Origin of the sequence: Aeromonas schubertii (assembly GCF_000820105.1) — a bacterium.
In the GTDB taxonomy this organism is placed as follows: Bacteria; Pseudomonadota; Gammaproteobacteria; order Enterobacterales; family Aeromonadaceae; genus Aeromonas; species Aeromonas schubertii.
Window position 1 is genome coordinate 1 of record NZ_CDDB01000025.1, and the last position, 47,735, is coordinate 47,735.

54 protein-coding genes and 1 riboswitch are annotated in these 47,735 nt (G+C 64.6%); of the genes, 47 read left to right on the forward strand and 7 right to left on the reverse strand.

The window, feature by feature from the left end; all coding sequences use genetic code 11:
• Both BN1133_RS04800 and BN1133_RS04805 read right to left on the reverse strand, forming a co-directional pair.
• Positions 1-870 (reverse strand): NAD(P)H-dependent flavin oxidoreductase (locus tag BN1133_RS04800; protein WP_050665415.1); only part of this gene is annotated, 870 nt, incomplete at its 3' end.
• Between the two features lie 64 nt (positions 871-934).
• Positions 935-1,561, reverse strand: coding sequence for a ribonuclease T2 family protein (locus tag BN1133_RS04805; protein WP_050665416.1), 627 nt, complete (start codon positions 1,559-1,561; stop codon positions 935-937).
• A gap of 204 nt (positions 1,562-1,765) precedes the next feature.
• Between BN1133_RS04805 and BN1133_RS04810 the strand changes: the two genes are divergently transcribed.
• The 14 genes from BN1133_RS04810 (at position 1,766) to BN1133_RS04875 (ending at position 15,304) form a co-directional block, all read left to right on the forward strand.
• Positions 1,766-2,620 (forward strand): FliM/FliN family flagellar motor switch protein, encoded by an 855-nt coding sequence (locus BN1133_RS04810; RefSeq protein ID WP_050665417.1) that lies wholly within the window; start codon positions 1,766-1,768, stop codon positions 2,618-2,620.
• 4 nt (positions 2,621-2,624) lie between these two features.
• The gene (lfiN, locus tag BN1133_RS04815; RefSeq protein WP_050665418.1) at positions 2,625-3,002 is read left to right on the forward strand and encodes a lateral flagellar motor switch protein LfiN; all 378 of its coding nucleotides are present in this window, start codon (positions 2,625-2,627) and stop codon (positions 3,000-3,002) included.
• On the forward strand, positions 3,002-3,733 hold the full coding sequence (gene fliP, locus BN1133_RS04820) for a flagellar type III secretion system pore protein FliP (protein WP_050665419.1): 732 nt from the start codon (positions 3,002-3,004) through the stop codon (positions 3,731-3,733). Before lfiN ends, fliP begins: the two co-directional genes overlap by 1 nt.
• Position 3,734: 1 nt before the next feature.
• Positions 3,735-4,004: a lateral flagellar biosynthetic protein LfiQ gene (lfiQ, locus tag BN1133_RS04825; RefSeq protein WP_050665420.1), complete on the forward strand. Its 270-nt coding sequence runs from the start codon at positions 3,735-3,737 to the stop codon at positions 4,002-4,004.
• Positions 4,001-4,783 carry a lateral flagellar biosynthetic protein LfiR gene (lfiR, locus tag BN1133_RS04830; RefSeq protein WP_050665421.1) on the forward strand — a complete coding sequence of 261 codons (783 nt, stop codon included), beginning with the start codon at positions 4,001-4,003 and terminating at the stop codon, positions 4,781-4,783. The genes lfiQ and lfiR overlap by 4 nt, the downstream gene beginning before the upstream one ends.
• Positions 4,780-5,913 (forward strand): flagellar biosynthesis protein FlhB, encoded by a 1,134-nt coding sequence (flhB, locus tag BN1133_RS04835; protein ID WP_050665422.1) that lies wholly within the window; start codon positions 4,780-4,782, stop codon positions 5,911-5,913. Before lfiR ends, flhB begins: the two co-directional genes overlap by 4 nt.
• Positions 5,914-5,916: 3 nt before the next feature.
• Positions 5,917-7,992, forward strand: a complete 2,076-nt coding sequence (gene lfhA, locus BN1133_RS04840) for a lateral flagellar biosynthesis protein LfhA (protein ID WP_050665423.1) — start codon at positions 5,917-5,919, stop codon at positions 7,990-7,992.
• A 200-nt stretch (positions 7,993-8,192) separates the two neighbouring features.
• Positions 8,193-8,282, forward strand: a riboswitch (cyclic di-GMP riboswitch).
• Between the two features lie 110 nt (positions 8,283-8,392).
• Positions 8,393-9,769, forward strand: a complete 1,377-nt coding sequence (locus tag BN1133_RS04845) for a sigma-54 dependent transcriptional regulator (protein WP_082177901.1) — start codon at positions 8,393-8,395, stop codon at positions 9,767-9,769.
• Between the two features lie 10 nt (positions 9,770-9,779).
• Positions 9,780-10,106, forward strand: coding sequence for a flagellar hook-basal body complex protein FliE (locus tag BN1133_RS04850; protein WP_082177902.1), 327 nt, complete (start codon positions 9,780-9,782; stop codon positions 10,104-10,106).
• 81 nt (positions 10,107-10,187) lie between these two features.
• Entirely contained in the window at positions 10,188-11,855 is a 1,668-nt protein-coding gene (fliF, locus tag BN1133_RS04855; RefSeq protein WP_050665466.1) for a flagellar basal-body MS-ring/collar protein FliF, read from the forward strand.
• Entirely contained in the window at positions 11,848-12,876 is a 1,029-nt protein-coding gene (gene fliGL / locus BN1133_RS04860; protein ID WP_050665424.1) for a lateral flagellar motor switch protein FliGL, read from the forward strand. The genes fliF and fliGL overlap by 8 nt, the downstream gene beginning before the upstream one ends.
• A 10-nt stretch (positions 12,877-12,886) precedes the next feature.
• Positions 12,887-13,573, forward strand: coding sequence for a FliH/SctL family protein (locus BN1133_RS04865; protein ID WP_050665425.1), 687 nt, complete (start codon positions 12,887-12,889; stop codon positions 13,571-13,573).
• Positions 13,566-14,894, forward strand: coding sequence for a lateral flagellar FliI-like assembly ATPase LfiI (gene lfiI, locus BN1133_RS04870; protein WP_050665426.1), 1,329 nt, complete (start codon positions 13,566-13,568; stop codon positions 14,892-14,894). Before BN1133_RS04865 ends, lfiI begins: the two co-directional genes overlap by 8 nt.
• On the forward strand, positions 14,894-15,304 hold the full coding sequence (locus tag BN1133_RS04875; protein ID WP_050665427.1) for a flagellar protein: 411 nt from the start codon (positions 14,894-14,896) through the stop codon (positions 15,302-15,304). The genes lfiI and BN1133_RS04875 overlap by 1 nt, the downstream gene beginning before the upstream one ends.
• Position 15,305: 1 nt before the next feature.
• Here BN1133_RS04875 and flgN read toward each other — a convergent pair whose 3' ends face one another.
• From flgN to flgA, 3 genes are all read right to left on the reverse strand, one after another.
• Entirely contained in the window at positions 15,306-15,731 is a 426-nt protein-coding gene (gene flgN, locus BN1133_RS04880; RefSeq protein WP_050665428.1) for a flagellar protein FlgN, read from the reverse strand.
• On the reverse strand, positions 15,728-16,006 hold the full coding sequence (gene flgM / locus BN1133_RS04885) for a flagellar biosynthesis anti-sigma factor FlgM (RefSeq protein WP_050665429.1): 279 nt from the start codon (positions 16,004-16,006) through the stop codon (positions 15,728-15,730). Before flgM ends, flgN begins: the two co-directional genes overlap by 4 nt.
• A gap of 82 nt (positions 16,007-16,088) precedes the next feature.
• A complete protein-coding gene (gene flgA / locus BN1133_RS04890) occupies positions 16,089-16,778 on the reverse strand; it encodes a flagellar basal body P-ring formation chaperone FlgA (RefSeq protein WP_082177903.1) in 690 nt (229 codons plus the stop codon).
• A 135-nt stretch (positions 16,779-16,913) separates the two neighbouring features.
• On the opposite strand from flgA, the gene flgB reads away from it, so the two are divergent.
• The 22 genes from flgB to BN1133_RS05000 all read left to right on the forward strand — a co-directional run bounded on the left by flgB (position 16,914) and on the right by BN1133_RS05000 (position 34,382).
• Complete coding sequence (gene flgB, locus BN1133_RS04895) at positions 16,914-17,288, forward strand: flagellar basal body rod protein FlgB (protein WP_050665431.1); 375 nt, start codon at positions 16,914-16,916, stop codon at positions 17,286-17,288.
• Between the two features lie 2 nt (positions 17,289-17,290).
• A complete protein-coding gene (gene flgCL, locus BN1133_RS04900) occupies positions 17,291-17,713 on the forward strand; it encodes a lateral flagellar basal body rod protein FlgCL (protein ID WP_050665432.1) in 423 nt (140 codons plus the stop codon).
• A gap of 3 nt (positions 17,714-17,716) precedes the next feature.
• Positions 17,717-18,436: a flagellar hook capping FlgD N-terminal domain-containing protein gene (locus BN1133_RS04905; RefSeq protein WP_050665433.1), complete on the forward strand. Its 720-nt coding sequence runs from the start codon at positions 17,717-17,719 to the stop codon at positions 18,434-18,436.
• 15 nt (positions 18,437-18,451) lie between these two features.
• Positions 18,452-19,645 carry a lateral flagellar hook protein FlgEL gene (gene flgEL, locus BN1133_RS04910; RefSeq protein ID WP_050665434.1) on the forward strand — a complete coding sequence of 398 codons (1,194 nt, stop codon included), beginning with the start codon at positions 18,452-18,454 and terminating at the stop codon, positions 19,643-19,645.
• 10 nt (positions 19,646-19,655) lie between these two features.
• Positions 19,656-20,390, forward strand: coding sequence for a lateral flagellar basal-body rod protein LfgF (gene lfgF / locus BN1133_RS04915; protein ID WP_050665435.1), 735 nt, complete (start codon positions 19,656-19,658; stop codon positions 20,388-20,390).
• Positions 20,391-20,417: 27 nt separating this feature from the next.
• Positions 20,418-21,203, forward strand: a complete 786-nt coding sequence (lfgG, locus tag BN1133_RS04920; RefSeq protein ID WP_050665436.1) for a lateral flagellar basal-body rod protein LfgG — start codon at positions 20,418-20,420, stop codon at positions 21,201-21,203.
• On the forward strand, positions 21,203-21,880 hold the full coding sequence (gene flgH / locus BN1133_RS04925; protein WP_136614259.1) for a flagellar basal body L-ring protein FlgH: 678 nt from the start codon (positions 21,203-21,205) through the stop codon (positions 21,878-21,880). Before lfgG ends, flgH begins: the two co-directional genes overlap by 1 nt.
• An 8-nt stretch (positions 21,881-21,888) precedes the next feature.
• Positions 21,889-22,989: a lateral flagellar basal body P-ring FlgIL gene (gene fgIL / locus BN1133_RS04930; RefSeq protein WP_050665438.1), complete on the forward strand. Its 1,101-nt coding sequence runs from the start codon at positions 21,889-21,891 to the stop codon at positions 22,987-22,989.
• Entirely contained in the window at positions 22,989-23,390 is a 402-nt protein-coding gene (locus BN1133_RS04935) for a rod-binding protein (RefSeq protein WP_050665439.1), read from the forward strand. Before fgIL ends, BN1133_RS04935 begins: the two co-directional genes overlap by 1 nt.
• Positions 23,390-24,709 (forward strand): flagellar hook-associated protein FlgK, encoded by a 1,320-nt coding sequence (gene flgK, locus BN1133_RS04940; protein WP_050665440.1) that lies wholly within the window; start codon positions 23,390-23,392, stop codon positions 24,707-24,709. The genes BN1133_RS04935 and flgK overlap by 1 nt, the downstream gene beginning before the upstream one ends.
• Positions 24,710-24,718: 9 nt before the next feature.
• Positions 24,719-25,621: a flagellar hook-associated protein FlgL gene (gene flgL / locus BN1133_RS04945; protein ID WP_050665441.1), complete on the forward strand. Its 903-nt coding sequence runs from the start codon at positions 24,719-24,721 to the stop codon at positions 25,619-25,621.
• Positions 25,622-25,632: 11 nt separating this feature from the next.
• Positions 25,633-26,625, forward strand: a complete 993-nt coding sequence (locus BN1133_RS04950) for a hypothetical protein (protein ID WP_050665442.1) — start codon at positions 25,633-25,635, stop codon at positions 26,623-26,625.
• 192 nt (positions 26,626-26,817) lie between these two features.
• Positions 26,818-27,672 (forward strand): lateral flagellin LafA, encoded by an 855-nt coding sequence (gene lafA, locus BN1133_RS04955; RefSeq protein ID WP_050665443.1) that lies wholly within the window; start codon positions 26,818-26,820, stop codon positions 27,670-27,672.
• Between the two features lie 99 nt (positions 27,673-27,771).
• Positions 27,772-29,058: a lateral flagellar capping protein LafB gene (gene lafB / locus BN1133_RS04960; protein ID WP_050665444.1), complete on the forward strand. Its 1,287-nt coding sequence runs from the start codon at positions 27,772-27,774 to the stop codon at positions 29,056-29,058.
• A 7-nt stretch (positions 29,059-29,065) separates the two neighbouring features.
• Positions 29,066-29,458 carry a lateral flagellar export chaperone LafC gene (lafC, locus tag BN1133_RS04965; protein WP_050665445.1) on the forward strand — a complete coding sequence of 131 codons (393 nt, stop codon included), beginning with the start codon at positions 29,066-29,068 and terminating at the stop codon, positions 29,456-29,458.
• Between the two features lie 58 nt (positions 29,459-29,516).
• Complete coding sequence (locus tag BN1133_RS04970; RefSeq protein ID WP_050665446.1) at positions 29,517-29,828, forward strand: hypothetical protein; 312 nt, start codon at positions 29,517-29,519, stop codon at positions 29,826-29,828.
• Positions 29,825-30,907: a flagellar hook-length control protein FliK gene (locus BN1133_RS20520; protein ID WP_269429885.1), complete on the forward strand. Its 1,083-nt coding sequence runs from the start codon at positions 29,825-29,827 to the stop codon at positions 30,905-30,907. The genes BN1133_RS04970 and BN1133_RS20520 overlap by 4 nt, the downstream gene beginning before the upstream one ends.
• A 43-nt stretch (positions 30,908-30,950) precedes the next feature.
• The gene (locus BN1133_RS04980) at positions 30,951-31,409 is read left to right on the forward strand and encodes a flagellar basal body-associated FliL family protein (protein WP_050665447.1); all 459 of its coding nucleotides are present in this window, start codon (positions 30,951-30,953) and stop codon (positions 31,407-31,409) included.
• 9 nt (positions 31,410-31,418) lie between these two features.
• Positions 31,419-32,123: a lateral flagellar system RNA polymerase sigma factor LafS gene (lafS, locus tag BN1133_RS04985; RefSeq protein ID WP_050665448.1), complete on the forward strand. Its 705-nt coding sequence runs from the start codon at positions 31,419-31,421 to the stop codon at positions 32,121-32,123.
• 35 nt (positions 32,124-32,158) lie between these two features.
• On the forward strand, positions 32,159-33,016 hold the full coding sequence (gene lafT / locus BN1133_RS04990) for a lateral flagellar motor stator protein LafT (protein WP_050665449.1): 858 nt from the start codon (positions 32,159-32,161) through the stop codon (positions 33,014-33,016).
• Positions 33,016-33,951: a lateral flagellar motor protein LafU gene (gene lafU / locus BN1133_RS04995; RefSeq protein ID WP_050665450.1), complete on the forward strand. Its 936-nt coding sequence runs from the start codon at positions 33,016-33,018 to the stop codon at positions 33,949-33,951. The genes lafT and lafU overlap by 1 nt, the downstream gene beginning before the upstream one ends.
• A gap of 5 nt (positions 33,952-33,956) precedes the next feature.
• On the forward strand, positions 33,957-34,382 hold the full coding sequence (locus BN1133_RS05000; RefSeq protein ID WP_050665451.1) for a hypothetical protein: 426 nt from the start codon (positions 33,957-33,959) through the stop codon (positions 34,380-34,382).
• Here the strand turns inward: BN1133_RS05000 and BN1133_RS05005 are convergent.
• Entirely contained in the window at positions 34,333-35,283 is a 951-nt protein-coding gene (locus BN1133_RS05005; RefSeq protein ID WP_050665452.1) for a lytic transglycosylase domain-containing protein, read from the reverse strand. The genes BN1133_RS05000 and BN1133_RS05005 overlap by 50 nt on opposite strands.
• Before the next feature lie 137 nt (positions 35,284-35,420).
• On the opposite strand from BN1133_RS05005, the gene BN1133_RS05010 reads away from it, so the two are divergent.
• Both BN1133_RS05010 and BN1133_RS05015 read left to right on the forward strand, forming a co-directional pair.
• Positions 35,421-35,714, forward strand: a complete 294-nt coding sequence (locus BN1133_RS05010) for a hypothetical protein (protein WP_050665453.1) — start codon at positions 35,421-35,423, stop codon at positions 35,712-35,714.
• 255 nt (positions 35,715-35,969) lie between these two features.
• Positions 35,970-37,892: an EAL domain-containing protein gene (locus BN1133_RS05015; protein WP_050665454.1), complete on the forward strand. Its 1,923-nt coding sequence runs from the start codon at positions 35,970-35,972 to the stop codon at positions 37,890-37,892.
• Here the strand turns inward: BN1133_RS05015 and BN1133_RS05020 are convergent.
• Positions 37,861-38,823: a 1-aminocyclopropane-1-carboxylate deaminase/D-cysteine desulfhydrase gene (locus BN1133_RS05020; protein WP_082177904.1), complete on the reverse strand. Its 963-nt coding sequence runs from the start codon at positions 38,821-38,823 to the stop codon at positions 37,861-37,863. The genes BN1133_RS05015 and BN1133_RS05020 overlap by 32 nt on opposite strands.
• Positions 38,824-38,903: 80 nt before the next feature.
• Between BN1133_RS05020 and BN1133_RS05025 the strand changes: the two genes are divergently transcribed.
• From BN1133_RS05025 to BN1133_RS05065, 9 genes are all read left to right on the forward strand, one after another.
• Positions 38,904-39,764, forward strand: coding sequence for a type IV pilus biogenesis protein PilM (locus BN1133_RS05025; protein WP_050665455.1), 861 nt, complete (start codon positions 38,904-38,906; stop codon positions 39,762-39,764).
• Positions 39,761-40,354, forward strand: coding sequence for a hypothetical protein (locus BN1133_RS05030; protein WP_050665456.1), 594 nt, complete (start codon positions 39,761-39,763; stop codon positions 40,352-40,354). The genes BN1133_RS05025 and BN1133_RS05030 overlap by 4 nt, the downstream gene beginning before the upstream one ends.
• Complete coding sequence (locus BN1133_RS05035) at positions 40,351-41,007, forward strand: hypothetical protein (RefSeq protein ID WP_050665457.1); 657 nt, start codon at positions 40,351-40,353, stop codon at positions 41,005-41,007. Before BN1133_RS05030 ends, BN1133_RS05035 begins: the two co-directional genes overlap by 4 nt.
• Positions 41,000-41,305, forward strand: a complete 306-nt coding sequence (locus tag BN1133_RS05040; RefSeq protein ID WP_082177905.1) for a SctD/MshK family protein — start codon at positions 41,000-41,002, stop codon at positions 41,303-41,305. The genes BN1133_RS05035 and BN1133_RS05040 overlap by 8 nt, the downstream gene beginning before the upstream one ends.
• A gap of 34 nt (positions 41,306-41,339) precedes the next feature.
• Entirely contained in the window at positions 41,340-42,992 is a 1,653-nt protein-coding gene (gene mshL / locus BN1133_RS05045; protein WP_050665459.1) for a pilus (MSHA type) biogenesis protein MshL, read from the forward strand.
• Between the two features lie 3 nt (positions 42,993-42,995).
• The gene (locus BN1133_RS05050) at positions 42,996-43,886 is read left to right on the forward strand and encodes an ExeA family protein (protein ID WP_050665460.1); all 891 of its coding nucleotides are present in this window, start codon (positions 42,996-42,998) and stop codon (positions 43,884-43,886) included.
• Positions 43,883-45,022, forward strand: coding sequence for a tetratricopeptide repeat protein (locus BN1133_RS05055; protein WP_050665461.1), 1,140 nt, complete (start codon positions 43,883-43,885; stop codon positions 45,020-45,022). Before BN1133_RS05050 ends, BN1133_RS05055 begins: the two co-directional genes overlap by 4 nt.
• A gap of 13 nt (positions 45,023-45,035) precedes the next feature.
• Complete coding sequence (gene mshE / locus BN1133_RS05060) at positions 45,036-46,745, forward strand: MSHA fimbrial ATPase MshE (RefSeq protein ID WP_050665462.1); 1,710 nt, start codon at positions 45,036-45,038, stop codon at positions 46,743-46,745.
• 3 nt (positions 46,746-46,748) lie between these two features.
• Positions 46,749-47,735 (forward strand): type II secretion system F family protein (locus BN1133_RS05065; protein ID WP_050665463.1); only part of this gene is annotated, 987 nt, incomplete at its 3' end.

Genomic DNA, 47,735 nt, shown 5'->3' on the forward strand with positions numbered 1-47,735 from the left:
GGCCAGTGGCGAGAGGGGATCGAGATGGCGCATCAGGCCATTGACCAAGCCTCTGGCCGGTCGACCGGTGAAGAGGGTGGTGAGGGCGGTGTGGCGCGCCCGATCGCCGAGGGCGGCCCGATGGAGCGGGGAGGTGGTCGCCTCGTCGCAGAGCAGAAACGCCGTCCCGGCCTGGACACCGCTCGCCCCCAGGGTCAGTGCGGCCCGCACCCCCCGGGCATCCATGATGCCACCGGCGGCGATGACGGGGATACGCACGGCATCGACCATGGCCGGCAGCAGGGTGAAGAGGCCGTCATGGAGGGTGAGATCCTCCGACAGGAAGTGGCCCCTGTGCCCCCCCGCCTCCAGTCCCTGGGCGATGATGATGTCTGCGCCGTGCGCCTCCAGCCAGCGCGCCTCGGCCACCGTGGTCGCCGAGGAGAGCACCTTGCCTCCCCATCGTTTGATCCTCTCTATCTGCTCGGCAGAGGGGAGCCCGAAGTGAAAGCTCACCAGCGCAGGACGGTAATCCGCCAGGATGGCGGCCTGCTGCTCGGTGAAGGGGTGGCGTCCACTCGAGGGGATGGCGCACTCCTGGGGGAGCCCCAGTTGCTGGTAGGCCGGGGCCAGGGCGTGGCGCCAGCGGGCCAGGCGGCTTGCCTCGGGGGGGCCCTGGCGGTGGCAGAAGAAGTTGACGTTGAAGGGCCGTTCGGTGTGCGTCTTCATCCATTCCAGCTGCTGACGCAGCTGATCCGGGGTAAGCATGGCCGCCGGCAGGGAGCCGATGGCGCCGGCCTCGCAGACGGCCAGGGCCAGGCGATGATCCTGCACGCCGGCCATGGGGGCCTGAATGAGGGGCAGGGGGCCTGGTAGTGTGTTTAGCGTCATCTTGCCTCCGTGTATCGATCCATCAATCACCCTGCAGGCAGGCTATCTCATCCGGCAGGCCCTGTCAGCGCACGCTGCGCATCAGAAAACTGCCCTGGGCACAGAGCCGCTGCTCCCGCTGACGCATCTCGATGGAGCAGGCTCTGGGCTGTTTGCCATCCGGCGCGAGGCAGAGGTAGAGCTCCTTGAGAAAACGTCCGCCCACGCTGCAGCTGAGCGTGATGCTCTCGGGGGGCAACCAGGGATTGGCGGCGACCAGGTCTGCACGCAGCTGGTCCGGACTGCGGCGCAGGGGCTGGGCCATAGCCCGGTAGGGGTCGGGTATGACGACCTTCTGCCGCAGGGTATCGGCCAGACGATGGTACTCCTGCTGGCTCAGGCCCGAGCAGGTACCGTGTTTGCGCCACTCGTGGCGATAGAGGTGCGAACTGGGGTAGAGATCGGGGAACTGGCGCGCCATGGCCGGATCCCAACGCTCATTGCCACAGTCGGCGGGGTAGCCCCGCTCGAACTGGGGCCAGAGCCCGTGTACGACAAAGCCATAGTCGCGTCCGCACTGGGGCGTATCCGGCCGGCTGGCACAGTGCTCCGGCGACCAGGAGAGCGCCAGGGCATAGAAGTCGAAGGGGACCTCGGCGGCGCGGGTACCCAGGGGAAGAAGCAGGGCGAGGACCAGCAGCAGGGGGGGCATGGAAAACTCCTGAACGGTGGAGAGAACATGTTATCCGTTTGGGGCAGGGGCACAAAGGGATGAGTAGGGATATCGCGCTTTTTATGTGCTGACATGGTGGCGCTGTGGAATTTGTAATAAAGTTGCGCCCCACATCTGGTCGCTCTCCATCCAAGCGTCTCTTTTCGGATGCGTATCCCTTCAACCCGGATCAAGGTCGTCTTCATGCCATCCACATTCACCCGCTCAGCCCTCATTCCGGCCGACCTGGGCGCCACCCTGCCTCGCTACGATCTGTTCGGGCGAGAGCGGGCCGAACAGGCCAGGCTCAACGGTTTCAACAGCATGCTCAGCCAGGTCGCCGCGCCGCTATCGGCCTGCCTGAGCCAGTTGTTCAACAATGCCGACTGCGAGTTGCGGCTCTCTCCCTTCGTCGCCGCGGCTCAACCCGACGGGGAGGAGCCGCGGGTCTGGCTGCAGGCCCGTGCGGCCGGAGCCTCTGTGCCCCTGGCCTGGTTTGCCATCACGCCGGCGACCCTCTATCGCCTGGCGATCCTCTTCTTCGGGGGCAGTCTCCAGCCCGGCTCTCAGGTGGCGGTGCAGAAGAATCCGAGCGACTCTGAGCTGCGCCTCTATCAGCGCCTCTGCCGCTATCAGATGGAAAACCTCTCCAGCGCCCTGGGGTGGGGTGAACTGGGATGGGAGCTGACGCCGGCCACGCCCCCCGAGGGACCCCTCTGGTCCAGCGAAGGGGTGCTTCAGCTCGGCGAGCATCGCCAGAGCTGGCAGGTGTGGTGGCGCCCGCCGGTCGATGAAGAGAAAGAGAGTACCCAGACGAGCGATCTGGCTGACAAATTGCATGAGGCGCTGCCCCATACCCCGGTGCGGCTCAGGGTGGTCATGGCCCAGATGCAGATGACCCTGGCCGAACTGGAGGATCTCAAGGTGGGCGAGGTGCTGGCCCTCGACATGTTCGAGTCGATGCCCGCGCTCGTCGGCCATCGTCCCTGCCTGCGGGGGCGGGTGGCCGAGCAGGGGGGTAGCCTGGTGTATCAAGTGAATGCGGTGGCAGAGGAGTAAAGCGATGAGTGAGGAACAGAACCACGATTTCCTGGAGTTTGACGGCCTGGATCAACTCTTTGATGACGAGTTGGGGCTGCCGGATGCCCGCCAGGAGAGCGTGGCACAAGCCGCCACCCCGCCTCGGGACCTCTCCTTCTTCCGTCATATCCCGGTCAAGGTCACTCTGGAGGTTGCCAGTGCCGAGGTGTCGCTTGGCGAGCTGATGCAGGTGGTGCCGGGGGCCGTGATCGAGCTCGACAAGATGGCCGGCGAGGCACTGGATGTGAGGGTCAACGGCCGCTTGCTGGCCCGTGGCGAAGTGGTGGTGGTCAACGGCAAGTATGGCCTGCGGCTGGTCGAGGTCCTCGATACCGCCATGCTGGGTGGCGCAAACGACTGATGCGTATCTGGTGCTTGCTCCTGCTGGTGCTGGGGATGCCGGCCTGGGGGACGGATCTGACCCTCTTCTCGGTCACGCCGGGGGCGGCAGGGGGCGAGGAGTACAACATCAAGCTGCAGATCCTGCTCTTGATGACCCTGCTTGGTCTGCTGCCCACCCTGCTGCTGATGATGACCAGCTTCACCCGCATCATCATAGTGCTGGCGATCCTGCGCCAGGCACTCGGTCTGCAGCAGAGCCCGCCCAACCGGGTCTTGATCGGCATCAGCCTGATCCTGACCCTGGTGATCATGCGTCCGGTCTGGACCGACATTCACCAGCATGCCTTCCTCCCCTTCGATCGGGAGGAAATCACGCTTCCGCAGGCACTGGAGAGGGCGGAACAACCCCTGCGTACCTTCATGCTGGCACAGACCCGGGAGGCCGATCTCGAGCAGATGCTGCGCATCGCCGGTGAGGCGACCCGGATGGAGAAGAAAGATGTGCCCTTCGGCATCCTGGTGCCTGCCTATGTGTTGAGCGAGCTCAACACGGCGTTTCAGATTGGTTTCATGCTCTTCATCCCCTTCCTGGTGATCGATCTGGTGGTGGCCAGCGTGTTGATGGCGATGGGGATGATGATGCTCTCCCCCCTCATCATCTCCCTGCCCTTCAAGTTGATGGTCTTCGTGCTGGTGGATGGCTGGGCCATGACGGTGGGCACCCTGGCTGCCAGTTTCAGCGGAGGTTGAGATGTCACCCGAGCAGAGCGTGTCCCTCATCGGCGGGGCGGTCAATCTGGTGGTGATCATGGTCTGCGTGCTGGTGGTGCCGGGCCTGCTGGTGGGCCTGGTGGTGAGCGTCTTTCAGGCTGCGACCCAGATCCAGGAGCAGACCTTGAGCTTCCTGCCCCGCTTCGTGGTGACCCTGCTCACCCTGGTGTTCACCGGTAACTGGCTGGTGGCCAAGCTGGTGGCCCTGTTCCACGACATCTTCCAGAATGTGCCGGGCCTGATTGGATGAGTTCCCTCGTCAGTGTCAGCGCCGCCGACCTGACCGCCTGGCTGGGCCAGTGGTGGTGGCCCTTCGTTCGCCTTGGCTCCGCCTTCTGGGTGATGCCGGTCTATGGCGATGGCCGTATCACCCCCCGGGTGCGCCTCTTTCTCGCCTTCGCCATCAGCCTGGCTCTGGCTCCCATGATGAAGGCGATGCCCGCCTTTGACCCCTTCTCGCTCTCGGCTCTGATCCTCTCCATCGAGCAGGTGATCTTCGGCCTGCTGTTTGGCCTCTGTGTGCAACTGCTCTTCATGGTGATGACCCTGGCGGGCCAGATCATGTCGATGCAGATGGGGTTGGCCATGGCGGTGATGAATGACCCCTCCCACGGCGACTCGGCCCCCATCATCAGCCAACTGATGCTCATCTTCTGTACCCTGCTCTTCCTCGGCCTGAACGGGCATCTGGCGGTGCTCGACATCCTGGTGCAGAGCCTCTATCGCTGGCCGCCGGGCACCTCCCTCTATCGCCTCGATCTGGGGATGGTGGTGGGGTTGCTCGGCTGGAGTATCGGTGCCGCCCTGATCCTGACGTTGCCCGCCGTGGTGGCCATGTTGATGGTCAACCTCTCGTTCGGGGTGATGAACCGCTCGGCCCCCTCCCTCAACATCTTCTCTCTGGGCTTTCCCATGACCCTGTTGCTCGGGCTGCTGACCATGGCCATCTCCATCAGCGGGGTGCCGGATCGCTATCTGGACCTGGTGACCCATGTGCTTGACGTGCTGCGGGGGCTGACCCCCTCATGAGTCAGGCCAGCGCCCAGGACAAGACTGAACAGGCCTCCCCCCAGAAGCTGCGCAAGGCCCGGGAAGAGGGGCAGATCGCCCGCTCCAAGGAGTTGGGCTCGGCGGGGCTCTTGCTGCTCGGTGGCATGGTGATGCAGTGGATGGTGCCGAGTTTCGGTCTCTTCTTCGGCGAGCTGATGCGCCAGCCCCTGCGCTTTGACTGGCACCAGAACGATCCTTCCATGATGCTGCGCGCCTTCGGTGAGGCCCTGCTCGGCATGACGGGTGTCCTGCTACCCCTCTTTGCCGTGTTGGGGCTGCTGATGATAGGGCTGGGTTCGGTACCCGGCGGCATGGTGCTGGTGTGGAAGAACGTCATGCCCAAGGGGGAGAAGCTCAACCCCTTGAGCGGTCTCAAGCGGATGTGCTCCACCCACAGCCTGATGGAGCTGGTGAAATCCATTCTCAAGATCACCCTGATAGGCGGGGTGTTGGCCCTGCTGTTGCAGCACTACTGGCCAACCCTGCTGATGATGAATCGCATGCCCCCGCGGGCGGCCATGGAGCTCTCCCTGCGCCTGCTCTCCCAGGCCTTCATCATATTGGGTGGTGTGCAGATGCTGATCGCCGTGCTCGATGTTCCCTATCAGCGCTGGTCTCTCAACAAGCAGTTGAAGATGACCAAGCAGGAGGTGAAGGATGAGCGCAAGAACAGTGAAGGGAGTCCGGAGATCAAGGGCAAGATCCGCCAGGTGCAGATGATGATGGCGCGGGCCCGTATCGAGCAGCGGGTGCCCACCGCCGATGTGATCATCACCAACCCGACCCACTACGCCGTGGCGATCCGTTACGATCCGGCCAAGGCCAATGCTCCCTATGTGGTCGCCAAGGGGATCGACTCCATGGCGGCGCGGATCCGCCAGGTCGGGGAGCAGCACGGCAAGACCATCATGGCCCTGCCCGAGCTGACCCGGGCCATCTATCACTCCACCCGTATCGATCAGGAGGTGCCGGCCGGGCTCTACACCGCCGTCGCCTATGTACTGAACCATGTCCTGCAACTGCAGGCTTACCGGACCGGGCGTGGCAAGAAACCCGCCGCCCTGGCTCCGCTCTATGTTCCTCCCGAGCTGCGTCAACCAGAGAGGTAAGCCGTGAACTGGCGTGTTCTGACCCACTCCTATACAGGTATCCCACTCATGCTGCTGGCGGTGCTGGCCATGATGATCCTGCCCCTGCCGGGCTGGCTGCTGGATGCCCTGTTTACCTTCAACATCGTCCTGGCCGTGCTGGTGCTGCTGGTCTCGGTCTCGACGCGGCGCCCCCTCGACTTCTCGGTCTTCCCCACCGTCTTGCTGGTGGCGACCCTGATGCGGCTCTCCCTCAACGTGGCCTCGACCCGGGTGGTACTGCTCAACGGCCACGAGGGCAATGACGCCGCCGGTAAGGTGATCCAGGCCTTCGGTGAGGTGGTCATCGGCGGCAACTATGTGGTGGGCCTGGTGGTCTTCATCATCCTGATGATCATCAACTTCGTGGTCATCACCAAGGGGGGAGAGCGGATCTCCGAGGTATCGGCCCGCTTCACCCTGGATGCCCTGCCCGGCAAGCAGATGGCCATCGATGCGGATCTCAACGCCGGCATCATGGATCAGCATCAGGCGCGGGCCAGACGCCAGGAGATCGCCCGCGAGGCGGACTTCTACGGGGCGATGGACGGCGCCTCCAAGTTTGTGCGCGGGGACGCCATCGCCGGTCTCCTGGTGCTCATCATCAACCTGATCGGTGGTCTTTCCATCGGTATCTTCCAGCACGCCCTGCCGGTGGCGGAAGCCTTCCAGCGCTATGCCCTGCTCACCATAGGTGACGGCCTGGTGGCCCAGATCCCCTCCCTGCTGATGTCCACCGCGGCGGCCATCATAGTGACCCGGGTCAATGACGAGGGGGAGATGACCGATCAGGTGGGCCAGCAGCTGCTCGCCTCACCCCGGGTCATCTATACCGGCGCGGCAGTGATGACCATACTCGGCCTGGTGCCCGGCATGCCGACCCTGGCCTTCCTGAGCTTCGCCGCCGTGCTGGCCTGGAGTGGCTGGCGGGTGAGCCGGCGTCAACCCGCCGCCCCCGAGCTGGAGGCGGCCGAGGAGATCGCCCGGCAGATGGATCTGCGCGAACCCCAGGGGCTGGAGTGGCAGGATCTGCCGGCCCTCGACAGTGTGGTGATCGAGCTGGGTTATCGTCTGGTCTCCCTGGCCGAGCAGGAGAAGGGGGCCGAGCTGCTCTCCCGGGTACGCGGCATTCGCAAGACCCTCTCCGAGCAATATGGCTTCCTGTTACCGGAGATCCGGGTGCGTGACAATCTGCAGCTACAGCCGGAGCAGTACAGCATCAAGCTGGCCGGCGTGGCCCTGGCCGGCGGCAGTGTGGATTGTCAGCGGCTGATGGCCATCGGTAGCAGTCAGACCTATGGAGCCCTGGACGGGGAGCTGACCCAGGATCCCGCCTTCGGCATGGAGGCGGTCTGGATCCTGCCCGATATCAAGGCCAAGGCCCTCAATCTGGGCTACTCGGTGGTCGACTCGGCCACCGTCATCGCCACCCACCTGAGCAAGTTGCTGCGGGAGCATCTGGACGAGCTGTTTGGTCACGACGAGGTGGGCAAGTTGGGGCAGCATCTGGCCACCCAGTCGCCGCGTCTCAATGAGGAGCTCAACCTGGCCCTGACCCAGATGCAGCAGCTGCGGGTCTATCGCCAGTTGCTGCGCGAGCAGGTGAGCCTGGTGGACATTCGCACCATAGCAACGACCCTGCTCGATTCGAGCGAGATCACCAAGGACCCGGTCCTGCTCGCCTCGGATGTGCGCTGTGCCCTCAAGCGCCAGCTGGTGCGCCAGGCCATCGGCCAACGGGACGTGCTGGCGACCTTCACCCTGGATGATCGCCTCGAGCAGACCCTGCTGGCCGCGCTCAGCCAGTCCCAGCAGCAGGGCAAGGTCTCCCTCGACAGCTTCCCCATCGATCCCCAACTGCTGGCCCAGCTGCAGCAGAACATGCCGCTGGTCAAGACCCAGCTGCAGCAGTTGGGGCATCCTCCCGTGCTGGTGGTGATGCCCCAGCTGCGTCCCTTGCTCTCCCGCTATGCCCGCTCCTTCTGCCGTGGGCTCAAGGTGCTCTCCTACAATGAAATCCCCGAAGAGTTGCGGGTTGATGTGGTGGGAACCCTGGGGTAAGGGTTGGGGAAAAGGGCTTCCTCACGGGGAAGCCCCAATTCCTGAACTGGACCTTGCACTCTCCTCAAAAGCCGATATCATCTGCGTCAAACGGCGACGCATAAGCCGTTAAAGACAAAATAATCAAAAGCTTAACAACTAATCGGTAGCTCTGTTAACACGCCGGTGTGCTATGCAGCACCTGCCGCAGAATGCTTGGTTGTTTGAAAAGGCAAACTGAACTGAAAGGTCAGGACGCAAAGCCTCCGGTCTAATAACGCGACAGCGTTGACGATAGCGGGGTTGCCAAGGATCAAGGACGGGTCGCCCTGTGGTGACATCGGGGCTGCATGAATACCGCCTCTCTCCTCTCTTTCGCGTGCTTCCTTTCGGTTCCCAACCTGTTGGGGTTTCCATTTTTATGCACGGTTACACGCATCATGGCGCACTCTTGCACAGTGAGCCCACTATCGCCGCTCACTCGTCCCTGCTCTGGATTGGCAGCGAGGAGGAGACCACCTTCACCGCTCCCGAGGTCACCAGGTTAGCCCGGGTCGGCTTTACCCATCTTCCCGATATCGACCAGGCGCTTGGCTGGTTATCTGCCCATTCCTGCGATCTCATCGTGCTCGATCTCACCTGCCAACCCGAGGTGTGTTGCCGGGAGATGAAGGCGCTGGTCGCCGCGCTCCCCAGCGGACGCCTCATGGTCGCCGCCAACGAGCGCCAGGGGGCTCTGGTGGCCGAGGCGATGCGCTGCGGCGCCGCCGATTACGTCATCAAGCCCTTCAGCGCACGCCAACTGGCCGATGCCATTCAGGGCGCCCTCCTGATCGATCAGGGGGAGCCCAACCTCATCGCCGTCTCCCGCATCAGCCAGCAGCTGCTGCAACTTGCCCGCCGCGCCGCCAAGACCTCCGCCTCGGTGCTCATCGGGGGGGAGTCGGGGACCGGCAAGGAGTGTCTGGCCCGCTACATTCACGAGATGTCGGATCGTGCCGACAAGCCGTTTGTCGCCATCAACTGCGCCGCTATCCCCGAGGCGATGCTCGAATCGATCCTGTTTGGTCATGCCAAGGGGGCCTTCACCGGTGCCGTCACCGCCCAGCCCGGCAAGTTCGAGGCGGCCAACGGTGGCACTCTGCTGCTCGACGAGATCTCCGAGCTGCCCCTGCCCCTGCAGGCCAAGTTGCTGCGGGTGCTGCAGGAGCGCGAGGTGGAGCGGCTCGGCAGCCACCGCATCATCCCCCTGGATGTGCGCATCATCGCCGCCAGCAACCGGGACCTGCGCGAGCTGGTGGCTCGCGGCGAGTTTCGTGAGGATCTCTTCTATCGCCTCGATGTACTTCCTCTGGCCTGGCCTGCCCTGCGGGATCGCCCGGAGGATATTCTCCCCCTGGCCGAGCACTTCCTGGCCTGTCACGCGCCCCAGCCCGGTTACCGCTTCAGCCTGGAGGCCTCGCTGCTGCTGCAGACCTATCGCTGGCCCGGCAATGTGCGCGAGCTGGAGAATGTGATTCAGCGGGCTCTCATTATGGCGCGAGGATTGCATATTCAGCCCGCCGATCTGATGTTGCCCGGTGTCGTCGTGAGCGAGACCGAGTCGGTCGTCGTAGACGGACTCACCGAGACTCGCCGTCAGGCCGAATTCCGTTATGTGCTGGAGACCCTGCGTCGCTTCGAGGGCCATCGGGCGCGTACCGCCGAGGCATTGGGGATGACCACCCGCGCCTTGCGTTACAAGCTGGCGGCCATGCGTGAGCAGGGCATCGACATAGACCTGCAGATCCAACAATGAGGAAGTGCCCGTGAAGATCGAGATGATGACCTCCCAGGTCGCCCTGCTGAACCGGATGCAGGAGATGGAGCGAATTGCCACCCAGCCCGGGCTGCCCTTATCCGGTGTCGACACCGATCTCTCCTTTGGCCACGCCATGCGTGATGTGGTCAACCGGGTCAACGCCCAGCAGAATCTCTCCTCACGCATGATGACCGCCGTCGACACGGGGCAGAGCGACGATCTGGTGGGGGCCATGGTGGCCAGCCAGAAGGCGGGCCTCAGCTTCTCAGCCCTGATGCAGGTGCGTAACAAGCTGATGACCGGGTTCGACGACATCATGCGCATGCCGCTCTGAGGGTGATTCATGAGTGAAGTGGTAAACAACATGCCTGCCACCGGGCAGGAGCTCGATCTGCGTCAGCGCCTGGAGCAGGGGCTGAAGAAGTGGCGCAGACTCTCTCGCGACAACAAGTCGGTGCTGGCCATCGCCCTGCTGGCGGCCATCGTCGCCGGCACCATCGTCATCATCCTCTGGACCTCGAGCCAGAACTACGTCCCCCTCTACGGCAAGCAGGAGCTCTACGACACCGCCAACATCATGGAGCTGCTCGAGAAGGAGCAGGTGCCGTTCCGCCTCGAGAAGAGCTCGGGGCAGGTCTTGGTGCCGGAGAGCCAGCTGGCCCAGGTGCGGATGGCCCTGGCCGCCCGAGGGGTACGGGCCGCCATGCCGGCCGGCCTGGAAGGGCTCGGCAATGTGACGGGTCTGGGCACCAGCGAATTTATGGAAGGGGTGCGCTACCGTCATGCCCTCGAGGGAGAGCTGGCGCGCACCATCATCGCCCTGGATGCGGTGCGCAGTGCCCGGGTCCACCTGGCCATCCCCAAGCGCACCCTCTTCGTGGGGCGCGACGAGGAGAAGCCCACCGCTTCGGTCATGCTCGATCTCATCCCCGGCCAGACTCTGGATGCGGGCCAGGTGGAGGCGATCACCAACCTGGTCGCCGGCAGTATCCCCGGCATGAAGCCGGGGGCCGTCTCCGTGGTCGATCAGACCGGTCAGCTGCTCACCAGCGAAAACGGGGACAAGATGGTCTTCGGCAAGCTGAGCGTCCAGCAGATGGACTATGTGCGCAAGCTGGAGCAGTACATCCGCCAGCGGGCCAACGACATGCTGCTCCCCATGCTGGGCAGCAACAACTACCGGGTTCAGGTCGCCGCCGACGTCAACTTCAGCGCGGTGGAAGAGACCCAGGAGCAGATCGATCCCAACGGCGTGGTGACCCAGGAGAGCAGCAAGTTCGACAAGAGCGTCGACGCCCTCGCCATGGGGATCCCCGGTGCCCTCTCCAACCGGCCGCCCGAGACCCAGGCCAACAAGCAGCCGGCACAAGGGAGTGAGCAGCAGGCACGCAGCAACGACTCGCGCAGCGAGCGCAGTGAACTCACCAAGAGCTATCAGAACAGCCGCTCCGTGACCCATACCCGCTATCAGCAGGGGCGTCTCGAGAAGCTCAATGTCTCTGTGCTGCTCAACAGCCAGGTCGCCCCCAAGGAGGGGTGGAACGAGACCCAGCTCGAGCAGATCCGCCAGATGGTGGAGCGGGCGGTGGGCTTCGATGCCCCGCGTGGGGATGCCATCAGCCTGCAGAGCTTCCCCTTCAGCCAGGAGGTGCTGGTGGCACCGCCTGAATCCACCTGGTGGGAATCGCCGGCCTGGCAAAACTCCCTGCGCTATCTGGTGGGGGGGCTGCTGGGTCTGGTGCTGGTCATCTTCGGCATCCGTCCTCTGGTCAAGCATCTGGTGCGCATTCACCATCCCGAGCCCGTCGTGGATGACGAGCAGGACGACGAGTCGGCCGAGCAGGCCACCGGGGCCATCGCCCACCAGCGTCGGGTTGCCGACGAGCTCGAGGCCCAGCCCATGGCTCATGGCCTGATCCGCCACGAAGGAGAGAGCGCCGCCCTGAGCGAGCTGGATCTCGCCGCCCTGCCGGAGCCGGGCTCCGAGCTCGAGGTGCAACTGCGCCATCTGCAGTTGCTGGTAGACAAGGATACGGATCGGGTCGCCGAGGTGATCAAGGCATGGGTGAGTGGCGATGAATAACATGAACTTCAATCAGGCGGCGGTCGATATCGACATCGATAACCTCGAGAAGGCCGCCATCCTGCTGCTCAGCATGGGAACCGAAGCCGCCGCCAAGGTGATGCAGAAGCTCTCCCGCGACGAGGTGCAGCGTCTCATCGGACGGATGGCCAGCATGCCGAGCGTCAGTGCCAACGAGGCGCGCTGGACCCTGCAGCAGTTCTTCTACGACTACCGTGAGCACAGCGGTATCGGCAGTGCCTCCCGGGAGTATCTGGAGCAGACCCTGGATCTGGCCCTGGGCCAGCGCCTTGCCCGCAGCCTGCTCGACAGCCTGTACGGGGATTCGGTAAGCCAGGATATTCAGCGTCTGCAGTGGGTACCGGCCGAGGTGCTGGCCCGCTTCTTCCGCAACGAACACCCCCAGATGCAGGCGGTGCTGCTCGCCTTCCTGCCGCCCCAAACCGCTTCGGCGGTGCTCGATGCCCTGCCGGCTCCCCTGCACGACGATCTGCTGCTGCGGGTCGCCAACCTCACCTCGGTGAGCGAACACGTGCTGGGTGAGCTGCGTCTGACCCTGGATCGCTGCCTCACCTTCGTGGCGGAGCAGTCCGGCGCCAAGGTCAACGGGGTCAAGCAGGCCGCCGACATCCTCAACCGCTATCAGGGCAACAAGGAGGCGATGCTGGGGCAGCTGCGCGAGTTCGACCTCGACATGGCCAAGGAGATCGAGAAGAACATGTTCGACTTCGCCACCCTGCGCCGCCAGTCCGACGAGACACTGCAGCGACTGGTGCAGGAGCTGCCGCCCGAGCTGCTGGCGGTGGCCCTCAAGGGGGCCGAAGAGCCCCTGCGCAAGGCGGTGCTCTCCTCCATGCCCAAGCGGATGGCCCAGGCGCTCGAGGCCCAGATCCAGGATCAGGGGTCGGTCTCCCTGCGCAAGGTGGAGCAGGCCCGCGAAGAGGTGATGCAGCTGGTTCGCGAGCTGATGGAGCAGGGCGAGATCGAGTATCAGCTCTTCGAAGAGCCGACGGTGAGCTGAGGAGGGCGGCATGAGTCACAGGTTGCGCAAGCTGGCCCCCGGGGCGACCCGCCTCTATCGCTTCCCCCCGTTGCAGGGGGAGGGAGAGGAGCAGAGTCAGCAGGCCCAGTTCGAGTTCGGCTACCGGCAAGGGGTCGAGCAGGGGCTGGAGCAGGGCTATCAGGATGGCCTGACCCAGGGACGCCAGAGCGGTCATCAGGAGGGGCATCAGCAGGGATTCCAGGCGGGATACCAGCAAGGGGTCGAGCAGGGGCGTGCCGAGGGGCAGGCCCGCTTCGACGAGGCGCTGCGGCCCTTTCCGGCCCTGCAGGAGCAGCTCAGTGCCCTGGCACGGGAGAAGCTCGATGCTCAGAAGAACCTCTTGTCTCAGGTGGTGACCCTGGTCGTGCGCCGGGTCATCCAGGCCGAATTCACCCTCAATCCGGGCCAGGTGCTGCTGCAGGTGGAGCAGGCCCTCGCCGGTCTGCCGGCCGGGCAGGAGAGCGTGGCCATCTTCCTCTGTGAAGAGGATCGCCAGCGGCTGGCCGATCTGGGCATGACCGAGTGCCAGGGGTGGCCCCTTCACTCCGATCCCGCACTCTCGGTCGGTGACTGCCGGGTCGAGAGTCAGGCCGCCGTGATCGAGGCGCGCACTGACGAGCGGATCGAGACCTGTCTCGCCCAGGTGGAGCAGGTGCTGGACGACGTCCATGCATGAGGGTCTGCAGCAAGCCCTCGAGCGCCTCGGTGAGGAGACGCTGCCCACGCCGGCCCCCTTTCGTCGCTATGGCAGGCTGGTGCGGGTCACCGGCCTCACCCTGGAGGTGGTCGGCTGTCAGCTGGTGATAGGCCAGCGCTGCCAGGTCGAGGCCGCCGGGGCACAGCGCCTGATGGCCGAGGTGGTGGGCTTTAACCGTGACATCGCCTATCTGATGCCGCTGGAGCCCATGCGCGGTCTCTATGCGGGGGCCAGGGTCTTGCCCCTCGAGGGGGAAGAGACCATTCATATCGGTCCTCATCTGTTGGGGCGGGTCCTCGACGGTACCCTGGCCCCCCTCGACGGGCGCCCTCTCGAGCCGGCCGGCAGCAAGGTTCCCCTCTTCAACCTGCCCCCCAATCCCCTGCTGCGCACCCCGGTGAGCGAGCCCCTCGACGTGGGGGTGCGCGCCATCAACGGTCTGCTGACGGTGGGCAAGGGGCAGCGGCTTGGCCTGTTCGCCGGCTCCGGCGTGGGCAAGAGCATGTTGCTCGGCATGATGACGCGCAACACCACGGCGCAGGTCGTGGTGGTGGGGCTCATCGGCGAGCGGGGGCGCGAGGTGCGCGAGTTTATCGAACACAGCCTGGGGGCCGAGGGGCTGGCCCGGGCCGTGGTGATCGCGGCGCCGGCCGATCAATCTCCCCTGATGCGGCTGCGGGCGGCCCAGGTGTGCCACCGCATTGCCGAGCATTTCCGGGATCAGGGGCAGGATGTGCTGCTGCTGATGGACTCCCTCACCCGCTACGCCCAGGCTCAGCGCGAGATCGCCCTGGCCATCGGTGAGCCGCCGGCCACCCGAGGCTACCCGCCCTCCGTCTTCAGCCTGCTGACCCAGCTGGTGGAGCGGGCCGGCAACGGGGTGCATCCCCGGGGGAGCCTGAGTGCCTTCTATACGGTGCTGGCCGAGGGGGACGATCAGCAGGACCCCGTGGTCGATGCGGCTCGCGCCATCCTCGACGGCCACATAGTGCTGACCCGCCGTCTGGCCGAGGAGGGGCACTATCCGGCCATCGACATAGGTGCATCCGTGAGCCGGGTGATGACCCAGATCGTCTCCCCCGACTGGCTGCAGGCGGCGGTGCGGACCCGGCAACACTGGGGACGCTATCAGCAGGTGCGCGAGCTGTTGCCCCTGGGGGGCTATCAGGTCGGTGCCGACCCCCAGATGGACGAGGCGGTGCGTTGCTATCCGCAGATCGCCGCCTTCCTGCAGCAGGGAATCCATGAGGCCTCGCCCCTCGGTGGCGTGGTGGAACAACTCAGACAGGTGGTCGGCTGATGCTAAAACGCTATCTCACCCTGCAGCAGGACTCCCTCTCCCGTCTCGGGGAGGAGCGTCAACGCCTGCGCGAGCAGGCCGAGCGTGAGGAGCAGCGCGCCCTGCGTCTGCAGGGGGTACTCGGCGAGCTGGCTCGCCCTCCCGCCCAGCCTCACCCCCTGCTGTGGCAGAATCAGCAGCAGATGGGCCAGCAGGTGCGACGGCTGTTCGAGCATCAGGTGCAGCAGAGTGCCCTGGCCCGACTCGAGCTGGAGCGTCATGAGGCGGTGCTGCGCCATCAGTTTGGGCGGGTGAAGGGGCTGGAGCAGTTAATCTTGCGCCGGGAAGAGGGGGTGCGGCTGCGGGAGGAGCTGGGGGTTCAGCGCCAGCTTGACGAGCTTGCCACCCAGCGCTTCCTGCGCCGGGAGTGAATCAGGCGGGCTCTGGATAGGCGTCCTGCTGTCCCAGCAGCTGGCGTATGGTCTCGACCTGGCCGGCCAGCAGACGACCGTTACGCTCGTTTTTCTGTTTGCACTGGATAAGCAACTGCTCGAGGCGCAGCCAGAGGGGAGAGAAACGGCGCTGCACCGGCTCGGGCAGACGACCGATGAGGCTGGCCATCCCCTGCTGATCCGGCTCCAGCCCAAAGGCGCGCAGCTGTTGGCAGCGGGCCTGGGCCGACGCCTGGACCTCTCCCATCAGGCCGGTCAGGGTCAGGTTGAAGCGGGTCAGCCCCTCAACGTCATGGGTGCCCAGCAGCTGGTATTGCTCGTCGAGCAGCTGGCAGAGTCGCTGGTAGCGACCGAGATCCTGCTGGACTCCCTGGATCAGGGCCTGGAGACGCTGGCGCGGGGTCATTTGCGGTGTAGATCGACGATGGCGCGGCCCAGGGTTTCCATGTCCAGGGTCAGCTTGCCCTCGGCGATGGCCTGGCGGATCTGGCGAACCTTGTCCATGTCCACGTCGGAGAGATCCTGCATGCGCTGGCGCGCCTGCTCGAGCCCTTGCGCCTCCACGCTGATCTCGGCCTGGGCCCGGGGCGAGGGGGCGGCGGCCGGCGTGCCCGGCAGGCTCTCCTGCTTGTGGGGCTTGGCGGCCTGAAAGAGGGCGCCGTCGGTGCGTTGAATCTTCATAGACTGATGCTTCCTGTTGTCCTGTCACTAAACAGCGACCGCTTTGCCCGATAACTTTAGGTGGGGGCCATCACCTTTGCGCTCAGAAGCGGGTCTCCACTTCCCCCCGCCCGATCACCCAGGCCTGCACCTCCTTGCCGGAGGAGAGGTTGCGCACCCGGACTGCCTCGCCCACCACCCCATCCTGCAGGGCCTCACCGCGCATGGAGGCGCTGAACCCCTCGCTGGCGGCACGGATGATCACCTCCTGACCCCGCTCCACCGCATGGCGCACCTTGAGATCGAGCTCGCCGATGAGCTGACCGGCGCGCAGGTTGCGGCTGCTCTGCGCTCCCTGCAGGGGGCGGTTGGCAGGGATAAAGCCCCGGTAGAGGCGGCTCACCTCCACCGGCTGGCTCACCAGGTCTTCGGCCCCGATACGCTGGCCCCGCTCGATGTCCCGTGCCGCCCGCCACACCGGCAGGGTGACGCGCACCTCGACCCGGCCACGCAGGCTCCAGGCGGGATCGCTGCAGCGGATGAGATAGGGGCGACGACCGAAGGGCTCCCGGTATTGGCCCCCTCCCTCCAGCACCAGGGGCTGTTTGCAGGGGGGCAGCCCGTCGGCCCCCGGCGCCACCCAGACCTGGTAGCTGGCCTCGGGGGTGGGCCACTGCTGGCTCTGACCATAGTGCTCGAGCCGGGTGCGTGCATCCTCCAGCAGTTGCTGCTCCAGGGAGGCCTGGGCCATGGGCGCGAGCAGAAGGAGCAGGGCGAGTGGTGACTTCCTCATCGGAAACGGCACTTCCTCTTTCGGTGGAGTGGGGTCATCGGGGACCGTTAGGGCGCCCATTATACGTCATGGCACAAGCTGGCATGACTCTTGTTTAAGGCATCCCCACCTTGCCATGCAACCACAGGACGAAGGATGAGTATCTCATTTGACCAAGCCCTCGGGGTTCACCCCTATGCCCTGCAGGTGCGCACCGAACGGGCGCGCATCATCGCCGGCAACCTGGCCAACGTCGACACCCCGGGCTACCTGGCGCGGGATCTTGACTACAAGGCGATCCTCTCCCGCGTGGCCGACCGTGTCTCGGCCGGTCAGATGGAGAGCGTCACCATGGGCGAGGTGGATCATCCTCTCTACCGCATTCCCTTTCAGCCCTCCCAGGATGGCAACACGGCGGAGCTCGGGGTGGAGCAGGGCAAGTTTGCCAACAATGCCATGGATTACCAGACCAGTCTGACCTTCCTCAATATGAAGATCAGCGGTATCGCCAAGGCCATAGAGGGACGCTGATCATGTCGTTCAATCGTATCTATGACATAGCGGGCAGCGCCATGCGTGCCCAGACCGTGCGCCTCGACACGGTCGCCTCCAACCTGGCCAACGTGGACAGTGTGGCGGGGAGCGAGGATGAGGCCTTTCGCGCCATCAAGCCGGTCTTCTCCACCCTCTACAAGCGGGTGCAGGAGAGCGGTGGCCTGGGGGCGGCCGAGGTCTCCATCGCCGGGGTGGTGCAGTCGGACCGGGAGGTGCAAAAGCGCCTCGAGCCCGACAATCCGCTGGCCGACGAGCAGGGCTATGTCTACTACTCCAACGTCAATGCCGTCGAGGAGATGGCCGACATGATGAGCGCCTCCCGCGGTTTCGAGACCTCGGTCGAGGTGATGAACCGAATCGCCAGCATGCAGCAGGGTCTGCTGCGTTTAGGACAAGGTTAAACCATGAGCCTCTCTCCGCTCTCTTCCCTCGATACCGCCCGCGGTAGCGCCTTCCAGCAGGTTGACCCCAAGGTCGCGAGCAATCCTGCCACCTCCCAGAGCAGCAGCCAGGGGGCGACCCAGAGCAGCGCCCAGAATGGCGGCATGACCCTGCGCAACGAATTTCTACAGATGATGGTGGCCCAGATCCAGAACCAGGATCCCACCAATCCCCTCGACGGCACCCAGTACGTGACCCAGCTGGCCCAGTTCAGCATGGTGGAGGGGGTCGAGCAGCTGAAGGTGCTGCAGCAGCAGTCCATCGCCATGATGGATACCCAGCAGGTGCTGGCGGCCACCAACCTGGTGGGCCAGGAGGTGATGGTGCCCGCCGAGGGGATCACCCTGGCCAGTGAGCAGGGGGTGCGTGGCCAGATCGAGCTGCCGGGGGCGGCGGATCAGGTGACCCTCACCGTCTACGACGAGTTTGGCCAGAAGGTGCAGAGCCGCGAGTGGGGGGCCCGGAAGGGAGGGGTCATCGACTATCAACTCGATGCCCTGCCCCCCGGCAAGTACAGCGTCAAGGTGGAGGCGAAGGGCCCCGCCCTCTCCTCCCAGCCCAAGAATTATCTGGCCAGCTCGGTAGAGCGGGTCAACCTGCCGGGGGACGGCCAGATCATGTTACAGGTCACCGGCATCGGTGATGTCCCCCTCTTCAGCGCCGTCCAGTTCGGCCAGGCATAACTCAAGGAGAAGCAGATGTCTTTCAACATTGGCCTGAGCGGCCTGCGCGCCGTCAACCAGGAGCTGGGCGTCATCAGCAATAACATCGCCAACGTGAGCACCGCCGGCTTCAAGTCGAGCCGCGCCGAGTTCGCCGCCATCTACAGTGGCGGCCAGGCGGGCGGGGTGGAGATGAGCAATGCCAGTCAGAACTTCGATCGCAACGGGGATCTGATGCGCACCGGGCGTGCCCTGGATCTCGCCATCTCCGGTGGCGGCTTCTTTATGCTCAAAAATGAGAGTGGCCAGACCTCCTATACCCGTGCCGGCATGTTCCAAAAGGATGCGGGTAACTATCTGGTCAATGCCGCCGGCGATCGCCTGCAGGGATATGGCATCAACCCCGACGGCACCCTCAAGAACGGGGTGGTGGGGGACATCCAGGTGAGCACCGCCAACCTGCCGGCCAAGGCCTCCACCAATCTGGAGTTCGTGGCCAACCTCAAGGCGGGGGCCTCTGTCATCGACCCGGCGGTCAACCCCTTCAACCCGACCGACTCCAAGAGTTTCAGCTACTCCCAGTCGAGCAAGGTCTATGACTCCCTCGGGGTCGAACACACCCTGACCCAGTATTTCGTCAAGACCGCCGACAACAAGTGGCAGGTGCACACCGCCTTCGATGGCACAGTGACCGGTGCGGCCATCCCCATGGAGTTCAATACCAACGGTACCCTCAAGAGCCCGACCGCCAATCCCTCCCTGGCCTTGACCCCTGCCGGGGCGGACCCCATCACCCTGGAGCTGGGGCTGACCAAGGTGACCCAGTATGCCTCCGACTTCAACGTCAGCCGCAACCAGTCCGACGGCTATACCTCGGGGGATCTCACCGGGCTGACCGTGGACAAGGACGGGGGCGTCTATGCCCAGTTCACCAACGGTCAGCGTCTGCTGCAGGGCCAGGTGGTGATGGCCAACTTCGCCAACCCGGGCGGGCTGATGCAGGCGGATAACACCAGCTGGGTGCAGACCTTCAGCTCGGGTCAACCCGTGGTGGGCGCACCCGGCAGCGGTACCCTGGGCACCCTGACCGCCGGGGCTTACGAAAACTCCAACGTGGATCTGACCGGCGAGCTGGTGGGGCTGATGACGGCCCAGCGCAACTACCAGGCCAACGCCAAGACCATCAGCTCGGCCGACAAGATGACCCAGGTCCTCTTCAACAGCTTCTAAGGGGTAAGCCGTGGAGAAACTGATCTACACCGCCATGTCCGGGGCCCAGCACACCCTGATGGCCCAGCAGATCCGGGCCAACAACCTGGCCAACGTGAACACGGCGGGCTTTCGGGCCGACTTCGAGCGGGTCTCTGCCTACATGGTCGGCGGGGATGGTCTGCCGAGCCGGGTGTTGGCCAAGGAGCAGCAGGCGGGCTCCAACTTCGCCGCCGGCGCCCTCATGAAGACGGATCGCACCCTGGATGTGGCGGTGCGTGGCTCCGGCTTCTTCACGGTGCAGACTGCCGATGGCCAGGAGGCTTACACCCGGGCCGGCAACTTCGAGCTGGATGCCGACGGCCTGCTGACGGTCAACGGCCACCCGGTGAAGGGGGAGGGGGGCGAGATGGTGCTGCCACCTCACCGCTCCTTGAGCATCGGCAAGGATGGCACCCTCTCCATCGTCCCCCTTGGTCAGGGGGCGCGTCTCGAGGTGGGGCGTCTCAAGCTGGTCGATCCCGGGCAGGGAGAGTTGGTGAAGGGGATGGATGGCCTGTTTCGCCTGCGCCAGGGGGGCGAGGCCGAGGCGAGCGAGCAGGTGGCGGTCGCCTCCGGCTTTCTCGAGGGCTCCAACGTCAATGCGGTGGATGAGCTCATCAACACCATGTCCCTGACCCGCAACTTCGAGCTGCAGGTCAAGTTGATGAAGAGCGCCGACGATCAGGCCCGGCAAGGGGCCAGACTCATTTCCGGTCAGGGTTAAGGCCCTGACGTAGCGAGGAACAGACAGATGCACGCAGCACTTTGGGTGAGCAAGACCGGCCTCTCGGCACAGGATGCCAAGATGGCCACCATCTCCAACAACCTGGCCAACGTCAATACGGTCGGCTTCAAGCGCGATCGGGTGGCCTTCGAGGATCTCTTCTATCAGGTCCAGCGTCAGCCGGGCTCCCAGCAGGATCAACAGAACCTGACCCCGACCGGCATCCAGATGGGTAACGGGGTGCGGGTGGTGGGCACCCAGAAGGTCTTCACGCCGGGCAACTTCCAGAACACAGGGCAAGAGCTCGACATCGCCATCGTCGGTGCCGGCTTCTTCGGGGTGGAGATGCCCGACGGCGAGACCGCCTATACCCGTAACGGCCAGTGGCACCGCAACGGCGAGGGGCAGATGGTCAACGCCGATGGTCTGCCCATGGTGCCCCAGATCGAGATCCCCGAGAATGCGACCCGCATCGCCATCGGTGCCGACGGTACCGTCAGCGCCACCGTGCCGGGCCAGCAGGACAATGTGGAGCTGGGTCGCATGACACTGACCCACTTCTCCAACCCCTCCGGCCTCGAGGCGCTGGGCGGCAACCTCTATCGGGCCACCGGTGCCTCCGGTGAACCCATCGAAGGGGTGCCGGGCGAGGATGGCCTGGGGGCGGTCAAGCAGTACACCCTGGAGGCTTCCAACGTCAACGTGGTGGAGGAGATGGTCGACATGATCACCACCCAGCGCGCCTACGAGATGAACGCCAAGGTGGTCTCCTCCGCCGATCAGATGCTCAAGTTCATCACCCAGGCCATATGATGAGACGCCTGCATGCACTGCTCGCCAGCGGCCTGCTCGCCCTGCTGCTGGCCGGTTGCGCCACCTATGAGCTGGTTCCGCCCGAGCCGGGTGATCAGGCCTGGGCCCCCTCCCGGCCCAAGCTGCCTCCCCAGCCGGAAGGGGAGGATGGCAGCCTGTTTCAGGGGGGCACCATGATGACCCTGTTTCAGGACCGGCGAGCCTACCGGGTCGGCGACATCCTGACGGTGATGCTGGAGGAGCGTACCCAGTCGAGCAAGAAGGCCAACACCACCACCAACAAGAACAGCAGCCTCAACATGCCGGTGCCCACCTTCGGCAACAAGGTGGTCAAGGACTTGAGTGGCAATTACTCGGTGGAGCGGGACTTCGACGGCGCGGCTACCTCGAGCCAGCAGAACACCCTCTCCGGCGCCATTACCGTGACCGTGGCCGAGGTGCTGCCCAACGGTATTCTCGGCATTCGCGGCGAGAAGTGGATCCGTCTCAACCAGGGGGATGAGTATGTGCGCCTCGGTGGCATGGTGCGGGTGGAGGATATCGACCAGGGCAACCGGATCTCCTCCCAGCGTATCGCCGATGCCCGCATCACCTATGCCGGTCGTGGTGCTCTGGCCGATGCCAACCAGATGGGCTGGCTCAGCCGCTTCTTCAATTCCGCCTTCTCCCCCCTGTGAGGATCTCGATGCGTAACTGGCTTCTGCTTCCCTTCCTCTTGCTCCCCCTGCTGGCGACGGCGGCTGTGCGTACCCGTCCCCTGCTCGATATCGCCGATGTGCAGGGGATCCGGGCCAACCAGCTGGTGGGCTACGGTCTGGTGGTGGGTCTCTCCGGCACCGGGGATCGCAGCCAGGTGAAGTTCACCGGCCAATCCATGGCCAACATGCTCAAGCAGTTCGGGGTACAACTCCCCGAGGATCTCGATCCCAAGCTCAAGAACGTGGCGGCCGTTTCGGTACAGGCGACCCTGCCGGCTCTCTCGGGTAAGGGGCAGACGGTGGATGTGACCGTCACCTCCATCGGCGACGCCAAGAGCCTGCGCGGCGGCTCCCTGTTGCTGACCCCCCTGCGCGGTATCGACGGTGAGGTCTATGCGGTGGCCCAGGGCAACCTGGTGGTGGGGGGCGTGAAGGCGGAGGGACAGTCCGGCTCTTCGGTGACCATCAACGTGCCCACCGCCGGCATCATTCCCAACGGCGCCATCATAGAGCGGGAGGCGCCGACCAACTTCGCCAGCCGTCCCGAGGTGATCCTCAACCTGCATCAGCCCAACTTCAAGACCGCACGCAACGTGGAGCGGGCGGTCAACCACCAGCTCGGCCCCGTGGCGCGGGCCGTCAGTGCCGGTCGTATCGAGTTGCAGGCCCCCAAGGACGAGAGTCAGCGCATCAGCTTCATGGCGCTGCTCGAGGATATCCGGGTCGACATGGGGCGTGAGCGCCCCCGGGTGGTCTTCAACAGCCGAACCGGCACCGTGGTGATGGGGAGCGAGGTGAAGGTGCACAAGGCGGCGGTGAGTCACGGCAACCTGACGGTGACCATCTCCGAGAGCCAGAACGTGAGCCAGCCCAACGCCTTCTCCAACGGTCAGACCACCACGACCCCCAACTCCAGGGTGCAGGTGGATCGGGAGCGCAACAACATGTTTGTCTGGCCAGAGGGCACCTCGCTCGAGGTGATCGTCAAGGCCATCAACTCCCTGGGGGCGACCCCGGACGATATCATGGCCATCTTGCAGGCGCTCGACGAGGCGGGGGCTCTGGATGGTGAACTGGTGGTGATCTGATGACACGAATTACAGGGAGCGAACCCGGTTTCTATCAGGACCTGGGCGAGCTACAGAAGATCAAGAGCAATCCGGACCAGCGGGCCGCCCTCGAGGCGGCCGCCGGTCAGTTCGAGGTGACCTTCCTGCAGACCGTGCTCAAGCATATGCGGGCGGCCAGCGATGCCCTGCAGGATGAGGATGAGAAGCTCATCAAGGGCAACGAGCTCTATCGGGACATGTATGACAGCCAGCTGGCCATGGGGTTGGTCAAGGGCGGCGGCATGGGGCTCACCCGCCAGATGGTGGAACAGCTCGAGGCGCCGCTAAAGAATCCGGCGGCAGCGGTCGCTTCAACACCGGAGAACCTGGCGGCCTTTAGCCAGCCGCTGCTGACCCGCACCGTGAGGAAACCTGACTGATGTCACTGCTCAATATCGGCTTCTCCGGCCTCAATGCCGCCCAGATCGCCATGAATGTGGTCGGCCAAAACATCGCCAACGTCCATACCCCTGGCTACTCCCGTCAGGAGGCCACCATGGGGAGCGTGGCGGGCTTCGGCCGCCTCGACAACGGTCAGGGGGTCATGGTCACCGGGGTGCGCCGCATCAGTGACGACTATCTGGTGAGCCAGCACTGGCGTTCCGGCTCGAGCGTGGGACGCGCCTACTCCTTTCATCAATACATCAACACCACCGAGCAGCTCTTCGGCAGCGAGTCCATGAGCATCAGCATCGGATTGGACAGCTTCTTTGCCTCTCTGAGCGGGGCCCTCGACAGCCCGGAGACCGGCGCCCAGCGCGAGCAGATCGTCAGCTCGGGCAATGCCCTGGCCAACCGCTTTCGCCAGTTGAGCAGCAGCCTGGCCACCCAGGAGCGGGAGATCTCCGACCAACTGGGGAGCTCGGTGGAGCAGGTCAACAGCTATCTGGAACAGGTGGGCAAGCTCAATCGCCAGATCAGCGAGCTGGCCGCCAAGGGGGGCAACACCTCCGCCCTGGAGGACAGCCGGGATCTGGTAGTGCGCCAGCTCTCCGGGCTTGTCGAGGTGCGGGTCACCCGACAGGAGAACGGGGATTACGATCTCAGCCTGCCCGGGGGGGAACCCCTGGTGCTGGGTCAGAGCAGCAGTACCTTGACCCTCAAGGGGGATGTACTGAGCCTGAGTTTCGGTACCCAGACCTTCGATGTTCCCTCCCTGGGGGAGGGGAGCATAGGGGGCGTGCTCGACTATCGCCGCGAGGTGCTCAGACCCGCCAAGGCCGAGCTGAACCAGATAGCCAGCAAGCTGGCCGACGAGTTCAACGTCAAGCAGCAGGGGGGCGTGGACTTGGCCGGTAACCCGGGCAAGCCCATGTTCACCTATGACCCGGCCGATCCGGCCGCCACCTTGAAGATCGCCGATGGATTTGCCGGCAGTGATCTCGCCTTCGCCAAGGCGGGCGGGGGGCCCGGCGACAACCGTAACCTGCAGGAGATGCTGACCATCAAGGATGGCCAGTATGATGCCTATGCCTCTCTGGTCGGCCGACTGGCGGTGCAAAGTGGCCAGGCCAAGTCCGAGATGGAGTCCAGTGTGAAGCTCGACAAGCAGATCGGTGACAAGGTGAGCAGCGTCAGCGGTGTTAACCAGGATGAAGAGGGGATGAAGCTGATGGCCTTCACCAAGGCCTATCAGGCCAATGCCAAGGTGATCAGCACGGCGGATCAGCTGTTCGACTCCCTGCTGAGCATGTTCTAAGGAGACCCCATGCGTATCAGTTCTTCCATGATTCAGAGCAGCATGCTCGGTAGCCTGCAAGGGGGCTATGCCGAATATGCCCGCCTCGACCGCCAGATAGCGAGCCAGAAGCGAATTTTGCAACCCTCCGATGATCCGGTGGGGAGCGTGCGCCTGCTGGGATTGAAGCGGGAGCAGGCGGCCATGACCCAATATCAGAAGAACATCTTCAACGCCAAGACCCAGCTCTCCCAGGCCGAGACCCAGCTCGACACCATGAAGAACATGATGATGCGCCTGCGGGAGCTGACTCAGCTGGTGGCCAACGGCTCTGTCAGCCCAGAGGACCGGGTGGGGGCGGCGACCGAGCTGGCGAGCCTGCGCGATGGTCTGCTGGATCTGGCCAACGCCCGCAACGAGGCGGGCTCGAGCCTGTTTGCCGGCAGCCAGGTGGGCAAGAGCGCCCTGGTCAAGGATCCGGCCACCGGTGCCTATCACTACCAGGGGGATGCCCTGCAGCGGGATGTCCCCATCGCCAAGGGGGTGAGTGTGAGCCTCAACGAGGGGGCCGACACCCTGTTTCTCAGCGGCGGTGATTTTTTCAAGGAGCTTGACGACTTCGTCACCCTGCTCGAGAGCGGTGCCTCCGAGGTGTCGACCGAGGCCGGCGCCATGCTCGATCGCAGCATGGGGGTGCTCGACAATATCGCCAGCATGACCAGCCGCATTGGCGCCAAGATCAATCTGCTCGATCAGATCGACGAGTCCCACATCGAGATGAGCACCTACAGCAAGGAGGTGAGCAATCAGATCGAGTCGCTCGACTTCCCGGCGGCCGCCACCCGCCAAGCCACTGTGCTGGCGGCGCTGCAGGTGCAGCAGCAGGCGTTCGTCAAGATCAATGCCCTCAGCCTCTTTGATTACATGCGCTGAGGTGTGACCCCATGCTGATCCACTCCACCCGTCAGGGGGCTATCCCCGAGACCGGCAAACCCGGGGTCATCCCCTCTCATTCCGAGCCCGCTCGCAAGAGCAAGGGGAGCGCTCGCAGCGAGCGCCAGCCCGATCTGGCGCGCCTGCAGCGCTGGGCCCTGATCGGTAACACCCAGCAGCGTATCGCCTCGGCCCAGAGCAGCGAGCAGGCGCTGGGGTTGGTGTGGAGCGAGCTGCGCAAGCTCGATGGTCAGCTGGCACAGCAACGGGGGCGGGCGCTGGAGCTCAACGGTCGCCTCAGCCGCCTGGAGCAGCACGTCAGCGGTGAGAAGGGGCCTCTCACGGCCGATCTCAAGCCCAGGCTGCTCGACAGGGCTCCCACCCTCACCTATCAGGCTGAGGGGCTGGATCTTCTCACCACCAAGGGGGAGAGCGAGCGGCTCTGGATCTCGTTCCCGGTCAGTGCCGCCGCGGTGGAGGTCAGCCTGCCCGCAGGGGCCTCGCCCCAGGAGGTGTTGTCACGGCTCAATCAGGCGCTGCAAGGGGAGCAGATCACTGCTCGTCGTGGCGCTGATGGTCAACTGACCCTGACCCTGCCCGAGGGACAGAGGCGCAAGCTCGACGAGCCGGTGTTGCTGCGTGGCGAGGGGGTCAGGCTGCCGGCGGGCAATCCCATTCCGGTGCGCTTCAAGCAGAGTGAAGGTGAGCTGGGGAAGATAGAGAAGGGGCTCTCCCGGGGAGAGATCGCCCAGGAGCAGCAGCGTATCCGCAAGCTGCTGGCCGATGTTGAGCTGTCGGTACGAGAGCTCAAGCAGTTTCGCCAGCGAGCCATGCAGCAGCTCAAGCAGGTGCAGTCGCGCAGCCAGAGCATCTCTGCCAGCGAGCTCGAGCAGCTGCAATCCCGTCTCAGTGAGGTGCTGACCCAGGGATTTGCCGGCACCATGTCGGGGCTGCTGGCCCAGGCCAATGTGTCACGGCAGACGGTGGTGGCGCTGCTCACCTGAGTGCTCGCGCTGCGACTGGGTTGTCACGCCATCCATCAGGGTGGCGTTTTGCATTTTTGGGGCCGCGAGGTGGCGGTGACGATGAAAAAAGTACGCTATCCATTAAATTTTTGTCGCCCCCCTGTCGCTCTCTTCCTGTGACGAGTTAACCGGGTCAACCGGCCCGCACCAGTAACGAACGAGGAACGCATCATGGGTCTTTCCATTCATACCAACTACGCCTCTCTGGTCACCCAAAACCAGCTGAACTCCACCAACAAGATGCTGGGTACTGCCATGCAGCGCCTGGGTACCGGTCTGCGCATCAACTCTGCCGCCGACGACGCCGCCGGTCTGCAGATGGCCACCCGTCTGCAAGCCCAGTCCAACGGCCAGAAGGTCGGCATGCGTAACGCTCAGGACGCCATGTCCATGATGCAGACCGCCGAAGGGGCCATGGATGAGATGACCAATATCGTTCAGCGTATGAAGGATCTGGCTACCCAGGCAGCAAACGGTACCAACAGCTCCGCCGACATGGCCGCCTCCAACTCCGAGTTTGGTGAGCTGCAAAAAGAGCTGAAGAACATCGTTGATAACACTACCTATGGTGGCGCCAAGCTGCTGAAGGGTGGCAAGTTCGAAAGCTCCATCACTTTCCAGATCGGTGGCTCTTCTGCTGAAACCCTGAGCCTGGATCTGTCCGCCAAGCTGAAAGACGTGACCGGTAGCACCGCCAACAAGGGTGTGGAAGGGACTGCGGTGAAGGCGGGTATCGCTGATCAGACCAAGGCCACTGCCGCCATGGGCGAACTGGATACCTTCCTGGCTGACATCGGTTCTGTCCGCTCCTCCTTCGGTGCCAATATCAACCGTCTGGAGCACACAGTGACCAACCTGGCCAACATGAAGGAGAACACCGATATGGCCAACGGCCGTATCATGGATGCCGACTTCGCGGCCGAAACCACCTCCATGACCAAGAACCAGATGTTGATGCAGGCCGGTATGTCCGTCCTCTCCAACTCCAACCAGATGACCGGCATGGTGACCTCCCTGCTGCGTTAATCCGGATAACGGGGCCCGCGTGCGGGCCCCGTACGGATAGGAAAGGGGCGTGCTTCGCCCCTTTCCTATCCGTAGCCCTTCACCGCGAGGATCCCGATTATGATGGTCGACCCCGTCACCATGGCCACCCAGCTGGTCGCCGCCGAGCGCATGAACATGGACAAGATGCTCAAGCGCCAGCAGGAGGCCTTCAAGGCGCAGCTGGAGGCCATCAATGGCCTCAACACCAAGCTCTCCGCCTTCCAGACCCAGCTCAAGGAGCTCAACAAGGCCTCTACCCTGCAGGCCCAGAAGGCGACCGCCTCGGAAGAGGGCTTTATGACCATCACCAGTGACGGCAAGGCCGTCTCGGGGGAGTACAGCCTCTTCGTCAAGCAACTGGCCCAGGCCCATCAGGTGGGCATGGTGTTCACCAGTGAGAGCGATCCCCTCCCCACCAGTGGTGAACTCAAGCTGACGGTTGCGGGCAAGGAGGTGAGCATCGATTTTGCCACCCTGCCGGCCGGCAGCACGGTGAAGGACCTGGTCAGCCAGATCAACAACGCCCCCGGTAACGACAAGGTGAAGGCGAGCCTGGTGCGCAGCGACGGCAAGTTGAATCTGGTGCTCACCAGCCGCGAGAGCGGCACCGCCAACGCCATCGACGTCCAGTTCAGCGGCGATCCTGCCTCTACCTTCGGCCAGGCCGTGGCGGCCAGAAAGGATGTGACCCTGGCCCAGGATGCCAAGGTGACCATGGGCAGTGGGCCGGGGGCCATCGAGGTGGTCTCCGCCAGCAACAAGCTCGACAAGCTGATCGATGGTCTCACCATCGATCTGACCAAGGCGCAGAAGCCGGGCGAAGCGCCTCTGCGCATCAGCGTCACCCAGGACAAGGAGACGGTGACCGGGGCGCTCAAGAAGTTTGTGGAGAGCTACAACGGCCTGGTGGATGAGATGGGAAAGCTGACGGCGAGCGATCCCAAGAATCCCGGGGCGCTCGCCTCTGACAGCTCGGTACGCAGTCTCAAGAGCGTGTTGACCCGCTCCGTGCGTGACCTGCCCAATGGCATGAGTCTTGCTCAATTGGGGATCAAGACCGACCGTCACGGCAAACTGACCCTGGACGAGACCGCGTTCAACAAGGCTCTGGAGAAGGATCCCGAGCTGCTCGGCAAGGCCCTGCTGGGGGACGATGGACTGCTCAAGCGAATGAGTAATGCCATCGATCCCTATACGGCACGGGACGGCATCTTCAAGCGCAGCAAGGAGAGCATCGAGAAGAGCCAGAAGCGGGTCGATCAGAAGATGGAGGCGCTCGATCGCCGGATGGATGCTGCCTACAAGCGCTACCTGAACCAGTTCACCGTGATGAACCAGATGCTACAGACCATGCAGGGGATCTGAACCAGAGATGTTTGAGCAAGACGATGTGCTGGCCGCCTATCAGCAGGCCGCCACCCATGCCAAGGCCGCCAGTGCCAACCCCCATCAGCTGGTGCTGATGCTGATCGACGGACTGCTCGACGAGATGGCCCGTGCCGAGGGCCATCTGCAGGCACGCCAGTTTGAGCGCAAGGGGCAGGCCATCGCCAAGTGCCTGGATATCCTCGGTGGCCTCGACAGCGCCCTCGATATGGAGCAGGGCGGGGAGCTGGCCATGAACCTGCACCGTCTCTACGACTACTGCGGTCAGCGCCTGTTCGAGATCAGCGCCAGCAACCAGGCCGACGGCTTTGCCGAGGTACGCAAGATCATCACCGAGCTGCGTGAGGGGTGGGAAGCCATGGGGCGTCATGCCGCCTGAGTGTTTCCTCCCGGGGAAGCCGGGCTTCCCCTCGTCGTCCGGTTAAGGAGGCTGACCCATGTTGCCATCACCCCAGGAGAGTGCTCGCCAGTTGTTGCTGGTGGCCACGCGTCTGCTCGATCAGGCCAGAGCCGGTCAGTGGCAGGAGGTCGCCCGCCTCGATGCGGCATTGGCCAAAGCCTGCACGCAGCTGCGCCGCGTCCCAGACCTGTGGCAGGCCCTGGAGCCGACTCGCAATGAGGTGCGCCGCCTGCATGCCGAGGCCCTGACCCTCTGCCGTGGCGAAACGCAGCGCCTGCACCGGGAGTGGCAGAGCATGGGTGAGCAGCGTGAGGGGATCCGTGCCTATGAAGAGGTGGCCAGTCAATGAACAACCTGCTGATTAACGGGACGGGGGGCTTTCGCGGCTCTCGTGGTGAGGCTATCGCCGCCGGACGGGACGGTGACGCCGAGCCGGAACCCTTCTCGCTGACCCTGGATGAGGAGAGCATGCAGGACAGCCCGCAGCTCCCCCCGAGCGTCTTGCCTCAGCCCCAATTTACCCGTATGGCGCTACCGGAAGGTGAGGTTTCCCTCTCTCCCGAAACCCAGTTGCCGGCCCCGCAGGGCAGCGACGGGCCCGCTCAGGCCGACCCGGCAGCGGATTTGCCCCGGGAGATGCCTTCCCTGGCCTTTCGCGGCATGCCGGTCAGGTTGCCGGCCGCTCCTGCAACCTCCGCAGAGGAGGGGGCATCCACGCCTCAGCCGATCGGGATGCCGTCGAGAGCGGCGCAGCCGGAACCGGGCGTGAGCGCCCCTGAGCACCCCTCCGCCCCTGTGAAGGGGGAGCGCGCGCTTCGCGAACTCTTCTCTACCACACCGCCGGGTGAAGGGGCCAGCGCCACTGCCAAGCGCGAGCTGGTGCCACTTTTGCGCCTCGCGGCGCAGCAGGGGAGTGAGCCTCTCAGGGAGAGCCGGGAGGCGGCGCCCGAACCTGTCTCCCTGAGAGGGGGGCCGGTGCCGCTTCCCTTGCAGCGACCGGGTGAAATCCAGTGGGCACCCTTGCGTCTGGCGGATCCCCAGGTGCAGTGGGGGCAGCAACTGGTGGCTGCCCTCAAAGACAAGGTTGAGCTGCAGGTGGGCCAGCAGATCAAGCAGGCCCATATCCGCCTCGATCCTCCCGAGCTGGGGCGCCTGGAGCTGAACGTGCGCATGGAGGGGGATCGTCTGACGGTGCAGCTCAATGCGGCCAACCCGGCCGTACGCGATGCCCTGATTCAGTCGATGGAACGGCTGCGCAGTGCCCTGATGCCCCATCATGCGGGCGGGGTCGAGGTGAATGTGGGCCAGGGAGGTGCCGGCCAGCAGGAGCAGAGCCCGCGGGATCAGATCCTGGCCGGTCGCCGTGCCCTGATGGAGGAGGAGGCCACGGCCAGCGATCCCCATGGCTGGCTCGATACCCTGGTGTGATCCCCTGACAACCCGAGTTTTAGCGAGAGACTAACGAGAGATGATGCGTCGAATTCTTATCTGGGTGGCGGTGGTCATCATGGTCATCAGCCTCACACTGGTGTTGGGTTATGTGGGCTACCTCAAGCGCGACAAGATAGAGGTGATGCTGGGGCTGGCCGAGCCCAAACCCGAGCTCAGTGCGACCCCGCTGTTCAAGCCCCTCGACAAGTTTGTGATCAGCCTGGAAGGGGGCGCCGATACCCACTACATGGTGCTCGAGGTCGCTCTGGTGACCCACAATCCGGCGGTATTGAACCAGCTCGATGAGCAAAAGCCGCTGCTGCGTAACGCCATGGTGCAGTACTTCAGCCACCGCAGCCATGACGAGGTGCGCAAGGAGCTGCAACAGATCAAGGTGCTACAGGAGTCCCTGCTCAAGAAACTTGAGCTGACCCTGGAGAGCTATGGCTACAAGACCTACCTCGATGAGCTGCTCATCACCAAGGTCGTGGTGCAGTAAGGCGGTAACATGGACGCGCTCTGGGCGGAGGAGAGAGAGTACCGGACATCGGCTCAGCAGGGAGAGGCCGAGGTGCTGCGCCGTTTCCTGCCCCTGGTCAAGCGCGCAGCCGGCCACCTGCGCAGCCAGGTCTCGGTCACCTTCGATCGGGAGGACATGGAGCAGGTGGGCATGATGGGGCTGCTTGAGGCGTGGCGACGCTATGGGGGCGAGCTGGATGAACAGTTCGAGAGCTTTGCCTTCAAGCGGATCCGCGGCGCCATGCTCGACGAGCTGCGCCGGCTCGACTGGCGACCGCGCCAGCTGCGCCAGCAGGTGCATGCCTTCAATCAGCAGGTGCGCGAGCTGCAGGCCCGCCTCGGCCATGTGCCGAGCGAGCCGGAGATAGCCCAGGCCCTGGGCTGCACCCTCGAAGAGGTGCGTGACCTGGCCTATGCGGGGCAGGCCGAGGCCCTGCAGAGCCTGGAGGAGTGGCTCGAGAACGGAGGCCGGGCGCCCAGTGCCGAGAGCGATGATGCGGATCTCGCCATGACGGTGAGCAAGGTGCTCACCACCCTGGACAAGCGGGAGCAGCTGCTGCTCTCCCTCTACTACCAGCACGAATTGAATATGAAAGAGATAGCCCTGGTGCTCGGCCTGACCGAGTCCCGGGTGTGCCAGTTGCACAAGCAGTGCGTGCTGCAGCTCAAGCAGCGGCTGGCGGCGTCGTTTTAACCGGGGGAGACTCCCCCTCAATCCGGAGTGGATAGATGCTTAAGCAGATTGGCATTGGGGTGATCCTCGTCTGTGTCCTGGGGGGCTTCATGATGGCGGGGGGCAAGGTGATCGCCCTGTGGCAGCCGGCCGAGCTGATCATCATCATAGGGGCCGCCGTGGGCTCCATGATGCTGGGTAACGAGAAATCGGTGCTCATCGAGATGAAGCACCAGCTCAAGCAGGTGTTCAAGCCCAACAAAGAGGAGAAGGAGCTCTATCGGGAGCTGCTGACCCTGATGCATCAACTGCTTGAGGAGACGCGCAACAAGGGGCTCAAGGCCCTCGATGAGCATATCGAGAATCCCCAGCAGAGTTCGGTCTTCCTGATGTATCCCCAGATCTCCGAGGATCCCCAACTGCTCGGCTTTATCATCGACAACCTGCGTCTGCTCGGCATGGGCAAGATCAGCCCCCACGAGCTCGATACCATGCTGGAGCAGGAGATCATGGCCATCGAAGAGGATCTCCTCAAGCCGGCCCACGCCCTGCACAAGACCGGAGAGGCCTGCCCGGGCTTTGGCATCCTGGCGGCGGTGATGGGCATCATCATCACCATGCAGCAGCTCGACGGCCCCCTGGCCAACATAGGTGTCCACGTGGCGGCCGCCCTGGTGGGCACCTTTATCGGCATCTTCCTCTGCTACTGCCTGCTCGAACCCCTGAGCTCGGCCATGGAGGAGCAGGTGAAGCGCCGCATCGGCCTCATGATGTGCATCAAGTCGATCCTGCTGGCCCAACTGCGCGGCAAGCTTCCCCTGCTGGCGGTGGACGCCGGTCGCAAGGTGCTCGAGCCCGAGGTCAAACCCAGCTTCCTCGAGCTGGAAGAGTGGGTCACCAACAGGGCGATGTAATGCGCAACCACGAGCAGATCATCATCAAGCGCCAGCAGAGGCGCAATCATGGACCCAAGGCTGGCGGTGCCTGGAAGGTGGCCTTTGCCGACTTCACCCTGGCCATGATGGCGTTTTTCATGGTGCTCTGGATCCTGGCGGTCTCCAATCAGGAGGAGCGCACCGCAGTCGCCAGCCGGCTGAGGGATTACAGCATCATGGACAGCGAGGCGAATCCCTTCGATATCAGCAACAGCCCCTATCCGGTGGATCTGGGGGGGAACCCCTCTGTGGTGGATGAGACCTCGCCCCGATTCAGCGAGCAGGGGCAGCGCATGCCCAAGTATCGCGACAACCCGGGTACCATCTTCAACGAACAGGGCAAGGCGGGTTATCAGAGCCTGCTCAAGGGGCGGGTCGAGGGTGAGAAGCAGATGCAGCAACTGGCCGGCTTTATCGGCTCCCTGGCCAACCAGATGGAGGCGAGCCGCAACCTGGAGCTGCAGGTGGTTCCCCAGGGACTGCGCATCCTTATCCGCGATAACGATCAGCGGGAGATGTACGCCCGTGGCAGCGCCCGCATCACCCCCTTCTTCCACCATCTGTTGATGGCCCTGGCCCCGGTGTTCGAACGCATCGAGAACCGGGTGATGATCTCGGGCCACACGGACGCCACCCCCTTCGCCGGACAGAACTACACCAACTGGGAGCTCTCCTCGGATCGCGCCATGATGGCGCGCCGGGTGCTGCAGGCGGGAGGCATGCCCTCCGAGCGGGTGGCACAGGTGGTGGGCATGGCCGAGACCATGCCCGAGGATCCCGACGATCCCAAGAGCAGCCGCAACCGCCGCATCGAACTGTTGATCATGTCGCAGGGGGCGGAAGAGAATCTGGACCGGCTGTTTAGCAGCCACCTCAAACAGGCGGCGGCAGCGGCTCGCCGTCAGGAGCCCTGACATTCATGGATGAAGCACTCGATCCCCTGTACGACGCCCGTCGACAGCAACCCCGTTGGTATCTGCACGATGGCCAGACTCCCTTCGAGCAGCAGTCGTGTGGCATCACAGCGCGCCTGATGGTGAGCGGCCTGCTGTTCGATCGTCGCCTGTGCCGTGTCATCATCAAGGACATAGGCCCGGGGGGCGTCGGATTTCTCGCCCCTCGCCGCTTCGAGCTGCCACGTTCCCTGCGCCTGGTGCTGCCCGGCTTACCCCCGCTCGACTGCCTGCTGATGCACAGTCGTCCGGTCGGCCCCTCCCTCTCCTTCATCGGGGGCGCCTGGGCCGAACCCGATGCCGTCGATCTGGCCCCGGTGCTGAGCCGCTGGCGTCAGCACTTCATTGCCACCAGTGGGGTCGCTTTTCCCGAAGACCCAGAGGGTCATTGATCTCGGCCTTGGGCCACTCCCGTTTCACCATATCCAGACCGCGCGCGGTACCGAACTGTAGCGGGTCCTTGAGCCCCTCCAGGGAGACGGGCAGGGTGACGGTGAGCCGTTTGCGGGGCGCCTGGCGGAGCGATGCCTCACCGTAGAGCACAGGGCAGGGGGGGCGAATGGCGGGCTCCCAACTGCGCCAGGCCGGATTGAGGGCGGTCAGCCCCTGCAGGTCCTGACGATGGCGCTGGCTCCAGCCGGTGAGGGAGCACTCCCCCGGATAGTCGACCCTGAGTTCCCCCCCCTCTCCCCACTCGGGGAGCCGCAGGCCATAGTGAGCCGGCGCCGAGAGCAGCCGACCCAGGGCCTGCAGCCTGGCCACATAGCGGCGGGTCTCTGCGGGCAGTGGCAGGGCTTGCACCGAGTGGGTTCCGGCGGCTGCCAGGCTCGCCTTGAGACGCCCTTCCCCCGCATTGTAGGCCGCCAGCGCCAGCAGCCACTCCCCGTCGAAGGTCTTCCTGAGCCAGCCGAGATAGTCGAGTGCTCCCTGAGTGGCGAGGGGGAGGGAGTAACGACCGTCAAACGCCTCCTCCACCGGTACACCGAAGCGGCGGGCCGTCTCGGGCATCAGTTGCCAGGGGCCGGCGGCGCCCGCGTGGGAGACCACATCCAGGCGGTAGCTGCTCTCCACCAGAGGCACCAGCAACAGCCAGTCGGGGAGACGGCGGCGGCGCAACTCGGCCTCGATCAGGCGCAGCATGGGGCGGGCCCGCCCCAGGGTACGCTCCAGATGCCCCTTGCTGGCGAGCAGGTAGCGAATCTCCTCCTCGATGCGCTGCTGCTCGAGGGGGGAGGGGGTCGCGGGAAGGTTCCAGGCGCGATCGTGCCAGGCCTGGAGAGGCTGGCAGAGCATCAGACTCACAAGGAGAAAAGAGTATCTCGTCAATAGCTTCAAATGGTACTATCCTTGGATAGTCTGACCCACTGATATTGCTACAGTTTTTCCCAATACCTGTCGCTTTCATTGGGTTGAACAAGGAATGGGCCAGTATGACAAACCGCAAGCAAAAGACCAAGAAAGGGACCCCGGGTCTGCAGAAGTTTCTGCTCTACCTGATCCTGGCCAATTTCATACTGGTCTGGCTCTACCAGCGCCATATTCAATCCCTGCCGGTCTTTCGCAGTCTGCTGGTGACCAGCCTGCTTATCGGCTACAACCTGCTGTTGTGCAATCTGGTAGTGCGCCGGGCCCGGCGCCACGGTGACAGCTATGTGGTCTATCCGGTGGTGATGGTCAGCATCTTTCTGTGCGCCTCCGTGCTCTATGTCTATCTCATCCGGTGAGCCCGCTGAATCCAGGATGAATGAAGAGCTCAGAGAGGCTTCATGAAGCCGGTGTAGAGTGGGCCGGGTGGTGAGGGTGCCAGCATGCTCTCCCACTCACTGTTTTCCTCACTCTGTTATTGCTTCGTGTGTTTGGGCGCCCTGAAAGGCGCCCTTTTTCTCTCTCTGCCTGCCTGGCGGCAGATCTGGCCGGCTGGCCGTGATAGCATCATCACCCATGTCGGGATAGGGTTCCCGCCCAGAACGGATTCACGGATGAAGCTCACCACTCAACTCGTCTCATTCATCACTCTCTGTGTCATCACGGCCATGGCCATGGTGATGCTCGGTGGCGTCTTCAGCTTCCGCCAGCTGGGCTTTGAGCTGCAGGAGAAGAAGGTCGATGCCCTGGTCGAGGTGCTGGATCGCAACTTCGACAGCCAGACCGAGTCGGCCGCCATGGTGGAGTGGTTGCCAAGCCTGCTGCGCTCCGCCCATGTCATCTCCCTCGATGTTTATCGTGGTGAGCAGAAGGTCTACGGCTTTCAGAACCTGACCCAGGCTGAGCCGGACGATCCGCTGGTGGATTACCGCCTCACCTTGCCAAGGCACGCCGAGTTTGAGGCCCGCCTGAGGCTGGAGCGTCCCTTCAAGGAGTTCGAATACTCCCTCGAGGCGATGTTCGGCATCTCGTTCGGGGTCTTTATCGTGGTCTTTGGCCTCTGGTTCTCCATCCGTTGGCTGCGCGAGCAGCTGCGCGGCGCCGAGTTGCTTAACCACAGGGCCGAACTGATTCTCTCCGGCTCCCTTGGCAAGCTCAACCATGATCCGGCCGAGGAGTGGCCCGCCAGTGCCAGCAAGGCGATCGATTACCTGCTGGCCGAGCTGGCCGATGCCCGCAAGGAGCGCAGCCGCTTCGACAGCTTCATCCGCAGCAATGCCTTCGTGGACAAGGTGACCGGCACCGGCAACCGCATCTTCTTCGACAACCGGCTGGAGAGTGCCATCCGTGACTCGGCGGCCCTCAATGGCGGTATGCTGCTGATCGAACTCGCCGGTCTCGACGAGCTGGAGGGGAACGAGAGCGCCATGAACGAGGTGCTGCAGGAGGCGAGCCTCTCTATCGGCACCTTCGTGCGCAAACACGCCGGTGCCTTGCAGGCGCGCTATGCGGCGCACCTCTTCGCCGTACTCTTGCCCAATCAGGGAGAGAGTGAGCTGGTGGATGCGGCCACCCAGCTGCACAAGAGCCTGCTGCGCCTGCACTGGCCCGAGGCGGTGGAGGGAGAGATCTATGTGGGCGCCGTCTGTTATCGCACCTCAGACACCATGGCCCAGGTGCAGGAGGAGGCCGAGCTGGCCCTCAAGAGCGCTCGCCTGCAGGGGGGAAGCGGCTGGTTCCTGTTCGAGAAGCTCTCGCCCGACGAGGAGAATACCAACAAGGGGACGGTGCGCTGGCGCACCCTGCTGACCCGCCGTATCGAGGAGCGGGCCGTGCGTCTCTACAGCCAGCCGGTGATGCAGGGGCAGGGGCAGCTGGTGTTGCAACAGGAGCTGCTGGCCCGTCTCGACGACGAGCAGGGGCATGAACTGCTGGCGGGTGTCTTCATGCCCATGGCCGAGAAGTCGGGCATGCTGCTTCCGTTCGATCGCCTGATGGCCGAGCAGGTGTTGTCGCTGCTGCAGCGTCTGCCCCCCGACGCCCCGCCCGTCAGCCTCAACATCTGTGCCCAGAGCCTGCTCAACCGGGAGTTCCACCGCTGGCTCTTCTTCTCGCTGTTCCAGCTGCCGCGCAGTCGCAACGAGCAGCTGATTCTGGAGTGTTCAGAGTCCCAGATCACCCGCTACTTCGAGGCCCTCAAGAAGCCCCTGCGCTCCCTGCGCATGCTGGGGGTGCGTCTGACCGTGGATCATGCGGGGCAGGATGTGGTGAGCACCCAGTACATCAAGGAGTTCGACATCAACTTCCTCAAGATCCACCCCAGCCTGGTGCGGGACATCCACCTGCGTCAGGTCAACCAGATGGCGGTGCGCAGTCTGATCGGGGGCTGCGCCAATACCCATACGCGGGTCCTGGCGGTCGGGGTAGAGAGCGCCGAGGAGTGGCACTGCCTGCGCCACCTCGGGGTGCACGCCGGGCAGGGGATCTGGTTTGCCGGGCCCGCTCCTATGGTGATCCCAGACGCCCCTGCTCCCTGAGCCCTGCCAGCCCCTGCAGCCCCCCGGTGTGGATGAAGACGATACGGCTGCCACGGGGGATGGCGCCGGCCTCCAGCTCGCGGCACAGACCGTGCATCCCCTTGCCGCTGTAGATGGGCTCGAGGGGAAGGCCAGTGTGGGCCGAGAAGGCCTCGACCCAGTGCCACAGTTCGGGTGAGAAGCGGGCATACCCCCCCTGATGATGATCCTGCGTGACTCGCCATCCCGCTGATTCGGCGGCTGCCGGCCAGAGCCTGCATATCTCTGCGGGCAGAAAATCCCCCTTGAGTACGGCGATGGCCAGCACCTGCTCGCCGCTGCCTCGTCCGCTCAGCAGCCCCGCAGTGGTGCCGCCACTGGCACAGGGGAGCACCCAGAGATCCGGTGAGAAGGGCACTTCCCCGACCAGCTCGGCGACCCCGGCCAGGGCCAGGGGGCTGCTGCCTCCCTCGGGGATCAGCAGGGTATCGGGCCCCGCCAGGCGCCCGAGCCACTCAGGATCGTGGCGCAGCCGATAGGTCTGTCTGTCCACAAAGGTGAGGGTCATGCCCCACTCCCGACATTGGCGCAGGGTGGCGTTATCCGCCGCCTGGGGTTCGCCACGCACCAGCGCCCGGGTGGCGAAGCCAAAGCGTCTTCCGGCGGCGGCCAGGGCGTGCAGGTGGTTGGAGTAGGCACCTCCGAACGAGAGCAGGGTGGAGAGCCCCTGCGCCCTGGCGTGGATCAGGTGATATTTCAGCTTGCGCCACTTGTTGCCCGAGATGAGGGGATCGAGCAGATCGTCCCGTTTGACCCATACCTCTACCCCGGCCCGGGTGAACAGGGGATGACTCAGCCGCTCCAGCGGAGAGGGGGGGATCGCCGAGAGGTGGGCGCCCAGGGTGGCACAGTCGGGAAAAGTCTCGTCTTGATCACTGTAATTGATTGACATACTTGTGTTTTACTTAAATGAAGCCACCTTTGTGTGATACAGTTTAAGCCGTTTTGTCGACAAGATCGCAGAGTGGATTGATGCGCCGATGGTTCAAAAGTAGGTCGCAGTCCGACCCGGTCGGACTGTTATTGGGACGAGACCGACTCTGGCTGGCCTGTGCCGAGCCGGCCCCCCTGTTCGCGTCACTCCCCTGCGCCGGGCCCCAGGAGTGGTCCAGCGCCATTCCCGCCCTGCTCGCCCAGCATGCGCCGGGCCAGAGAAAGGTTCATCTGGTGCTCTGTAGCGAGCACTACCAACAGGCACAGATCGACAAGCCGGCCGTCCCCGATGGGGAGCTGGCCGGTGCCCTGCCCTGGGCCATCAAGGATTTCGTCACCGAGCCTGTGATGCAGCTCTCTCTCGACTATGTGGACTTGCCCACTCCGCCGGCCGGACGCCCTCGCATCAATGTGATCGCCGTGGCCAAGAGCCGGGTGCAGCAGCTGGCCGATGCGGTCAATCAGGTTGCCCGTCTCGAGAGTATCACCACCGACGAGCTCTCCCTCACCGCCCTGTTTGAGGAGGATGGCGCCGTGCGTCTGCTGCTGTGGCAGCCCGCAGGGCAGGAGTTGCAGCTGCTGGTCTTCCATCGGGGAGGCCTCTGTTTCTCCCGGGTGCTGCGTGGCTTCAAGGGGCTGGCGAGCGCCCCCCTTGAGCCGCTCGAGCTCGACTCCCTCACCCTCGAGATCCAGCGCTCCCTCGACTATCTGCAGGGGCAACTCAAGCTGCCCGAGTGTGCCACCCTGCAACTGGCCCTCACCTCTCCCGGTCTCGGGGCGCTGGTCGGCCATCTGGAGCAGAGTTTCGGCTTTGCCGTCTCGGCCATGGCCAACAAGGCCATTCTCAATGGCATCGACTATCTGCCCGCCTATGCGGTGGCCAGGGGAGCGGGGGCATGAAGAACCGGATCAATCTCTATGGCCCCGAGTTTCGCCCGCGCCGCCAGTGGGCCTCCCTGTCGCAGATGATGCTGGCCTGGGGAGGTGTGCTGCTCCTGCTGCTGGGGGTTGCCGCCTACCTTGGCTGGCAGCAGAGCGCCCTGGATACCCGTCAGTTGGCGCTGGAGAGCGAGCTGGGACAACTGAGGGCCGAATCGGCGCGGCTCGATGCCGAGTTGGCTCGGCGTCAGCCCAGTGCGGCGCTCTCTGCCGAACTGACCGCTCTGCGCGAACAGGTGAGCGGCATGGAGCTGATGTTGCAGCAGCTCGGCGTCCTCGCCCCGGAGCGGGGTCAGAGTCATGCCTTGCTGCTGCGCGAGCTCGCCGGTCTCTCCGCCTCCGGCCTCGCTCTGGAGCGGATCCGGGTCGAGGGGGATCGCATCACGCTGGGGGGGGAGACCCGCAGCAGCGAGGAGGTGCCCGCCTGGGTGGCCCGCTTCGGTGAGACCCGCACTCTGGCGGGCAAGGCCTTTCCCGAGTTCCTGCTCAGCCGCGACCCCAAGGGGCGGCTCTTGTTCCAACTGGGGTCGCTCCCCAAGGAGACCCCATGAACGCCGCATCCATGAGTCAGCAGTGGCGACAACTGGGCGAGCGGGTGGCCAGGTTGTCGACCCGGGAGCGGGTCATGGTGCTCGTCACCGGCCTGGTGCTGCTGCTCCTTCCCCTCGGCGAGTACTGGATTGGACCCGCGCTGGAGCATCAGGCCCAGAGCCGTGAGCGGCTCGAGACCCTGACCCGGGACACCGAGATGGCGCGGCTCGGGATCGAGGGGCGCAAGGCCCGTCTGGCGCGGGATCCCGATGCCGAGGTGAGCCGGGATATCAATCAGAGCCGTGAACGGCTTACCGCCTTGCAGCAGAGCCTGCGGGAGCAAACCGTGGATCTGATCGCCGCCGAGGAGATGCCGGCGGTGCTGCAGGGGTTGCTCGCTCACGGTGAGCGCCTGCGGCTGGTTTCCATGACCAGCCGCCCCCCCGAACCCCTGCTCCCGCCGGAGCAGAAAGCCAACCTCTATCGTCACCAGATAGAACTGGTGCTGGAGGGGGGCTACTTCGACGTCTATCGCTATCTGCAGGCCCTGGAGGGTCTGCCACGCCACTTCTATTGGCGCCAGTTTGATTATCGGGTCGAGCAGTGGCCCAAGGCCAGGGTGGCCTTGACCCTCTATACCCTCAGTGCCAGCAAGGAGTTTATTCGTGGCTAGTCTGCTGCTGGTGTTGGGTGCCGTGGTGGCCCTTGGCACCCCTCTCAAGGATCCCACCACCCCCCTTAGCGGTGGTGGTGCCGGCGACGCCCAGGTTGCGGCGGCCGGGTTGCCCCGGCTGCAGAGCATCGTTCTGGGCAATGGCCCGGCGCTGGCCGTGCTGGGGGGAAAGAGTTATCGCCAGGGTGACCAGGTCGCCGGGTGGCGCATCAACAGTATCACAGGAGACAGGGTGATGCTGGAGCGAGGGCAGGAGAAGACCAGCCTGACCCTCTTCGGTGACAAGGTGATTCGCTAGGGCCTGGGCCCCGGCGCTTTCGGGTAGACGACGCATGAGATCATTTCAGTACGCCATTCTCTCTCTGGCGCTGGCTGCGGCCGGCTGTACCAGCTATCAGCATCCTGAGCCGAAGGAGGCCAAGGATGCCCTGCGCGATGCACAAAGGCAGCCTGCCCCTGCGCTGGCGCTTCCCAGCGCGGTGCAGAGCGAGCTGCTGGCGCTTCCCGCGCCCAACCTGACCCCTCCTCCCATCGCGGAGAAGCGTCTGCGCATCGCCGCCCAGGAGGTAGAGGCCGCCGACTTCTTCGGCTCTCTGTTCAAGGGATCCCGCTACAGCGTGGCGGTTCACCCCGGAGTGAGCGGACTCATCACCCTGGAGCTCAAGGATGTGACCCTGACCGAGGCCCTCGCCACCGTGGCCGACATGTATGGCTTCGATATTCAGCGTCGGGGCTATGTCTATCACATCTATCCGGCCGGGCTGCGTACCGAGACCATGCCGGTCAACTACCTGATGATGTCCCGCCGCGGCATGTCACGCACCACCGTCTCTACCGGCGGGGTGACCAACACCAATAACAACGACGGCAGCAGCGACTTTAACAACAGCAACAGCAGTAGCGGCACCAGTAGCAATAACAGCGGTTCTGGCAACCAGACCACTGGCAACGGCACCCGCATCGAGACCGACAACGAGGCCGACTACTGGCGCGACCTGCGCGAGGCCCTGCAGACCCTGATCGGCAATGGTGACGGGCGGGCTGTCATCGTCAGCCCCCAGGCGGGGCTGGTGACGGTGCGCGCCTATCCGGCCGAGCTCAAGGCGGTGAAGGGGTTCCTCAACCAGTCGGAAGAGCACCTCAAGCGGCAGGTGATCCTGGAGGCGCGGATCCTCGAGGTGGGCCTCAACGAGGGGTATGAGCAGGGAGTCGACTGGAGTGGTCTCTCCGCCAGTTGGGACGGTAATAAGGGCATCAGGAACGGGGAATCACTCGGTACCAGTAGCGTGGGTGCGACCAATGCCATCTTCAAGGCCATCGGCGGCGGTGCCGGCTTTACCATCTCGGATGGCAACTTCAACGTGGCGGTCAATCTGCTCAAGACCCAGGGGGATGTGAATACCCTCTCCAGTCCCCGTGTCACCGCAACCAACAACCAGAAGGCGGTGATCAAGGTGGGGACGGACGAGTATTTTGTGACCGATGCCTCCACCACGGTCACTACCTCGGGGACCAACCCCATCGTCACACCCAATGTCGAATTGACCCCCTTCTTCTCGGGCATTGCCCTGGACGTCACCCCCCAGATCGACGATCAGGGCAAGGTACTGCTCCATATCCACCCCTCGGTGATCGATACCGAGGAGCAGAAGAAGAGCATCAAGGTAGGCTCTTCCGATGAGCTGGTACTCCCCCTGGCCAAGAGCTCGATCCGCGAGTCCGATACCGTGGTGCAGGCCAATAACGGTGACATCATCGTCATCGGCGGTCTGATGAAGACCGACAAGAAGGAGGTGGTGAGCAAGGTGCCCCTGCTGGGGGATATCCCCTGGGTGGGTGAGGCCTTTACCAACCGCAACGAGAAGACCCAGAAGGTGGAGCTGGTGATCATGCTCAAACCCACCATCGTCGAGAGCAACACCTGGCAACAGGAGCTGCAGCGCTCCAGCGAGCTGCTCGACAAGTGGTATCCGGCCGGACCTTAAGCCATGTACCTGGAGCACTTCGGCCTGAGTGAGCCCCCCTTCGGGCTCACTCCCAACACCGGCTTCTACTACGGGCTGCCTCCCCATGAGGAGGCGCTCGAGGTGTTGCGCTGGGCGCTGGAGCAGGGGGAGGGTTTCATCAAGGTGACCGGCGAGGTGGGCACCGGCAAGACCCTGCTCTGCCGCAAGCTGCTCGGTGAGCTCGGCTCCGAGTCCCGACCGGTGCGCTGCGCCTGGTTGCCCAACCCGCACCTGACCCCGGACGAGCTGCGCGCGGCCCTGGCCCATGAACTTGGCATGGCGCGCCAGGAGGGGTGGGAGCTGGATCTCACCGATCGCCTGCACCGTCACCTCATCGCCCTGCACCAGCAGGGGTTTCGGGTGGTGGTGCTGATCGACGAGGCGCAGGCCCTGCCCGATGCGGCCCTGGAGGCGATCCGCCTGTTTGGCAACCTGGAGACGGAGTCGAGCAAGCTGCTTCAGGTGGTGCTGTTTGGCCAGCCCGAGCTCGACAGCCGGCTGGGCCAGGCGCACCTGCGCCAGCTGCGCCAGCGCATCGGTTTCTCCTATGCCTTGCGCCCCCTGCGCCGTGACGAGGCGCGCGCCTATCTCGAGCACAGGCTGCAGGTCTCCGGTTATCGCGGTGCCCCCCTCTTCAGTGCCGCCGCCAACCGGCTACTGTGGCGCTCCGCCCGGGGTATCCCCCGGCTGCTCAATATCCTGGCCCACAAGAGCCTGATGTTGGCCTATGGCAAGGGGGTGCGTGAGGTGGGGCGCCCTCTGGTGCGCGAGGCGGTACGTGATACCGCCGATGCGAGGGGGCGGCGTGCGCCGCTCTGGTGGGGGCTGGGCATAGGGCTGCTGGCCCTGCTGGTCTGGGGGGCGAGCCGATGAGCGTCATCAACCAGATGCTTAACGATCTCGAGGCGCGCCGTCATCGGGAAGGAGAGGGCGCCCGCTATATGCCAGTGGCCCGCACGCCCCTCTGGCTGCTGGCCCTGGTGACCCTCACCTGCCTGGCAGGCCTGCTGCTGGTGGGGTGGCGGGGATGGCTCTACTGGCAGGCCGAGGAGGCCCGTCACCAGGCCTCGCCCGAGGTCGACAGCGTCGTGGTGCATCCCGCTGCCGGTGAGCCGGCAGAGCGGACCCAGATCGCGACCGTTTCGCCCCCTCATCCTGATGGCACAGGCATGGATACCCCCCGGCCGCCGCTCACCCCGACCCAGGTCGCCGAACCCGATACCGAGGTGGCCTTGCCCGTCCCGGATCGCGCGCTCTCTCACGAGGAAGAGCTGGTGGTGCCCCCCGGTGAGGATCCCGAGGCCTTTTACGCCCGCGTCGATGCCGCCTTGCAGCCCGAGCGCCAGGAGGAGGAGGCCCTCCAGGCCGGGGCGGCGGATCCGGCCCCCAAGGCTCCCCCCAAGAATCAGCTACGCATCGACAGGGTCTCTCTCTCCCCCGCCGAGCTGGCGGCGCTGGCCGACAAGAAGGCGAGCAGCGCCCTGGCCAGGGGTGATATGGCCGAGGCGGAGCGGCAATATGTGGATCTGCTGGAGCTACAGCCGCAGCAGGTGGCGCCACGCAAGCAACTGGCGGCCCTGCTCTATGGCCAGGGGCGCCTCGAGGAGGCCAATCGCCTGCTCGAGGAGGGGGTGCGTCGTCATCCGACCGAGCCCGATTTTCGCCTCTTGCTGGCCCGACTGGCACTGGCCACCGGGCAACAGTCCCAGGCCCTCAATTGGCTCGCCGGAGCGCGTCCACCGCTGCCTGGCAACCTCGACTACTACGCCACCTGGGCCGGTGTGGCCCAGGAGCTGGGCCACACCGGCGAGGCCCGGGATCTCTATCTGCAACTGCTGCGCAGCAAGCCCGACGAGGGACGCTGGTGGCTGGGGCTGGGGGTGGCCGAGGAGCGGCTGGGCAACGGGGCCCGTGCCCTCGATGCCTATCGCAGCGCCCAGCTGCACGGCGGGCTCGGCGATGCCTCGAGCCAGTGGCTGGGGCAGCGCATCGCCGCCCTGACCCCATGATGAAGGAGTAACCATGGCACAACCCAGACTCAAGATGCGGCTCGGCGACCTGCTGGTGCAAGAGCAGATCGTCTCGGACGATCAACTGCAGCTGGCCCTGCAGCAGCAGCGCCAGACCGGCCGCAAACTGGGGGCGACCCTGATCGAGCTCGGCTTCATCAGCGAGGTGCAGTTGCTGCAGTTTCTCGCCCGTCAGCTGGAGGTGCCCTTCTTCGATCTCAACACCCTCACCATAGACGTGGCGGCGGTGCAACTGCTGCCCGAGGTGCAGGCTCGTCGTTATCGGGCCCTGGCGGTCAATCGCAGTGACGACGTGGTGACGGTGGCCATGTCGGATCCGGCAGATCTCAGCGCCCTCGATGCGGTCGCGGCCCTGCTGGCACCGCGTCAGATGGCCCTGGCGGTGGCCCGGGAGGGGCAACTGCTCGACTATTTCGATCGCCTCTATCGCCGTACCCGCGAGATAGAGAGCTTCGCCGAGCAGCTGCGCGAGGAGTATCAGGAGGCGGACTTCGAGCTGGGTGGCAATAACCTGGAGGGGAGTGGCGAAGGGGAGGCGACGGTGGCCAAGCTGCTGCGCTCCCTGTTTGAGGATGCCGTTCAGGTGGGGGCCTCGGACATCCATATCGAGCCGGATGAGAAGGTGTTGCGCATTCGCCAGCGGATCGACGGCGTGCTGCACGAGAACGTGCTCAATGAAGTACGGATCGCCCAGGCGCTGGTGCTGCGCCTCAAGCTGGTGGCCGGCCTCGATATCTCGGAGAAGCGGCTGCCCCAGGATGGCCGCTTCAACATGAAGGTGCGCGGTCACGACGTGGATGTGCGTATCTCCACCATGCCGGTACAACACGGGGAGTCGGTGGTGATGCGTCTGCTGGATCAGTCCGGCGGCCTGCTCTCCCTCGAAGATACCGGCATGCCGCCGGAGATCCTGGTGCGCTTCCGGCGCCAGCTCAAACGCCCCCATGGCATGATCCTGGTCACCGGTCCCACCGGGAGTGGCAAGACCACCACCCTCTACGGGGCGCTCTCGGAGATCAACCAGCCGAGCCACAAGATCATCACGGTAGAAGACCCGGTGGAGTACCGTATTCCCCGCATCAACCAGGTGCAGGTCAATACCAAGATAGGTCTTACCTTCTCCACCGTGCTGCGTTCGACCCTGCGTCAGGACCCTGACATCCTGCTGGTGGGGGAGATGCGTGACAACGAGACGGTGGAGATAGGCCTGCGCGGCGCCATCACGGGCCACCTGGTGCTCACCACCCTGCACACCAACGATGCGGTCACCAGCGCCCTGCGCCTCATCGACATGGGGGCGCCGGGCTATCTGGTGGCCAGCGCCCTGCGCGCCGTGGTGGCTCAGCGCCTGGTGCGCCGTCTGTGCGAGCACTGCCGCCAGCCGGCCGAGCCGGATCAGGCCCAGGCCACCTGGCTCGCCACCTTGAGCGGCGAGCGTCCCGGAGAGCATGTCTACCACGCCGGACGGGGTTGCCAGAGTTGCAACTTCACCGGCTACCGGGGGCGGATCGGGGTCTATGAGCTGCTCGAGCTGGATCAGCCCATGATGGACGCCTTGCGTCGGGACGATGCCGAAGGTTTCGCCCGGGCCGCCCGGGAGCAGCCGCTCTATCGTCCCCTGGCCCTGGTGGCCCTGGACTATGCCCGCACCGGCGTTACCTCGGTCGACGAGGTGCTGCGTCTGGCCGAGGATCTGGGGTAAGTCATGGCTCACTTCATCTATCGGGGACGTGACAACCAGGGACGAGAGGCGCGCGGCGAGCTGGAGGCGGCGAGCGAGATGGCGGCCGCCGAGGCCCTGATGCGCCGGGGCATTCTGCCCACCGAGATCCGGCCCGGCAAGAAGAGTGCGGCGGCCATCGACTGGTCGCTGTTGCTCGAGCGGGGCGTGCGTCTCGAGGAGCTGGTCATCTTCACCCGCCAGATGTATGCCCTGACCCGGGCCGGTATCCCGATATTGCGCGCCATGGCCGGCCTGGCCGAGAGCACCCACAGCAAGCCGCTCAAGCGTGCCCTGATGAACCTCGGCGAGGAGCTTGGCAACGGCAAGCCGCTCTCCACCGCCATGCAGGCCCATCCCAGGGTCTTTAGTTCTCTCTTTATCGCCATCATCCACGTGGGGGAGAACACGGGTCAGCTGGAGGAGGCCTTCCTGCAGTTGGCCAACTACTTCGAGCTGGAGCTGGAGACCCGCAAGCGGATCAAGACCGCCATGCGCTACCCCAGCTTCGTGCTGATCGCCATCGGTGTGGCCATGGTGATCCTCAATATTTTCGTCATTCCCACCTTCGCCGGCATGTTTGCCAAATTCGGGGTGGAGCTGCCGCTCGCCACCCGGATCCTGCTCGCCACCTCCCACTTCTTCGTCCACTACTGGTGGTTGATGCTGGCGGCTCTGATCGGCTGCGTGCTGGGTTGGCGCTGGTGGACCGGTACGCCGGGAGGAAAACTCACCTGGCACCGCTGGCAACTGCGCCTGCCCATCGTCGGGGACATCATAGAGCGCTCCCTGCTGGCGCGCTTCTCCCGCAGCTTTGCCATGATGCTGCGCGCCGGTGTTCCCCTCAACACGGCCCTGACCCTGGTGGCCGAGGCGGTGGACAACGCCTGGATGGCCCACCGGATCCGCGACATGCGAAGCGGCATCGAGCGTGGCGAGAGCCTGCTGCGCACCGCCACCCAGAGTCACCTC

What these genes read in the sequence shown, in the direction of transcription:
- flgEL (WP_050665434.1), top strand. Translation starts at nt 18,452, where the DNA reads ATGTCTTTCAACATTGGCCTGAGCGGCCTGCGCGCCGTCAACCAGGAG.
- BN1133_RS04905 (WP_050665433.1), top strand. Translation starts at nt 17,717, where the DNA reads ATGAGCCTCTCTCCGCTCTCTTCCCTCGATACCGCCCGCGGTAGCGCC.
- flgA (WP_082177903.1), bottom strand. Translation starts at nt 16,778, where the DNA reads ATGAGGAAGTCACCACTCGCCCTGCTCCTTCTGCTCGCGCCCATGGCC.
- BN1133_RS05015 (WP_050665454.1), top strand. Translation starts at nt 35,970, where the DNA reads ATGAAGCTCACCACTCAACTCGTCTCATTCATCACTCTCTGTGTCATC.
- mshL (WP_050665459.1), top strand. Translation starts at nt 41,340, where the DNA reads ATGAGATCATTTCAGTACGCCATTCTCTCTCTGGCGCTGGCTGCGGCC.
- BN1133_RS04950 (WP_050665442.1), top strand. Translation starts at nt 25,633, where the DNA reads ATGCTGATCCACTCCACCCGTCAGGGGGCTATCCCCGAGACCGGCAAA.
- flgN (WP_050665428.1), bottom strand. Translation starts at nt 15,731, where the DNA reads ATGACCCCGCGCCAGCGTCTCCAGGCCCTGATCCAGGGAGTCCAGCAG.
- BN1133_RS05025 (WP_050665455.1), top strand. Translation starts at nt 38,904, where the DNA reads ATGCGCCGATGGTTCAAAAGTAGGTCGCAGTCCGACCCGGTCGGACTG.
- lfiI (WP_050665426.1), top strand. Translation starts at nt 13,566, where the DNA reads ATGCATGAGGGTCTGCAGCAAGCCCTCGAGCGCCTCGGTGAGGAGACG.
- flgCL (WP_050665432.1), top strand. Translation starts at nt 17,291, where the DNA reads ATGTCGTTCAATCGTATCTATGACATAGCGGGCAGCGCCATGCGTGCC.
- BN1133_RS04810 (WP_050665417.1), top strand. Translation starts at nt 1,766, where the DNA reads ATGCCATCCACATTCACCCGCTCAGCCCTCATTCCGGCCGACCTGGGC.
- fliP (WP_050665419.1), top strand. Translation starts at nt 3,002, where the DNA reads ATGCGTATCTGGTGCTTGCTCCTGCTGGTGCTGGGGATGCCGGCCTGG.
- BN1133_RS05035 (WP_050665457.1), top strand. Translation starts at nt 40,351, where the DNA reads ATGAACGCCGCATCCATGAGTCAGCAGTGGCGACAACTGGGCGAGCGG.
- lafC (WP_050665445.1), top strand. Translation starts at nt 29,066, where the DNA reads ATGTTTGAGCAAGACGATGTGCTGGCCGCCTATCAGCAGGCCGCCACC.
- lafU (WP_050665450.1), top strand. Translation starts at nt 33,016, where the DNA reads ATGCGCAACCACGAGCAGATCATCATCAAGCGCCAGCAGAGGCGCAAT.
- BN1133_RS04980 (WP_050665447.1), top strand. Translation starts at nt 30,951, where the DNA reads ATGCGTCGAATTCTTATCTGGGTGGCGGTGGTCATCATGGTCATCAGC.
- fliGL (WP_050665424.1), top strand. Translation starts at nt 11,848, where the DNA reads ATGAATAACATGAACTTCAATCAGGCGGCGGTCGATATCGACATCGAT.
- BN1133_RS04875 (WP_050665427.1), top strand. Translation starts at nt 14,894, where the DNA reads ATGCTAAAACGCTATCTCACCCTGCAGCAGGACTCCCTCTCCCGTCTC.
- lafS (WP_050665448.1), top strand. Translation starts at nt 31,419, where the DNA reads ATGGACGCGCTCTGGGCGGAGGAGAGAGAGTACCGGACATCGGCTCAG.
- BN1133_RS05000 (WP_050665451.1), top strand. Translation starts at nt 33,957, where the DNA reads ATGGATGAAGCACTCGATCCCCTGTACGACGCCCGTCGACAGCAACCC.
- BN1133_RS05020 (WP_082177904.1), bottom strand. Translation starts at nt 38,823, where the DNA reads ATGTCAATCAATTACAGTGATCAAGACGAGACTTTTCCCGACTGTGCC.
- BN1133_RS04805 (WP_050665416.1), bottom strand. Translation starts at nt 1,561, where the DNA reads ATGCCCCCCCTGCTGCTGGTCCTCGCCCTGCTTCTTCCCCTGGGTACC.
- BN1133_RS04970 (WP_050665446.1), top strand. Translation starts at nt 29,517, where the DNA reads ATGTTGCCATCACCCCAGGAGAGTGCTCGCCAGTTGTTGCTGGTGGCC.
- lfiR (WP_050665421.1), top strand. Translation starts at nt 4,001, where the DNA reads ATGAGTTCCCTCGTCAGTGTCAGCGCCGCCGACCTGACCGCCTGGCTG.
- mshE (WP_050665462.1), top strand. Translation starts at nt 45,036, where the DNA reads ATGGCACAACCCAGACTCAAGATGCGGCTCGGCGACCTGCTGGTGCAA.
- BN1133_RS20520 (WP_269429885.1), top strand. Translation starts at nt 29,825, where the DNA reads ATGAACAACCTGCTGATTAACGGGACGGGGGGCTTTCGCGGCTCTCGT.
- lafT (WP_050665449.1), top strand. Translation starts at nt 32,159, where the DNA reads ATGCTTAAGCAGATTGGCATTGGGGTGATCCTCGTCTGTGTCCTGGGG.
- fgIL (WP_050665438.1), top strand. Translation starts at nt 21,889, where the DNA reads ATGCGTAACTGGCTTCTGCTTCCCTTCCTCTTGCTCCCCCTGCTGGCG.
- BN1133_RS05005 (WP_050665452.1), bottom strand. Translation starts at nt 35,283, where the DNA reads ATGCTCTGCCAGCCTCTCCAGGCCTGGCACGATCGCGCCTGGAACCTT.
- BN1133_RS05010 (WP_050665453.1), top strand. Translation starts at nt 35,421, where the DNA reads ATGACAAACCGCAAGCAAAAGACCAAGAAAGGGACCCCGGGTCTGCAG.
- lfgG (WP_050665436.1), top strand. Translation starts at nt 20,418, where the DNA reads ATGCACGCAGCACTTTGGGTGAGCAAGACCGGCCTCTCGGCACAGGAT.
- BN1133_RS04845 (WP_082177901.1), top strand. Translation starts at nt 8,393, where the DNA reads ATGCACGGTTACACGCATCATGGCGCACTCTTGCACAGTGAGCCCACT.
- BN1133_RS05030 (WP_050665456.1), top strand. Translation starts at nt 39,761, where the DNA reads ATGAAGAACCGGATCAATCTCTATGGCCCCGAGTTTCGCCCGCGCCGC.
- flhB (WP_050665422.1), top strand. Translation starts at nt 4,780, where the DNA reads ATGAGTCAGGCCAGCGCCCAGGACAAGACTGAACAGGCCTCCCCCCAG.
- lafA (WP_050665443.1), top strand. Translation starts at nt 26,818, where the DNA reads ATGGGTCTTTCCATTCATACCAACTACGCCTCTCTGGTCACCCAAAAC.
- lfiQ (WP_050665420.1), top strand. Translation starts at nt 3,735, where the DNA reads ATGTCACCCGAGCAGAGCGTGTCCCTCATCGGCGGGGCGGTCAATCTG.
- flgL (WP_050665441.1), top strand. Translation starts at nt 24,719, where the DNA reads ATGCGTATCAGTTCTTCCATGATTCAGAGCAGCATGCTCGGTAGCCTG.
- BN1133_RS04865 (WP_050665425.1), top strand. Translation starts at nt 12,887, where the DNA reads ATGAGTCACAGGTTGCGCAAGCTGGCCCCCGGGGCGACCCGCCTCTAT.
- lfiN (WP_050665418.1), top strand. Translation starts at nt 2,625, where the DNA reads ATGAGTGAGGAACAGAACCACGATTTCCTGGAGTTTGACGGCCTGGAT.
- BN1133_RS04935 (WP_050665439.1), top strand. Translation starts at nt 22,989, where the DNA reads ATGACACGAATTACAGGGAGCGAACCCGGTTTCTATCAGGACCTGGGC.
- flgM (WP_050665429.1), bottom strand. Translation starts at nt 16,006, where the DNA reads ATGAAGATTCAACGCACCGACGGCGCCCTCTTTCAGGCCGCCAAGCCC.
- lafB (WP_050665444.1), top strand. Translation starts at nt 27,772, where the DNA reads ATGATGGTCGACCCCGTCACCATGGCCACCCAGCTGGTCGCCGCCGAG.
- flgB (WP_050665431.1), top strand. Translation starts at nt 16,914, where the DNA reads ATGAGTATCTCATTTGACCAAGCCCTCGGGGTTCACCCCTATGCCCTG.
- flgH (WP_136614259.1), top strand. Translation starts at nt 21,203, where the DNA reads ATGAGACGCCTGCATGCACTGCTCGCCAGCGGCCTGCTCGCCCTGCTG.
- BN1133_RS05055 (WP_050665461.1), top strand. Translation starts at nt 43,883, where the DNA reads ATGAGCGTCATCAACCAGATGCTTAACGATCTCGAGGCGCGCCGTCAT.
- flgK (WP_050665440.1), top strand. Translation starts at nt 23,390, where the DNA reads ATGTCACTGCTCAATATCGGCTTCTCCGGCCTCAATGCCGCCCAGATC.
- BN1133_RS05050 (WP_050665460.1), top strand. Translation starts at nt 42,996, where the DNA reads ATGTACCTGGAGCACTTCGGCCTGAGTGAGCCCCCCTTCGGGCTCACT.